The following is a 55,315-nucleotide window of genomic DNA, read 5'->3' on the forward strand; positions in this document are numbered from 1 at the left end:
CACCCCTCGACCACCACCCGCGAGGGAGGCGACCCCCTCGCCACCACCATCTCCCCCCCCCCCGGGACCGGGGCTCTACCCCGCGGTACCGGGCTTCTACCTCGCGGGACCCGGGGCTCTACTGTGCGAGGGCCGGGGCGAACGCGGCGCGGACGCCGTCGAGGTCCTGCGCGACGAGCTCGGCGAGCTGGACCGCGTTGAGCGCGGCGCCCTTGCGGAGGTTGTCGTTCGAGACGAACAGCACGAGACCGCGCCCGCCCGGCACCGACTGGTCGGTGCGGACCCGGCCGACGAACGACGGGTCCTTGCCCGCCGCCTCGAGCGGGTTGGGCACGTCCGCGAGCGCGACGCCGGGGGCGTCGGCGAGGATCGCGCGCGCCCGGTCGGGCGTGATCGGGGCGCCGAACTCGGCGTGGATCGCGAGCGAGTGCCCGGTGAACACGGGGACGCGCACGCACGTGCCCGCGACGGCGAGCTCGGGCAGCCCGAGGATCTTGCGCGACTCGTTGCGGAGCTTCTTCTCCTCGTCCGTCTCCTCCAGCCCGTCGTCGACGATCGACCCGGCGAGCGGCACGACGTTGAACGCGACGTTCCGCGGGAAGACGGCGGGCTCCGGGAGGGCGACCGCGCCGCCGTCGTGCACGAGACCGACGAGGCCCGGGCCGGACCCGTCGGCTGCGGCGGCCTCGGCCTGGGCGCCCGCGACGGCCTGGGCGCGCAGCTCCTCCGCGCCGGCGAGCCCGGCGCCGGAGACGGCCTGGTACGTCGCGACGATCAGGCGCTCCAGCCCGGCCTCGTCCGCGAGCGGCTTGAGGACCGGCATCGCGGCCATCGTCGTGCAGTTCGGGTTGGCGATGATGCCCTTGCGCGCCTCGCGCAGCGCGCCCGGGTTCACCTCCGAGACGACGAGCGGGACGTCGGGGTCCATGCGCCACGCGGAGGAGTTGTCGATGACGACGGCGCCCGCGGCGGCGAAGCGCTCGGCCTGCGCCTTCGACGTCGCGCCGCCCGCGGAGAAGAGCGCGACGTCGATGCCGCGCAGGTCCTCGGTCGGGGTCGCGGCGACGTCCTCCACGACGACGTCGGTCCCGCGCCACGGGAGCGTCGACCCGGCGGAGCGCGCCGACGCGAAGTAGCGGATGCTCGCGACCGGCAGGTCGCGCTCGTCGAGGAGGCGGCGCATGACCGCGCCGACCTGGCCGGTCGCGCCGACGACGGCGAGGTGCAGGCCCGGGGTGCTCTGGGTGCTCATGGGGGGTTCCTCTCCTGCGTCGGGTCAGCGGCCGGTGCCGGCGTAGACGACGGCCTCGCCGTCGGCGGCGTCGAGCTCGAAGGCGGTGTGCACGGCGCGCACCGCGTCGTCGAGCGAGTCCTCGCGCGTGACGACGGAGATGCGGATCTCCGAGGTGGAGATCATCTCGATGTTGATGCCCGCGTCGCGCAGCGCGCCGAACAGCTTCGCGGAGACACCGGGGTGCGACTTCATGCCCGCGCCGACGAGCGAGAGCTTGCCGATCTGGTCGTCGAACTGGAGCGAGTCGAACCCGATCTCGGCCTGCAGCGCCGACAGCGCGGACATCGCGGCCGGGCCGTCTCCCTCGGGGAGGGAGAACGAGATGTCGGTGAGACCCGTGCGGGCTGCCGACACGTTCTGCACGATCATGTCGATGTTCACGCCCGAGCCCGCGACGACCTCGAAGATCCGGGCGGCCGTGCCCGGGACGTCGGGCACGCCGACGACGGTGATCTTGGCCTCGCTGCGGTCGTGCGCGACGCCGGAGATGATCGGGTCTTCCATGACGGTCTCCTCGGGAAGGTCTGCGGTGCTGCCGGCGGTGCCGGCCGGGGAGGCGGCGCTCGCGCCGGGGCGCGCGGTGTACGCGTCCGCGCTGACGAACGTGCCGTCCTTGCCGTTGAAGGACGAGCGCACGTGGATGGGGACGCCGTACCGGCGGCCGTACTCGACGCAGCGCAGCGCGAGGACCTTCGCGCCGCTCGCCGCCATCTCGAGCATCTCCTCGTACGTGATCCGGTCGATCTTGCGCGCGGACGGCACGATGCGCGGGTCCGCCGTGAACACGCCGTCCACGTCGGTGTAGATCTCGCACACGTCGGCGTCGAGCCCCGCGGCGAGCGCGACCGCGGTCGTGTCCGACCCGCCGCGCCCCAGCGTCGTCACGTCGTTCGTCGCCTGCGTCACGCCCTGGAAGCCCGCGACGATCGCGACCTGGCCGCGGTCGAGGGTCTCGCGCACGCGCGTCGGGACGACGTCGACGATGCGCGCCTTGCCGTGCACCGCGTCCGTGATGAGACCGGCCTGCTGCCCGGTGAACGACTTCGCCTTCACGCCGAGGCTCGTGATCGCCATCGCGAGCAGCGACATCGAGATGCGCTCGCCCGCGGTGAGGAGGATGTCCATCTCGCGCTGCGGCGGGAGGGGGCTGACCTGCTGGGCGAGGTCGATGAGCTCGTCGGTCGTGTCGCCCATCGCCGAGACCACGACGACGACGTCGTTCCCGGCCCGCTTCGCCTCGGCGATGCGCTTGGCCACCCGCTTGATGCTCTCGGCGTCCGAGACGGACGAACCGCCGTACTTCTGCACGACAAGTGCCACGTGCTGCTCCATCTGTCGCCGGCCTCCGTCTCTCTCAACGGCCCGCCGGGTGCTTGTGGGTCGGTCGATGATAGGCACGCGTCCCGGGCCCCGGCCAAGCCCGTCCCGCCCTGCGGACCGCGGCAGGCCGCCGCCGGGGTCACACCTCCGGCAGCACGCGGGCCCGCGGCCCGGCCACGACGACGTACGCCAGCCCGACGACGACGGCCCCGCCGACGAGGTTGCCGAGGCCCACCCAGGTGAGGTTGCGGCCGAAGTCGGCCCACGTCGTCGGGCCGAGGTCGCCGAAGAGCCCGAGGGAGAAGGTCGTCATGTTGGCGACGACGTGCTCGAACCCGGACGCGATGAACGCGAGGATCCCCCAGAACAGGATCACCGCCTTGCCGGCCTCCGAGCGCAGGCGCCCGCAGGCCCAGATCGCGGCGCACACGAGGATGTTGCACAGCACGCCGCGGAAGAAGAGCTCTCCCCCGGTCTCGTGCGCCTTCGCGCGGAGCATCGAGGCGACCATCTCGCCCGCCGCCGCGTTCGAGCGCAGCACGCCCGCCTGCGTGACGACCCAGCCGAAGAGCATCGACCCGGCCAGGTTGCCGACGAGGCACAGGCCCAGCGTGGCGACGGCGTCGCGCACGCGGACGGCGCGCGTCGCGACGCCCTGGGTGAGGACCATCATCGCGGACGTGGCGAGCTCGGCCCCGGCGAAGACGACGAGCGTCAGCGCCGCGGCGAACACGCCCCCGGCGACGAGCCGCTCGGCCGGGGACCCGGCGGCGAGGAACGGGCCCGCCGTCGCGACCATGAGCACGACGCCGACGCCGATGTACGCGCCCGCGAGCATCGCCGCGACGAGGTAGCGCCCGGGACGTCTGGCGAAGAGCACCTTCTCCCGGGCCGCCTCCGACTGGGTGGTCACCGCCTGGGCGAGGGTCTGCACGACCTCGATCCTCGCGTCCGGGCGACCTCCCGGACAGGGTCGGTGGTCGCCCGGGCTCGGGGCCGAAGGTCCGCGCGTCGGCTCCGGGGTGCGGACGGGCGAGGGGCCGCGCACGGTCTCCCGCGCGCGGCCCCTCGGGCGTCGGTCCCGGTCGGTCGTCAGCCGACGCGGCGCCGGTAGACCGCTGCCGCCCACGCGTAGGCGAGGACGAGGATGCCGACGAGCCACGCGAGCGCGACCCAGATGTCGCTCCCGACGGGCTGGCCGGCGAAGAGGGACCGCAGGGTGTCGACGATCGCGGTCACGGGCTGGTTCTCGGCGAACCACGCGACCGGTCCCGGCATGCTGTCCGTGGGGACGAACGCCGAGCTGACGAACGGCAGGAAGATCAGCGGGTAGCTGAAGGCGGACGCGCCGTCGACCGTCTTGGCCGACAGCCCGGCGACGACCGCGAGCCAGGTCAGCGCGAGGACGAACAGGACGAGGATGCCGAGGACGGCGAGCCACGCCCCGACGGACGCGTCGGTCCGGAACCCCAGGAGGAGGGCGACAGCCACGACGAGGGTCACGGAGACGAGGTTCGCCACGAGCGAGGTGAGCACGTGCGCCCACAGGACGCTGGACCGGGCGACGGGCATGGACCGGAAGCGCTCGACGATGCCGCCCTGCAGGTCGAGGAACAGCCGGTAGGACGTGTACGCGACGCCGGACGCGACCGTGATGAGCAGGATGCCGGGCAGCAGGTAGTTCACATACGACTCGCCGCTGCCGGTGTCGATCGCGCCCCCGAGCACGTAGACGAAGAGGAGCATGAGCGCGATCGGGGTCACGGCGGTCGTGATGATCGTGTCCGGGCTGCGCAGGACGTGGCGCAGCGAGCGGCCCGTGAGGGCGCGGGTGTCGGCCAGGGCGTGGGTGGTCATCGGGCTTCCTCTCCTGCCGGGCGGGCGCCGTCGACGCTCGTCCGGTCCGCGGTGGGGGCGCTGTCGCCGGCGTCGCCGACGAGCGCGAGGAACACGTCCTCGAGGGAGGGCTGCTTCTCGACGTACTCGACGGTCGCCGGGGGCAGCAGGGCCTTGAGCTCGGCCAGGGTGCCGTTCTGGATGATCGTCCCGCGGTGCAGGATCGCGATCCGGTCGGCGAGCTGCTCGGCCTCGTCGAGGTACTGGGTGGTGAGCAGCACGGTGGTGCCGCCGCGCGCGAGCTCGCGCACCGTGGCCCAGACCTCGATCCGGGCCTGCGGGTCGAGGCCCGTCGTCGGCTCGTCGAGGAAGATGACCGGCGGGTCGCCGATGAGGCTCATGGCGATGTCGAGCCGGCGCCGCATCCCGCCGGAGTAGGTCCCGGCGCGGCGGGCCCCGGCGTCGGTCAGGGAGAACCGGGCGAGCAGCTCGTCCGCGACGCGCCCCGGGTCCGCGAGGTGCCGCAGGCGGGCGACGAGGACCAGGTTCTCCCGTCCGGTGAGCACCTCGTCGACCGCGGCGAACTGCCCCGTCAGCGAGATGGACTCGCGCACGTGCCCGGGCTGCGCGACGACGTCGAACCCGTCGACGGTCGCGGTGCCGGCGTCCGGCGCGAGCAGGGTGGACAGGATCCGCACGAGCGTCGTCTTGCCCGCACCGTTGGACCCGAGCAGCGCGACGATGCTCCCGCGCGCCACCTCGAGGTCGACACCGCGCAGCACGCGCAGGTCGCCGTACGACTTCTCGATGCCTCGCACCCGGACGGCGGGCGCGAGGGTCTGGTCAGCAGACATCTGCGGATCTCCGATCCCTGGGTTCTGGTGGGTGGTTCAGGGCCGGCGGACGACGACGTCGCCGAACCCGGTGCTGGCGTGGATCTCCGCGGTGGCCTCGTCCTCGACGGGGCCCTCCGTGGGCGTGAGGTGGTTGCGCACGCTGCCGTGCTCGGAGCTCGCGTCGAGGAACGCGGCGGTCCCCTCGGGCACGCCCACCTCGATCGAGCCGTACGACGTCGCGAGGGTGACGCTCCCCGACTCCAGGCGCTCGACCCGGATGCCGGCGTGCGCGGACTTGGCCGTGACCGTGCCGCTCACGCGGGCCACCGCGATGTCGCCGTGCGCACCGTGCACCGCGAGCGAGCCGGTGACGGCGCCGACCGTCGTCGTGCCGTTCGTCGCCTTGATCGTGCCCTCGCCACGGACCTCCTCGACGCGGACCGACCCGGCGCTGGCGCGGGCGTCCAGCGAGCCCCGCACGCGACGCGCCGCCACGGAGCCCGCCGAGGTCTTGACGTCGAGCCGGTCGACGTCCTCGACGCGAGCGTCCCCGGCGGAGAGCGCCATCTCGACGGTGCCGAGGCTGCCCTCGGCGTAGAGCGAGCCCGCCTTGCCGCGCACGTCGGAGCCCGCGGGCAGCTCGACGGTGATGTCGGCGGTGCCGGACGCGAACGGCAGCACGTACTGCTTCCACGAGCCGGGGTAGGAGATCGTGAGGGCGCTGACGTCGCCGTCGACGCGGACCGCCTCGGCGGCGCGGACGCTGCCTGACTTGGCCGGGTCGGTCGGCAGGACCGTGACGACGACGTCGTCACGGTCCCCGGCGACCACGTGCAGGTGGGCGAACGGCACGTCGACGACGACGGGCAGGGGTTGCGGGGCGGGGAAAGTGGGCATGACGAAGCTCCAGGAGTGGTGTCGTGGTGGTGTCAGGTGCGGTCGGAGAGGGCGGGGACGGAGACCGAGGCGGTCAGCGCACCCAGCCGGTGACGCGGGCGGAGCCGCGCTGCTGCGGGCGGGCCTGCGCGGCCGGGCGCCCGGTGGACTGCTCGAGCGCCGCGGCGACCGCGCGCACGAGCCACGTGTTGACGGAGACGCCGTCGCGGGCGGCGGCGGTCTCGGCCTGCGTCTTGAGATGGTCGGGCAGGCGCAGGGTCGTGCGGGTCGTGGCCCCGGCCTCGACGTCGGACGGCGCGGGCCCGGCGGCCGTGGCCGGGGTGTTCGCGGGGACGAGGCCCTCGACCGGGGCGGGCGCGGCGGCGGGGACGGCGACCACGAACTCGGGGGCACCGCCTCGCAGCCGCACGTCCACCGACCCCGGGGCGAGGTCTGCGGAGATCTCCCCCGCCGCGGCGGAGAGCGCGTCGAGGAGCACGAGACGCACGGCCGCGTCGAGCGGTGCGGTCAGGCGCTCCGCAAGCCGACGGCCGTCGTCCCCGGCGGCGTCCGCGGCGGCGGCGAGGCGGTTCTGGAGGTCGTCGACATACGGGGTGAGGTCCATGACGCCATCATGGCACCACGAGTGGTGTCACCGCAACCCCTCCGCGACAACACGTTGACACCACTGGTGACATCGGACCCCGACGGTGCGGAGAGCTCAGGCGGTGAGGTCGCGGACGACGTCGTACCCGAGCTTGACGATCAGCGCGCCGACGACGACCACGAAGACCACGCGTACGAACGCGCTGCCCTTGGCGACCGCCATCCGGGCGCCCACGTACGCCCCGAGCAGGTTGGCCGCGCCCATGAGGAGGCCCAGCCCCCACAGCACCGCGCCGTACGGCACGAAGAAGATCAGCGCGCCGGCGTTCGTGGCGAAGTTCGCGATCTTCGCGAGCGCCGACGCCGGCAGGAACGCGTACCCGAGGATGCTCACGAGCGCGATGACGAAGAACGTCCCGGTGCCCGGTCCGAGCAGGCCGTCGTAGGTGCCGATGACCAGGCCGATCCCGGCCGCCGCCCACCGGTGGCCGTTGCCCTCCCAGCGCAGGTTCGTGCTGTGCCCGAGGCTCGGCTTCGCGATCGTGTAGGCCGCGACGCCGACGAGCACCACGAGGATGATCGGCTTGAACAGGTCGGCCGGGATGCGCGACGCGAGCGCCGCTCCCCCGACGGCGCCCACGAGCGCGGCGAGCGCCATGGGCCCGGCCGTGCGCAGGTCCGGCCCGACGCGACGGTAGTACGTCGCGGCGCTCACCGACGTCCCCATGATGCTCGCGAGCTTGTTCGTCGCGAGCGCCTGCACGGGGCTGATGCCCGGGACGAGAAGCAGCGCCGGGAGCTGGACGAGCCCGCCCCCGCCGACGACGGCGTCGATCCACCCCGCCGTGAGCGCGGCGAGGACGAGCAGGAGGACGGTCACGCCGTCGATCTCGAGGCCGCCGGAGACCGGGAGGGAGAGGGCGGGAAGCACCCCCCAGTGGTACCACGCGGACGCGGCGCGCCCGGGCCGGGTCCACGACCGGTCCGCGACCCGTCCACGGCTGAGGAAGCTCTTCCCTATGCGTAACATCGCGGTTACGCTTCCTGGATGGACGTGTTCGAGGCCGTCGCCGACGACGTGCGCCGCGACCTGCTCCGCGCGCTGGGGGCCGGGTCGCTCAGCGCGGGTGACCTCGCGCGCGTGCGCGGCGACGTCTCCCGCCCCGCCGTGAGCCGCCACCTGCGCGTGCTGCGCGAGGCCGGGCTGGTCGAGGCCGTCGTCGCGGGACGCCGTCGCCTCTACTCGCTGCGGCCCGCCGCGCTCGACCCGCTCGCCGCGTTCGTCGCGGCGCTCACCGCACCCGCCCCGCCCGTCCCGGCGCGGGCGCTCGACGGCCTCGACCTCGAGGTCCGCCGCACCACCCGAGAACGTCGTGCCGAACGCGGCACGACCCAGCAGGAGGAGAGCGCATGAGCGACCCGACGAACCCCTCGCCAGCCCCCGCGCCGACGGCACCCGGTGCGCCGGAACCCGGTGCGCCGGAACCCGGCGGGACGGTCGAGCGCGGCCCCGCGGGCGACGAGCTCGTCGTCACGCGGACGTTCCGCGCCCCCGCCGACGACGTGTGGGCGAGCCTCACGGAGCCCGACCGGCTCGCGCGCTGGATCGGCTACTGGGAGGGCGACCCCTCGACCGGCCGCGTCGAGTTCTTCATGACGGCCGAGAGCGACGACCCCGAGCCCGAGGAGTACCGCATCACCCGGTGCGAGCCGCCGCACCGCTTCGCCGGGGTGACGTCGTCGGGCGACCAGACGTGGCACCTGTCCTTCGAGCTCGCCGAGCAGGACGGCGTCACGACGCTGACCTTCCGCCAGCTCCTCGGCCCCGGCGACGACGCCCGGAACGTCGGGCCCGGGTGGGAGTACTACCTCGACCGGCTCGTCGCCGTCCGCGAGGGGCGCGACGCCGCCACCGTGCCGTGGGAGCCGTACCTCGCCGGGCTCGCGGACCACTACGGCCGGGCGGGCGACGCCGTCTGACCGCGCGACGCCTGCGGCACGGCGGCACCGGGAGCGGCGGCTCAGGACTGGAGCGCGTCGTACTCCGCCTCGGTCGCGACGTCGTCCTCGACGTCGAGACGCAGGTGCGCGAGCGCGAGCTGCAGGACGCGCAGCGCGCTCGCGGCACGCTCCCCCCACAGCGAGACGTACGAGAACTGCCACCACCACAGCCCCTCGAGCTCGCGCCCGGCGTCGTAGTGCTGCAGGCCCTTCGCGAGGCACTCGGCGACGCACGCGAGGTCGCCCGAGAGCGACGCCGCACCGACCTCGGCGCCGACGAGCGGGTCGGTGATCTCGGCGTAGTCGTCGAACCCGTCGAAGAGCCGCGCGAGCGCCGTCCGCAGCGGGTCCACGTCCGTGTCGCGGCCGGCGTCGGGCTCGAAGCGCTCGACCGGCACGACGTCGCCCACGGCTCCCAGGCGGGCGCCCGCCGCGAGCGCGTCGGACAGCGCGAGGAGCAGGAGCGGCAGCACCGCCCCCGGGGCCGCGCCGGACGCGACCTGCGTCGTCGTGGTGAGGTAGGCGCGGGCCTGCTCCGCCATGCCCTCGGCGATCTCCCGCAGGTCGGGGTCGTTGTGGATCTCCCCCATGCTCGTCACCTCCCGTCAGCCGCCGACGAGGCGTCGGCCCTCGAACGCCCGGCCGAGCGTCACCTCGTCCGCGTACTCCAAGTCTCCACCGACGGGGAGCCCGGACGCGAGGCGGGTCACGCGCAGGCCCATGGGGCCGAGCATGCGCGCGAGGTAGGTGGCGGTGGCCTCGCCCTCGACGTTCGGGTCGGTCGCGAGGATCACCTCGGTCACCTGCCCGTCCGCGAGCCGGCTCATGAGCTCCGCGATCCGCAGGTCGCCCGGCCCGACGTTCTCGATCGGGTTGATGGCCCCGCCGAGCACGTGGTACCGGCCGCGGAACTCGCGCGTGCGCTCGATCGCGACGACGTCCTTGGGCTCCTCGACGACGCAGATCACCTCGGGCGAGCGGCGCGGGTCCGCGCAGATGCGGCACTGCTCCGACTCCGCGACGTTCCCGCACGTCTCGCAGAAGCGGACGCGCGCCTTCACCTCGGTGAGGGCGTCGGCGAGCCGGCGCACGTCCACCGCGTCCGCGGCGAGCAGGTGGAACGCGATGCGCTGCGCGCTCTTGGGCCCGACGCCGGGGAGTCGGCCGAGCTCGTCGATCAGGTCCTGGACCGCGCCTTCGTACACGCCCCCAGCCTACGGGGCGCGGCCCACACGACGGACCCGGATCGGTCCGGGAGCTCGAGCGTCACGGTCCGCGTGGCGCCGTCGTGTACGTCGCCTCGTAGGTGATGGCAGGCCCCGGACCACCCCGGCCGCCGAGCGTCGACGGGTCGAAGACCTCCCCCGGCAACCAGCTTCCGGGGGCGTCAGCCCTGGTCCTGGATCTCCTCGATGATCTTGCCGTCGAGCAGGCTCACCACGAGCGCGGTCCCGACGAGGCCCGTCGAGACGATGTCGGGGTCGTCCGCGGACGGGAGGTCGTCCATCGGGTCGACGGCGGACGTCTCACCCCGCGTGGGCTCCACTGTCCGCGGGACGCGGGCCGCCGCGATCGCCGCGCGCGCGGCGGAGACGCCGCGCAACGGGGCTGCCGACGAGCTCGCGGGAGCGGCCGGTGCCGCCGTCCGGGCAGGCGCCTCCTGGCGCGGTTCCGCGGACGTCGCCGCGCCGGGGCGTCCGGGCGCGGGGGCGGCGGGCGACGCGGTCCGGGCAGAGGTCTGCGTGACGGTCGGGGTGGGCACCGAGGCCGGTTCGAGCACGGGCTCCGGCTCGGGGCCGTCGTCGAGGTCGGCGGGCGGCTCCGCGGGCAGTCCCGCGAGCCACGCCTCGTCCGCGCTGTCCACGCGCGGCTCGGGCGCGGGCGTCGGCGCCGCCGCCCCGGCGAGCCACGCCTCGTCCGCGGCGTTCACCACGGTCGATCCGGCCGGCGGCCCGGCAGGTGCGGTCTCGGCGCTCGGTCGTTCCTGGAGCGCGACGGCGGCGCGCGGGGTCTCGTGCGCCTCCGCGGCCTCGCCGGCCGGGCGGGAGGTGCTCGAGGAGCGGACGGCGCCGGGGGCGCTCGGCGCCGCGACGGTCGCGACCGGGACCGTCGCCTGCGAGCCGCCCGGGGCGTGGAGGGCGGCAGCCCCGGCGGTCGCCGCCGTGCCGGAGGCCGGGGCACCGGACACCGGGGCGCCGGGCGCGGGCGCCGGTGCGGGGCCCGTCGACGGCGCAGGCGATGCCGGCGCGGGGCCCGACGACGGTGCCGAGCCGCCGCCCGCCTGGCCACCCTCGTCGAGGCGCGGCTCGACGCGGACCTGGAGCCCGAGCGTCTGGTAGACGACGTCCTGGACCGCGCTCGTGTGCCGGGACGACGAGAAGGTGCGGGCCAGCCCGGGCGACGGGAAGGCGAGGTAGAGCACGTCGGCGCCGAGCTCCGCGACCTGCGCGTTGGCGCTCACCAGCGACCACGTCACGGGGCTCGCGCGGAGGTTCTCGAGGACCTCCGGCCAGCGCCGGCGCAGCTCCTCGGTCGTCAGGGCAGGGCTCGCGCCACCCGCCGCCGGAGCGGACGGCGCGGCCGCGCCCTGCCGGGGAGCCGCCTCGCGCGGCGTCGACGGCCGCTGGGCGTCCTCGCGCGGCGCCTCCTCGCGTGACGTCGCGTGGCGCGATGCCTCGTGGTGCGGTGCCTCGGAGGTGTGGGAGGGAGCGTTCGCCGAGGCAGCAGAGGCAGCGGTCTCGCGGTCGCGGTCGTCCGAGGCCTCGGACTCCGAGACGGACGTCGTGCCGGACTCGGCGCCTGACGTCGCGTCGGACGCCGGTCGGGGCGGGGCGCTCGCCTCACCGGACACGGGACCGGTCCGCTCGGGGGCGGACGCCTCGGCAGGCGCGGTCTCCTCGCGCGGCGCGGACGAGTCGGCGGGAGCGGACGACCCCACGGCCGACCCGGCACCGTCGCCGGCCGACGGCCTTGCACCGTCGGCCGCCGACGCCGCGGCGCCGTCAGCAGCGGGCGACACGGCGGCGTCGCCGGACCGACGGTCCTGCTCCGGCGCGGAGGGAGCCTCGACGCGCCCGACCGACGTCGGGTCCTGCGCGACCGGCGCACCCGCGGGGGCAGCAGCAGCCTGGGCCGGTCGCGGGGGCCGGAGCGCCGCACGGACGGCGGCGGCGCCGGTGAGACCCGACGAGGGCACGCCGACCGGGGACGCGGCCGGAGCCGTGGCCGTGGCGCCGCCGTCGCCCGGGGCGGTCGTCCCTGCGGGGGGCGGGACCACGACGTTGCCCAGGCCGCCACGCTCGAGCCGGTCGAGGCGCGCCGCGAACCCGGCCGCGCCGTCGTCCGCCCCGGGCAGGAGCAGGCGGGCCATGAGGAGCTCGAGGTGCAGGCGGGGCGACGTCGCGCCCGTCATCTCGGTGAGCGCGGCGTTGACGAGGTCGGCGGCCCGGGACAGCTCGGCCACCCCGAGGTGCTGCGCCTGCGTGCGCATGCGCTCGAGCTGGTCGGCGGGCTGGTCGCGCAGGACGGCCTGCGCCTCGTCGCCCGAGACCGCGATGACGATGAGGTCGCGCAGGCGCTCGAGCACGTCCTCGACGAAGCGCCGCGGCTCGTGCCCCGTCGCGATGACGTGGTCCACGACGCGGAAGATGCTCGCGCCGTCGCGCGCAGCGAGGGCGTCCACGACGTCGTCGAGCAGGGTGGCGTGCGTGAAGCCGAGGAGCGCGACCGCTCGCTCGTACTCGACGGCGCCGTCCTCGGCACCCGCGATGAGCTGGTCCATGACGGACAGCGAGTCGCGGACGGAGCCGCCGCCCGCGCGCGTCACGAGCGGGACGACGCCGCTGCCGATCGCCACGCCCTCGGCCGCGCAGAGCTCCTCGAGGTAGGGGCCGAGCACGTCGGGCGGGACGAGGCGGAAGGGATAGTGGTGGGTGCGCGAGCGGATGGTGCCGATGACCTTGTCCGGCTCCGTCGTCGCGAAGACGAACTTCACGTGCTCCGGCGGCTCCTCGACGAGCTTGAGCAGAGCGTTGAAGCCCTGCGGCGTCACCATGTGCGCCTCGTCGAGGATGAAGATCTTGTACCGGTCGCGCGCGGGGGCGAACGCGGCACGCTCGCGCAGCTCGCGCGCGTCGTCCACGCCGTTGTGCGACGCCGCGTCGATCTCGACCACGTCGAGGCTGCCGGGGCCGCCGCGCGCGAGCTCGACGCACGACGGGCACTGCCCGCACGGCGTGTCGAGCGGGCTCTCCGGGGTGTTCCGCTCGCAGTTGAGCGTGCGCGCGAGGATGCGCGCGCTCGTCGTCTTGCCGCACCCCCGGGGCCCGGAGAAGAGATAGGCGTGGTTCACGCGACCGCTGCGCAGCGCCTGCATGAGCGGTGCGGTCACGTGGTCCTGACCGATCACCTCGGCGAAGGTCTCGGGCCGGTAGCGGCGGTACAGGGCGGTGCTCACCCCGGTCACTCTAGACGCCGCGACCCACACGCACGAGGTCGCTCCGCCGTCGTCCCGCCGGGCTGCCACGAGATCGACCCGCACGCCGGGGATCGACCCTCAGGAGGTCGATCGGGGGACGCGCGGGTCGATCTCGGCGAGGGCAGGTCAGCGGTGCAGCGCCTTGCGCGCGAGCCAGTTGCCCAGCAGCTGCGCGACCTGGACGATCGCGATGATGACGAGCACCGTCACGACCACGACGGCCCAGTTGTAGCGCTGGTAGCCGTAGACGATCGCGAAGTTCCCCAGGCCGCCGCCGCCGATGATCCCGGCGATGGCGGACATGTCGAGCACCGCGATGAAGAGGAACGTGTAGCCGAGGATGAGCGGCGCGAGCGCCTCGGGCACGAGCACCGTCGTGATGATGCGCCACGACGACGCGCCCATGGCGCGCGCCGCCTCGATGACGCCCGGGTCGATCCCCACGAGGTTCTGCTCGACGATGCGGCTCGTGCCGAACGCCGTCATCACCGACAGGGGGAAGATGAACGCCTCCGTGCCGAGCGTCGTCCCGACCACCTGGAGCGTCACCGGGCCGAGCAGCGTGACGAAGATGATGAACGGGATCGGCCGCACGATGTTGACGAGCACGTTGAGCACGCCGAACACCCAGCGGTTGGCGAGCAGGTTGCCACGCCGCGTCACGTAGAGCGCGATGCCGAGCGCGAGGCCCGCGACACCGCCCGTGAGCAGGGCGACGGACACCATCTGGAGCGTCTGGCCGAACGACTCGACGAGGATCGGCCACAGCTGGGACCAGTCGCGGTTCATCACAGACCTCCGGGGATGCCGTGTCGGAACGGGACGCTCTGGGCGCCGCCGAGCGGATCGCCTCGGCCGGTACCGGTGTCGTCCCCGTCGTCCTCGCCCGGCTCGGCGGCGAGGCGCGCGACGCGCGGGTCGTCGAGCGGGTGCGCCGCCGTCCCGAGGTCGACGACGTCGGCACGCTCGCCGAGCGCGAGGAGGAACGGCGCGATGCGGTCCTCGGGCGCGTCGAGCTCGACGGTGAGCGACCCGAACGGCCGCTCCCCCACCTCGGAGATGCCGCCGTAGACGACGGACCCGTCGACGTCGTGCTCGCGCAGCAGGCGGAACAGGTCCGTCCCGGTGCTCGCGCCCTCGCGCACGCCGACCGTCACGAGGCGGCCCGGGTGGCGCTCGCGCAGGCGGGCGAGCGTCTCGCGCGACGGCCGGTCGTGCAGCGCGGTGCCGACGAACCGCTGCGCGGCGTCGGCGCGGGGCGCGGAGAAGACGTCGTACACGTCGCCCGTCTCGACGACCTTCCCGTGCTCCATCACGGCGACGCGGTGGCAGGTCGAGCGCACGACCTCCATCTCGTGCGTGATGACGACGATGGTGATGCCGAGCTCGGCGTTGACGCGCCGCAGGAGCGCGAGGACCTCGCGCGTCGTCTCGGGGTCGAGCGCGGAGGTCGCCTCGTCGGCGAGGAGGATCGTGGGCTGCGCCGCGAGCGCGCGGGCGATCCCGACGCGCTGCTTCTGCCCGCCCGAGAGCTGGCGCGGGTAGGCCTTCGCCTTGTCGGCGAGCCCCACGAACGCGAGGAGCTCGGCGACGCGCGCCGCGCGCTTCTCGCGCGACCAGCCCGCCACCTTGAGCGGGTAGGCCACGTTCCCGGCGACGGTGCGCGACGACAGGAGGTTGAACTGCTGGAACACCATCCCGATCCGCGAGCGCACCTCGCGCACGCGGCGCTCGGACAGGCCCGTGATGACCTGGCCGTCGACGACGACCTCGCCGCTCGTCACCGTCTCCAGCGCGTTGACGAGCCGCACGAGCGTCGACTTCCCGGCGCCGGAGTAGCCGATGACGCCGAAGATCTCGCCGCGGCGGATGGACAGCGAGACGTCGTCGACCGCGTGCACGGCACCGTCGCCCTCGCCGAAGGTCTTGCTCACGTGGCGCAGCTCGATCGCGGGCTGCTCGTCACCACCCGGGTCGCGGGGGACGTCGGTCACGTCGGAATCCTCTCGTCGGAGGCCGGGCCGCAGGGCCGGGCCGCCTGGCGCGGTCGGGCGCCCGCCGCCGGGCGAGCCGTCCGCCTGCCATCGTCTCTCCCCGGCACGACCGCGCGCGAGGGCGGGCGCGTCCTGCGCGCCCGCCCTCCCGTCGCCCGGGACGTGCCGGGTCAGCCGCGGATGTCGGCCTCGATGCCCGCGAGGATCTCCTGGAGCTCCGCCGGCGAGTTCTCCTTGATGACGGCCGTGCCGCCCGACGCCTTCTTCTCGGCCTCGACGACCTCCGGCGAGTGCGAGAGCTCGGCGAGCTTGAGCAGCGTCTCGTCGTCCTTGTCCTCGGCGCGCGCGACCCACACGTTGATGTAGGGCTTCGCGGCGTCGGAGTCGGGGTCGTCCTGGAACAGGGCCTCGTCGGGCGAGAGGCCCGCGTCCTCGACGAAGTCGTTGTTGATGATCGACGCGTCGACCGACTGGAGCTGGATCGGGGTCTGCGCGGCGTCGACGGGCGTGACGGTCACCTTGGAGCTGGGCAGCACGTCGGCCTCGGTCGAGATCGAGCTCCCGCCGTCCTTCAGCTCGACGAGGCCGGCCTCCTGGAGCACGAGGAGCGCGCGGGCGAGGTTCGTCGGGTCGTTGGGCACGGCGACCTGGCCGCCGTCGGGGATCTGCTCGAGCGACGTGTGCTTCGTCGAGTACAGGCCGAGCGGGTAGACGGCGGTCGCGCCGATGGGCTGCAGGTCGTCGTTCGCGTCCACGTTGTAGCCCGCGAGGAACTGCAGGTGCTGGAACTGGTTCACGTCGAGCTCGCCCTGGGACAGCGCGGGGTTCGCCTGCGTGTAGTCCTGGAGGTCGACGAGCTCGACCTCGATGCCCTCGGCCTCGGCCTGCTCCTGGAAGACGGCCCACTTGTCGTCGGACGCGCCGACGACGCCCACGCGGATCGGGCCCTCGTCGCCGCTCTCGCCGGAGGCACCGCCCGAGGAGTCGCCGCCCCCGCACGCGGTGAGGGTCAGGGCGGCCGTCGCGGCGATCGCGGTCCAGGTCAGGCGCTTGCGGGTGGTGGAGAACGACATGGGGGTTCCTTCCGACGACGGCGGTGCGGTCACGGGTGGCGACAGCACGGCCGGGGGTGCAGGGGGGGGTCCCTGCGAGGCAGTGGGGTTCGGGGTGCTTCCGGCGGGCCATCAGCCACGCGGCGAGCGGGAGCCGGTCGTCGTCGAGGACGACGCGGCGGGTGCGGCGCAGGTCTCCCTGCGGGTCACGACGGCGTCAGCAGCCGCACATTCGCCCGGTGCGCACGCGGCGACAGCACGACGAGCCGGCGCAGGCTGCTGCGCGCGGGGTCGTGGTGACGACGTGCTGGCGGGTCATGCCGACATCATGGGCACGACGGCGGCCCGCACGCCAATCTCCGGCCGCGAAAGTCCACGATGTGGACCGCAAAGTGGTCGCATGTCGGGAACAAGGGCGCTCTCATCGGGACAGAAGGGGGTAATTCCGTCAGACTCGCCGCAGCGCTGCGCACCGAGGCGCCGCTGCACGCGCGCACCGCCGCGCAACGGCCGGACGGCGCAGCCGGCGAGGGGCCGCAGCGGGTCCGGGGACGCAAAGGACCCCTCGCACACCCACCAGAGCTCACCTACCCTTGCTGCCTTCCGGCCCTGGGGGAGTTCGGCGAGATGATGCCGCACGAGGGGTCTGCACCCACCCTAGCCCAGGTCGGCGCCGCGCTCGAAACCCGCTCCCCCACGCGCTCCTCCGCGCGTTCCACCACAGCGCCTCCCGGAGGCGATTCGGTCGGGGAGCCGCCGTCCGGTATCCTCGTTGCGCTGCTGTCGGTGCGCACCCGTGCGTCGTCGACCGTCGCCAGGAGGATTCGCCTAGTGGCCTATGGCGCACGCTTGGAAAGCGTGTTGGGTTAACAGCCCTCGGGGGTTCGAATCCCCCATCCTCCGCAGATCGAAGGGCCCGCCGCACTCGCGGCGGGCCCTTCGTCGTCGTGCAACGCGCACACCGAAAAGGCCCGTCGCACAGGTGCGACGGGCCTCTCGACGTCCCGACGGTCCGACGCGCCGGGACGTGGCGCCGGCGGTGCCGCCGACGGCTCCCCCCAGCCTACGGGTGTCCGGCCCGGAACGGCAGGGGTGGAGAGCCCCGGAGTCCCGGATCTTCGCCACATCCGCCCACCCAGGGACCTCCCTGGATCGCTGGACAGTCGTTGAACACGTGTTTAGTCTATTGAACATGCGTTCAGAGCAGCCGCCAGCGAGCACGCCCCCGCCGTCGGGCACCGACGACCTCACGACCCGCGCCCGGATCCGGGACGCCGCGATCGCCCGGTTCGCGCGGGACGGGTTCGGGGCGCCGCTGCGCACCATCGCGACCGACGCGGGCGTGAGCGCCGCGCTCGTCGTGCACCACTTCGGCTCCAAGGACGGGCTGCGCCGCGCGTGCGACGCGTACGTGTTCGACGCCGTCCGCGCCGCGAAGACCGACGCGATCTCGCCGCAGGACCCGGCGGCCGGGCCCATGGCGCTGTTCACCCAGCTCGCCGGGATCGAGGACTACGCGCCCGTGTTCGAGTACACGCTGCGCAGCCTCCAGGCGGGCGGCGACCTCGCACGGTCGTTCGTCGAGCACCTCACGCAGGTCACGCTCGAGTACATGGAGGACGGCGTCGCCGCCGGGGTGATCCGTCCGAGCCGCGACGAGCCCGCCCGCGCGCGGTACCTCGTCTCGCTCTCCCTCGGCTCGCTCCTCGTCGACGGCGCGCTGCGCGAGCGGACCGAGCCGCGCGACCCCGAGGCCGACCTCCGCGAGTACGTCGAGCGCGTGATGCTGCCCGCGCTCGAGGTCTTCACCGAAGGGCTCTTCGTCGAGCCGACGCTGCTCGACGCGTACGTCCGGCACACCATCCACCAGGAGGAGACGCGATGACGAGCACGACCCCCGCCGTCGAGGTGCACGACCTGCGCAAGGCGTTCGGCCACGTGCAGGCGCTCGACGGCCTCGACCTGACCGTCCGCACCGGCGAGGTCGCCGGCTTCCTCGGACCGAACGGCGCCGGGAAGTCGACGACGATCCGGGTGCTGCTCGGGCTGCTCCGCGCCGACTCGGGGACCACCCGGCTGCTCGGCGGGGACCCGTGGCGCGACGCCGTCGACCTGCACCGCCGCCTCGCGTACGTGCCGGGCGACGTGAGCCTGTGGCCGAACCTCACCGGCGGCGAGGCGATCGACCTGCTCACCCGGCTGCGCGGGCGCGTCGACCCGCGCCGCAAGGCGCTCCTGCTCGAGCGCTTCGAGCTCGACCCGTCGAAGAAGGCGCGCACGTACTCCAAGGGGAACCGGCAGAAGGTCGCGCTCGTCGCGGCGTTCGCGTCCGACGTCGAGCTGCTCGTGCTCGACGAGCCGACGTCCGGCCTCGACCCCCTCATGGAGTCGGTGTTCACGCAGTGCGTGCGCGAGGTCACGGCGGAGGGGCGGTCGGTCCTGCTCTCGAGCCACATCCTCGCGGAGGTCGAGAAGCTGTGCGACACGGTGACGATCATCCGCGCCGGCCGCACGGTCCAGTCCGGCACGCTCGCCGAGCTGCGGCACCTCACGCGGTCGTCGGTCACCGCGGTGACCGACCGCGACCCCGCCGCCCTCGACACGCTCGACGGCGTGCACGACCTCCTCGTCGAGCCCGGTGCCGACGGGACGCGGGCGCGGTTCGACGTCGACAACGACCACGTGCAGCCCGTGCTGCGCGCGCTCACCGACCTCGGGCTGCGGTCCGTCACGGTCACGCCGCCGTCGCTCGAGGAGCTGTTCCTGCGCCACTACGGCGACGAGCTCGCCCAGCTCGACGGGGCCGGTGCGCTGTGAGCGCCCCCACCGCGGCGCCGCCCCGCGGGCGTCGCGCGACCGCCGTCGCTCCCGAGCCACCCCGCCCCGGGCGCGCGGCCACGGGCTGGCTCACCCTGCTGCGCTTCGTCCTGCGTCGCGACCGCGTCCGCATCCCCGTCTGGACGGCCTCCGTCGCGCTCCTCTTCGGGTACGCGGCCGTCGCCCTCGACACGCTCTACCCGACGGCGGCCGACCGCCAGGCGCGCGCGGCGCTCGTCTCGAGCCCCGCCGGAATCATGCTGTCCGGGCCGCAGTACGGCATCGAGGACTACACGCTCGGCGCGATGATCGCCAACGAGATGGCCCTCACCGTCATGGTCGCGGTCGCGATCATGAGCATCTTCCTCGTCGTGCGGCACACGCGTGCCGAGGAGGAGACCGGCCGGGCCGAGCTCGTCCGGGCGGGGGTCGTGGGGCGGCACGCGCCCGCGACCGCGGCGTTCGTGGCGGCGGTCGTCGCGAACGCGGCCATCGCCCTCGCGACCGGCGCGGTGCTCGTCGCGACCGGTCTCGACGCCGTGGACTCCCTCGCGCTCGGCGCCGCCGTCGGGGTCACGGGCCTCGTGTTCGCGGCCGTCGCCGTCGTGACGAGCCAGGGCACCGAGCACGCGCGCGGCGCGAGCGGGCTCGCGCTCGCCGTGCTCGGCGTCGCGTTCCTGCTCCGCGCCGTCGGCGACGTCCAGGAGGAGCACGGCAGCTGGGTCTCGTGGCTCTCCCCCATCGGGTGGGCGCAGCAGATCCGGGCGTTCGTCGACCTGCGCTGGTGGCCCCTCGGCCTGTCCGCCGCGCTCGTGGTGCTGCTCCTCGCCCTGGGCGCGGCGCTCGCCGCCCGGCGCGACCTCGGCGCCGGGCTCGTCCCGCCCCGTGCGGGCCGGCCCGACGCCGCCCGGTGGCTCGCGAGCCCGCTCGCCCTCGCGTGGCGCCAGCAGCGCGCGTCCGTGCTCGCGTGGGCCGTCGGGGTCGGCGTCACGGCGCTCGCGTGCGGGACGTTCGTCGACTCGGTGGGCGACATGGTCGCGGACAACCCCGAGATCGCGCAGATGATCGGCGACGCGTCCGACCTCGTGGGCGGGTTCGTCGCCGTCATGGCCCTCTTCCTCGGGCTCGGCGCGGGCGGGTTCGCCGTCGCCTCGGCGCAGCGCGCGCGGGGCGAGGAGACCGCGGGGCGGCTCGAGCCGGTGCTCGCGACGGGCGTCGGGCGCGTGCGGTGGCTCGCGGGCCAGCTCGTCGTGACCCTGGCCGGGACGTGCGTCCTGCTCGCCGTGAGCGCCGTCGGGCTGTGGCTCGGCGCGCTGAGCGTCGGGGAGGACGCGTTCAGCCTCGGCGACTATCTCGCGGCGTCGTTCGCGTACCTGCCCGCGATCGCGGTCGTCGCGGGGGTCGCGGTCGCGGCGTTCGGGTCGCGCCCGGGCCTCGCGGCGCTCGCGTGGGCGCTCCTCGCCTACTCGTTCGTCGTGACGATGTTCGGCGCCCTGCTCGACCTGCCGTCGTGGGCGAGCGGGATCTCGCCCTTCTGGCACGTGCCCCAGCTCCCCGGCGCGGCCGCCGAGCCGTGGCCCTTCGTCTGGCTCACGCTCCTCGCCGTCGTGCTCGTCGCGCTGGGCCTCGCGGGCTTCCGCCGCCGCGACGTCCCACGCCCCTGACGCGTGGCCGTCGTGGGCTCCGGCTAGGCTCGATCCACCTTTTCCGACCACGGAGGTGACGGTCATGTCCACGCCCGACCGGAGCGACGCGACGCGCTCGGCCAGGGCCACCCTGCACGAGTGGGTCGACGCGATCCCCGCGCGGGAGCCGACCGAGGGTGCCGCAGTCCGCGACCCGCGCACGTGGGTCGCGGCCCTCGCGCTCGAGGGCACGTGGCTGGGTCTGTACCAGGACGCGTACCGGTTCACCGAGACGGAGTGGGACGAGCTCGTCGACGACCTCTCCCGGTACGCCGACGTCCGGCCGCCCGCGCGCGCCGTCGTGTTCCGCGACGTCGAGCTCGACGAGGACCCGTTCCGCGACGACGAGCGCCCGCTCGTGGACGCGGTGCTGCGTGTCGCGCTCGAGGAGGGGGTCGAGAACGTCACGTTCGCCGCCGTCGCACGGCGGTGCGACCGCAGCGAGTCGACCCTGCGGTCGATGTTCGGGGACGCGGAGACGCTCGTCGACGACGTCGCGATCGAGGTGGTGCAGTCCGGCTTCGACGACCTCTCGCCGCTGCGGCTCGACCCGTCGCGCGCCGCGGTCGCGGCCTCGGTCGCGGCGCTCGACGACTCGCGCAAGGCCGCGGCGCTCCTGCGCCTCTACGCGCTCGGCGGGGTCGCGCGCGACGACGTGCCCGAGGGTCAGCACATCGTCCACGCCGACGTGCTGCGCGCGTGGCGCGAGGAGGGCGCGCCGTCGTCCCTCGTGCTCGCCGCCCTCGCGTGCGACGGCTGGCGCGCGGGCGAGCGGCAGCGTGCGCTGCTGTTCCCGTCGGCCCTGCCGGGTGCGGTCGTGCGCGAGCTGGCCCGCCTCGTGGACGACGCGACGGGCCCCGGCACGCCGTAGCGGTCCCGTCCCGGCCCGACGCTGTCAGCGCCGGAGCTCGCGCTCCTGCACGACGCCGGGGCACGGGATCGCGACGACGTCACCACGCCGCAGGTCCTCGGGGAGCCGTGCCACGCCCCCGGTGCGGCCCGGGGCGGGGTGCACGGTGAAGCGGCGCAGGGGCGCCGCCGAGACCCGGCCGACGAGCCGGGCCTCCTCGACCACCGCGCCGCACGCGTCGAGGTCGGCGTCGAGCCACACCTGCCGGTGGTGGCCCCCGAGGCGCGGGACGACGTCCTCGACCCCGGCGAGCACGACGCACCGCGGCGACGCCTCCCACAGGCGCCCCACGCGACCCGGGTCGGCGCTCGCAGGTACGTGGACGGTCGGGGTCGCGCGCAGCCGGGCGCAGGCGGCGAGGCTCGTCCCGTCGACGAGCACGTCGTGCGGGGCGAGGACGGTGCCGCCCGGCCAGGCCGACGAGGGAGCGCCGCGCAGCGCGGCGAGCCGGGCGGAGAACGCGGTGTGCACGAGGGTCATGACTCCGGTCTACCGCGCGCGGCGGGGGCGGGAACCAGGCCTGACGGAACGCACACGGCCCGCGCCCGGATCCTCACGGCCTCCCGACGGGCGGGGCCGTCCGCCCGCGGGGAGGCTGCTCGCCGGCCGGCGTCAGGACGCCGCGGTCGGGGAGCCCGGGTCCGGCTCGAAGCGGTAGCCCATGCCCGCCTCGGTGAGCAGGTAGCGCGGGGCCGCCGGCTCCGGCTCGAGCTTCTTGCGGAGCTGCGCGACGTACAGGCGCAGGTACCCCGTGTCGCTCACGTGCTGGGAGCCCCAGATCTCGGTGAGCAGCGTCTGCCGCGTGACGAGCTTGCCCGGGTTGCGGACGAGCCGCTCCAGCACCTGCCACTCCGTCGGGGTGAGCCGCACCTGCTCGGTCTGGCGGTCGCGCACGCGCACGACGCTGTGGGCCGACAGGTCGACCGTCACGTCGCCCAGCACGACGACCGGGGCGGAGTCCTCGTGCGCGACACGGCGCGTGAGCGCGCGGATGCGGGCGAGCAGCTCCTCGATGGAGAACGGCTTCGTGACGTAGTCGTCGGCGCCCGCGTCGAGGGCCTCGACCTTGTCGGCGGCGCCCGTGCGCCCGGACACCACGAGGATCGGGGCGTCCGACCAGCCCCGGACGGCGTGGATCACGTCGAGGCCGTCGAGCTCGGGCATGCCGAGGTCGAGCATGAGGACGTCCGGGCGGTGGTCGATCGCGCGCGCGATCGCCTGCGAGCCCGAGGTCGCCGTGATGATCTCGTAGCCCTGCGCGGTGAGGGTGATGCGCAGGGCGCGCAGGATCTGCGGGTCGTCGTCGGCGATGAGGATCTTCATGGCGCGCTGGTCTCCGGGGCGTCGGGGTGGGGCGTCGGGCCCGCGGCGGGCAGGGCCACGACCATGGTGAGCCCTCCGCCGGGGGTGTCCTCGGGGGTGAGCGTGCCGCCCATGCCCTCGACGAACCCCTTCGACAGCGCGAGGCCGAGCCCGAGGCCGGTCGTGTTGTCGGTGTCGCCGAGGCGCTGGAAGGGCACGAACACGTCCTCGCGCCGCTCGGGCGGGATGCCCGGGCCGTGGTCGACGACGCGGATCTCGACCGACCCCCCGAAGGCGCTCGTCGAGATCCGCACGCGCTCGCCCGGCGGCGAGTGCCGTGTCGCGTTGGCGAGCAGGTTGACGAGCACGCGCTGGAGCAGCACCGGGTCGGCGACGACCGCGGGGACGTCGAGCTCGAGGTCGAGCTCGACCTGGGCCGGCCCCAGGCCGAGCTCGTCCAGGGCCGGCAGCACGACGTCGGCCGGCTCGACCTCGGAGCGCGACACCCCGAGGACGCCCGCCTCCAGCCGGCTTACGTCGAGCAGGTCGGTGATGAGCGTGCCGAGGGCGTCGAGGCTCTCGTCGGCGGTCGCGAGCAGCTCGTCCCGGTCGGCAGGGCTGAGCGCGCCGCGGGTCGAGCGCAGGCCGCTCACGGCGGCGGTCGCGGCGCTCAGCGGGCGGCGCAGGTCGTGGCTCAGCGCCGACAGCAGGGCGCTGCGCACGCGGTCGGACTCGGCGAGCTGGCCCATCTCGCTCGCGACCTCCGCGAGGTCGCTGTGCTCGAGCGCCGCCTCGAGCTGCACCGCGATGACGTTGAGCAGCCGCCGCTCCGAGGCCGCGAGGTCCGGACCGAACAGCTCGAGGTCGGCCCGCTCGTCCACGCGCACCGTCGTGCTGGGCGCGCCCGGCCCCGGGTCGCCGTCGGCCGCGAGCTCCGTCCCGGAGACGACCAGCCGCGCCCCCGCCATGCCGAACGCCTCGCGCGCCCGGCTCACGAGGGCCTGCACGGCGTCCTGCCCACGCAGGACGCTGCCCGCGACGGTGGCGAGCACCTCGGACTCCGCGGCCGCCCGCCGGGCCGCCCGGGTCGTGCGCGCCGCGCGGTCGACGACGACGCTCACGAGCACGGCGATGACGACGTACAGGACGAGGGCCACGAGGTGGAACCGCTCGCCCACGGTGATCGTGTGCAGGGGCTCGACGAAGAAGTAGTCGAGCGTGACGCCCGACAGGACCGCGGCGTAGACCGCGGGCCAGACGCCCCCGACGAGCGCGACCACGACGACGAGGAGCTGGTACGCCAGGACGTCCGTCACGAGCGTGTCCTCGTCGCGCGCCGTGACGAGGAGCCAGGTGAGCAGCGGTCCGCCGACGAGCGCGAGGACGAACCCGGCGACGCGGCGGCGCACGGTGAGCGCACCGCCCGAGCGGGGCAGGCGCGCCCCTCCCCCGGCGGCGGCGTGGTTGACGATGTGGACGTCGATGTTGCCCGCCTCGCGCGTGACCGTCGCCCCGATGCCGGGGCCGCTGAGGGCCGACGCGAGCCGACCCCGGCGCGAGACCCCGATGACAAGCTGCGTGGCGTTGACGCCCTTGGCGAACTCGACGAGCGCGGTGGGGACGTCGTCTCCCACGACCTGGTGGTACGTCCCGCCGAGCTGCTCGACGAGCGCGCGCTGGTGCGCGAGCGCGCCGGGCGCCGCGTCGCGCAGGCCGTCCTGCGTCGTGACGTGCACCGCGAGGAGCTGGCCCCCCGCAGACCGCGCGGCGATGCGGGCGCCGCGCCGCACGAGCGTCTCCCCCTCCGGGCCGCCCGTGAGCGTCACGACGACGCGCTCGCGCGCCTCCCACGTGCTGTCGATCCCGTGCTCGGTCCGGTAGAGCTGGAGCGCCGCGTCCACCTCGTCGGCGAGCCAGAGCAGCGCGAGCTCGCGCAGCGCGGTGAGGTTCCCGAGGCGGAAGTAGTTCGACAGCGCCGCGTCGACGCGCTCGGCCGGGTAGACGTACCCGCCCGCGAGGCGGTCGCGCAGCGCCTGGGGCGCGAGGTCGACGACCTCGATCTGGTCCGCGCCGCGCAGGACCGCGTCGGGGATCGTCTCGCGCTGCACGGCGCCCGTGATCTTCTCGACCACGTCGTTGAGCGACTCGATGTGCTGGATGTTGACGGTCGAGATGACGTCGATCCCGGCGTCGAGCAGCCGGTCGACGTCCTGCCAGCGCTTCTCGTGGTCGAGACCCGGCGCGTTCGTGTGCGCGAGCTCGTCGACGAGCGCGACGTCGGGGCGCCGCGCGAGGACGGCGCCCAGGTCGAGGTCCGTGAGCTCGACGCCCCGGTGGGTCACGCGGACGCGCGGCACCACCTCGAGTCCTTCTGCCATGGCCGCCGTCGCGGCGCGGCCGTGGGTCTCCACGACCGCGACCACGACGTCCCTGCCCTCGTCGCGCAGACGGCGGCCCTCCTCGAGCATGGCGTAGGTCTTCCCGACGCCGGGTGCCGCCCCGAGGAGGACCCGCAGCCGTCCGCGCGCCATGCTCAGCCTCCGATCCGGTCCAGGTCGACGTTGAGCTCGAGCACGTTCACCGTCGGCTCGCCGAGGTACCCCAGCGCACGCCCCCCAGTGTGCCGCGCGACGAGCTCCTCGACCTGCGCGGTGGTCAGGCCGCGCGCCGTCGCGACACGGTCGACCTGGACGGCGGCGTACGCCGGGCTGATGTGCGGGTCGAGGCCGGAGCCCGAGGCCGTGAGCGCGTCCACGGGGACGTCGGCGGGGTCGATGCCCTCGCGCTCGGCGACCTGGGCGCGCCGCTCCGTGATCGCGGCGACGAGGTCCTCGTTCTCGGGGCCGAGGTTCGAGCCCGACGACGCCGCGGCGTCGTACCCGTCGCCCGCGGCCGACGGCCGGGGCTGGAAGTACTCGGGCAGCGGGTCGCCGTCGGCGTCGGTGAACGCCTGCCCGAGCAGGGCCGACCCGACGACCCGGCCCGCGCCGTCGTGCACGAGCGACCCGTCGGCGCGCGCCGGCAGGACGAGCTGCCCGACGCCGGTGACGACGAGCGTGTACCCGACGCCGAGGAGGAGGGTGAGGACGAGCATCGCCCGGGTCGCGACCCAGACGACCCGCCCGGTGCTGCGTGTCGTGGTGTTCATGAGGTCTCTCCTGGTCGTCGGGGTCAGTAGCCGGGGATGAGGCGCACGACCAGGTCGATGAGCCAGATGCCGACGAACGGGGCCACGAGGCCGCCGACGCCGTAGACGAGGAGGTTCCGCCCGAGGATCGTCGAGGCGTCGGCCGGCCGGTACCGCACGCCGCGCAGCGCGAGCGGGATGAGCAGCACGATGACGATCGCGTTGAAGACGATCGCCGACAGCACCGCCGACGACGGCGAGCTGAGGCCCATGACGTTGAGCACCTCGAGGCCGGGGAACACGCCCATGAACATCGCGGGGATGATCGCGAAGTACTTCGCGACGTCGTTGGCGACGGAGAACGTGGTGAGCGCCCCGCGCGTGATGAGGAGCTGCTTGCCGATGCGCACGACGTCGATGAGCTTCGTCGGGTCCGAGTCGAGGTCGACCATGTTGCCGGCCTCCTTCGCGGCCGACGTTCCGGAGTTCATCGCGACCCCCACGTCGGCCTGCGCCAGGGCGGGCGCGTCGTTCGTGCCGTCGCCCGTCATGGCGACGAGGTTGCCGCCCTCCTGCTCGGCGCGGATGAGCGCGAGCTTGTCCTCGGGCGTGGCCTCGGCCAGGAAGTCGTCGACGCCGGCCTCCTGCGCGATGGCGGCGGCGGTGAGCGGGTTGTCGCCCGTGATCATCACCGTGCGGATGCCCATCGACCGCAGCTCGGCGAAGCGGTCCGCGATGCCCTCCTTCACGACGTCCTTGAGGTGGACGACGCCGAGCACGCGGCTCACGCCGTCCGGCGTCCGGACCGCGACCACGAGCGGCGTGCCGCCCGACTGCGCGACCTCCTCCACGACGTCGTCCAGCTCCGCGAGGACGCTCGACGCCGCCCGCTCGCCGCCCTCCTCGACCCACGCCGTCACGGCCGACCCGGCGCCCTTGCGGATCTGGGTGCCGTCCGGCTCGTCGATACCCGACATCCGGGTCTGCGCCGTGAACGGCACGATCTCGCCGGGCGCGGTCGGCCCGACGTCGAGGCCCCCGCGACGCGCGAGCTCGACGATCGACGTCCCCTCCGGGGTCGGGTCCGCGAGCGAGGACAGCGCGGCGGCGCGGACGAGCTCGCGCTCGTCGACGTCGCGCAGCGCGACGAACCGCGCGGCCTGCCGGTTGCCGTAGGTGATGGTGCCCGTCTTGTCGAGCAGCAGGGTCGTGACGTCGCCCGCCGCCTCGACCGCGCGGCCGGACATCGCGAGCACGTTGCGCTGCACGAGGCGGTCCATGCCCGCGATGCCGATCGCCGAGAGCAGCGCGCCGATCGTCGTCGGGATGAGGCAGACGAGGAGCGCGACCAGCACCGCGACGCTCACGGGGCTCGCCGCGTACGACGCGACGGGGTTGAGCGTGAGGGCGACCACGACGAACACGATCGACAGCGACGCGAGCAGGATGCTCAGCGCGATCTCGTTCGGTGTGCGCTGCCGGCTCGCGCCCTCGACGAGCGCGATCATCCGGTCGACGAACGTCTCGCCGGGCATCGAGGTGACGCGCACGACGATGCGGTCCGACAGGACGCGCGTGCCGCCGGTCACCGCGGACCGGTCGCCGCCCGACTCCCGGATCACCGGCGCGGACTCGCCCGTGATCGCCGACTCGTCGACGGACGCGATGCCCCAGACGATCTCGCCGTCGCCGGGGACCAGCTCCCCCGCCTCGACGACGACGACGTCCCCCAGCCGCAGGTCGGCCGAGGACACCTCGACCGCGTGGGCGCGCAGGGCCCCGGGGTCGGCCGTCTCGTCGTACACGGTGACCCGGTGCGCGACGGTCGCGGTGCGGGTCCGGCGCAGCGAGTCGGCCTGGGCCTTGCCGCGGCCCTCGGCGACCGACTCCGCGAGGTTGGCGAAGAGGACCGTGAGCCACAGGAACACGGCGATGACCACCGTGAAGGACCCGGGGACGGGCGTGCCGCCCGACTCCTCCGGGCCGCCGAGGAACGGCTCGACGACCGCGATCACGGTGGTGAGCGCTGCCCCGACCCAGACGAGGAACATCACGGGGTTGCGCCACATCTGACGCGGGTCGAGCTTGCGGAACGCGCCGGGCAGCGCCTGGCGCACCTGCGACCAGGTGAACAGGCCGCCGGTGGTCGCGGCCGGCCGGTGCACGGCGCGCGGGGACGGGTGGGTGAGCGTGGACATGGGTTACAGCAGCCCTTCAGCCAGGGGACCCAGCGCGAGAACGGGGAAGTACGTGAGCGCGGTGAGGAGGACCACCACGCCGATCAGGAGCCCCACGAACTGGGGACGGTGGGTCGGCAGCGTGCCGACGGTCGCGGGCACCTTGTCCTGCTGCGCGAGCGACCCCGCGAGCGCGAGGACGAGGGCGATCGGCACGAACCGGCCGAGCAGGATCGCGACCCCGAGCGCGGTGTTGAGCCACGGGGTGTTCGCGGTGAGACCCGCGAACGCCGACCCGTTGTTGTTGGCCGCCGACGTGAACGCGTACAGCACCTCGGTCGTGCCGTGCACGCCCGGGTTCCAGATCGACACCGTCTCGACGCTCTCGCGCACCGCCGGGATCGCGAAGCTCAGGGCCGTGCCGGCGAGCACGAGGGTCGGCGTGACGAGGATGTAGAGGCTCGCGAGCTTGATCTCGCGCGGCCCGATCTTCTTGCCCAGGTACTCCGGCGTGCGCCCGACGAGCAGGCCCGCGACGAAGACCGCGATGACGGCCAGCACGAGCATCCCGTAGAGCCCGGAGCCGACGCCGCCCGGCGCGACCTCGCCGAGCATCATGTTGAGGAGCGGGAGCATCCCGCCCAGCGCGGTGTACGAGTCGTGCATCGAGTTGACCGCGCCGGTCGACGTCGTGGTGCTCGTCGTGGCGAAGAGGGTCGAGCCGATGATCCCGAACCGCGCCTCCTTGCCCTCCATCGCACCCCCGGCGAGCTGCGGCGCCGTGCCGTTCCCGGCGGACTCCAGCGCGGTCAGGGCCACGAACGAGGCCACGAAGAGCACGCCCATCGTCGCGAGGATCGCGTAGCCCTGCCGGTCGTCGCCGACCATCCGGCCGAACGTGCGCGGCAGAGAGAACGGGATGACGAGCATGAGCAGGACCTCGACGACGTTCGTCCACGCCGACGGGTTCTCGAACGGGTGCGCCGAGTTCACGTTGAAGAACCCGCCGCCGTTCGTGCCGAGCAGCTTGATGACCTCCTGCGAGGCCACCGGCCCGCCCGGCACGCTCTGGGTGCCGCCCGCGAGGGTCGTCACCTGCGTGAAGCCGTCGAAGTTCTGCACGACACCGCCGACGAGCAGCACGACCGCGCCCACGAGGGAGATCGGGAGCAGGATGCGCAGGCACCCGCGCACGAGGTCCACCCAGAAGTTCCCGATCGTGCCGACCCGGCGGTACGCGAAGCCCCGCACGAGCGCGACCGCGACCGCCATGCCGACCGCCGCGGACACGAAGTTCTGCACCGCGAGCCCGGCAAGCTGCACGGTGTACCCGAGCGTCTGCTCCGGCGAGTACGACTGCCAGTTCGTGTTGCCCACGAACGACGCGGCCGTGTTGAACGCGAGGTGCTCCGACGGCGCGGGCAGCCCGAGCGAGTACGGCAGCCACTGCTGCGTGCGCTGGAGCAGGTAGAGGAGCAGGAGGCCCACGGCCGAGAACGCGAGGATGCTGCGCAGGTAGGCGGGCCACGTCTGCTCGGAGCGGGGGTCGACGCCCAGGACGCGGTACAGGCCACGCTCCACCCGCCAGTCCTTCGGCGTGGAGTAGACCCGCGCCATGTGGTCGCCCAGCGGGCGGTAGAGCGCCGCGAGGACCAGGGCGACGGTCCCGAGCGCGAGGAGCGCGAAGATCCAGGTCATCAGAAACGCTCCGGTCTCACGAGCGCCACCACGAGATACACGATCGCCGCCGCACCGAGAGCCGCGGCGAGGAGCTCGAGCACGATCACAGCTTCTCCACCGCCTTCCCGATTCCGGCGACCAGCACGAACACGGCGATCACGCCGAGCACGTAGACGATGTCGAGCACGAGACGTCCCCAGGTCGAGACCGACGGCCCCCTGTCGGGCGGCCGGGCGCCCACCGGACGGGGCGCCGACGACGATCGAACACCCGCCCCGAGGCGCCGGAGGCCGTCCTCACGGGACCCATACGGCGCGGGGCGCGACGCTAACGATCTCCTCACGGCCCCCGCCCGGTCCGGGCGGTCGCGGACGAGCCCGTCGGTTCCCGTGGGGAGTTCGTGACGACTGCGTGACCGGCACCCCGCCATCGGGGGCGGCGGCCGCCGTCGGGCACCTAGGATGTCCCGCATGATCTTCAAGGCCGTCGGCGACGGGCGCCCCTACCCGGACCACGGCCGGGTCACCGCCCGCGACTGGGCGGAGGTGCCCCCGCGTCAGGTGCGCCTCGACGAGCTCGTCACCACCAAGCGCACGCTCGACCTCGACGCACTCCTCGCCGAGGACTCCACGTTCTTCGGCGACCTCTTCGCGCACGTGGTCGAGTTCGACGGCGTCCTCTACCTTGAGGACGGCCTGCACCGCGCCGTCCGCGCCGCCCTGCAGCAGCGGGCGATCCTGCACGCGCGCGTGCTGACGCTGCGATGAGCGGCCGGTCCGGTAGGTTGCTGGCGTGACACTCCGCCCCGACACCGCGCGCGCCGTCCGCCGCCGGCGCATGCACGAGCGCCAGGCCGTCGTGTTCGGGCTGCTCATCGCGGCGCTCGCCGTCGTCGGGATCGGCGCCCTCGCCGTGTACACCGGGGCGATCGAGGCGCCGTTCGACCGGGAGCTGTCCTCGCCCGAGGCCGTCGACGACCTCGCGGACGTCAAGGTCCCCTGCCTCGCGGACGGCACGCTGCCCGTCGCCACGGGCGACATCCAGGTCAACGTCTACAACGCGTCCGGCAAGGACGACCCGCTGGGCCGGCTCAACCAGGACATCCTCACGTCGCGCGGGTTCGCGGTGCTCTCGACGGGCAACGCCCCGGACCTCGACGGCGACGGGAAGTCCGACGTCGTGTCGCGCACGCAGATCCACTTCGGTGCCGCGGGCGTCGCGCAGGCATACACCCTCGCCGCGCACTACGAGAACCCGGGCCTCGTGCTCGACGCGCGCGAGGACGCGACCGTCGACCTCTACGTGGGCGCCGACTTCGAGAACATCGTGGATCCGGAGCTCGTCGGCCTGTCCGGCGACGTCCCGCTCGAGAGCCGCGCGGGGTGCGTGCCGATCGAGGAGATCACGCCCCGCCCGCTGCCCGTGCCCCCCGCCGAGGGCTAGCACGTCCCGGCCCGGCGCCCGCCGGGCCTCCTGACCGCCGAACGGTACCCATGAGCACCCTGCCCCTCCGGCCCGCCCGGACCACCGACCCCGCCGAGGTCGACCGCCTGTACGAGATCTGCCTGCGGACCGGTGCGTCCGGCGCCGACGCGAGCGGGCTCTACACCGACCCGCGCCTGCTCGGCGAGGTCTACCTCGGCGCGTACCTCGCGCTCGAGCCGGGCCTGGCGTCCGTCGTCGAGGCCGACGGCGTCGTGGCCGGCTACGTGCTCGGCGCCCGCGACACCGCCGCGTTCGAGGACCGGTGCGAGCGGGAGTGGTGGCCGCCGCTGCGGGCGCGCTACCCCCTCGGGAGCTTCCCCGCGGGGTCGCGCGACGAGGCGCTCGTCGAGCAGATCCACCGCCCGCACCGCACCGACCCGTCCGTGCTCGGCGACTACCCGTCGCACCTGCACGTCGACCTGCTGCCGTCGGCCCAGGGCGGCGGGAACGGCCGCCGCCTCATGGAGGTGCTCTTCGACGCCCTGCGCGCCGCCGGGTCGCCCGGGGTGCACCTCGGCGTGGCGGAGGACAACGCGTCCGCGATCGGCTTCTACGAGCACCTCGGCTTCACCCGGCTGGACGTCGCCGAGGGCCTCGTCCTCGGCCTGCGCCTCTAGCCGACGGCCCGGCGGGCTGGTGCCCGCCGGGCCGTCGGCTCCGTGGAGCCTCCGTGGAGGCCGCGCACGCGCGTCGCGTCAGCGGGCGTCCTCGACCGCCTCGTGGACGGCGGGCTCGTCGCCCCCGGGGGCCGACGCCGGGCTGGCGGGCTCCTGGGTCGTGCCGCGCCACCGCGAGAGGTTCCGCATCACGTGGTAGATCACGAGCGCCGCAGCGGTGCCGAGCGCGATCCCCTCGAAGGTCAGGTCGCCCACGGCCCACGTGAAGTTGGCGATGCCGACGACGAGCGGCACGGCCGCCGTCGTGAGGTTGACCGGGTCGGAGAAGTCGACCTTGTTCTGCACCCAGATGCGTGCGCCCAGGATGCCGATCATGCCGTAGAGCATCGTCGCGGCGCCGCCCAGGACGCCGACCGGGATCGTCGCGATGAGGGCGCCGAACTTCGGCGACAGGGAGAGCACCAGCGCGGTCGCCGCCGCGACCCAGTACGCCGCGGTCGAGTAGACGCGCGTCGCGGCCATGACGCCGATGTTCTCGGCGTAGGTCGTCGTGCCCGACCCGCCGCCGATCCCCGCGAACGTCGTCGCGAGGCCGTCCGCGAAGAGCGCGCGGCCGGTGAGGTCGTCCAGGTTCTTGCCCGTCATCGCGGCGACCGACTTCACGTGCCCGACGTTCTCCGCGATGAGCACCAGCACGACCGGGACGAACAGGCCGAGCACGGCCACGTCGAACGTCGGCGTGACGAACTCCGGGAGCCCGAACCAGGCAGCCTTCCGCACCGCGTCGAACGACACCTCGCCCTGGATCACGGCCACGACGTAGCCGACGACCACGCCGACGAGGATCGACAGCCGCCCGAGGATCCCCTTGAACAGGACGCTCACGAGGATGATCGCGGCGAGCGTGACGACGGCCGTGACCGGCGCCTGCTGGAAGTTGCCCCACGCAGCCGGGGCGAGGTTGAGCCCGATGAGCGCGACGATGGTGCCGGTGACGATCGGCGGCATGACGACGTCGATCCACCGCGCGCCCGCCACGTGGACCACGAGCCCGACGGCGGCGAGCACGAGGCCCGTGACGAGGATCCCGCCGACCGCGACCGACTGGCCCTGCGACGCCGTCGCGGCCCCGATCGGCGCGATGAACGCGAAGCTCGACCCGAGGTAGCTCGGGAGGCGGTTGCGCGTGATGAGCAGGAACCCGACCGTGCCGACCGCGGAGAAGAACAGCGTCGTCGCGGGCGAGAAGCCCGTGAGGAGCGGCACGAGGAACGTCGCGCCGAACATGGCGACGACGTGCTGCATCCCGATCCCGATGGTCCGCGGCCAGGTCAGACGCTCGTCCGGGTCGACGACGTCCCCCGGTCGGACCGTCTTCCCGTTGCCGTGCAACCGCCACCCGATGGCGCTCATGTCTCTCCCGTCCGTGAAGCCCGTGTGAAAAAACCCCCGGTGCAGGGTAGTGGCCCGACGTCACGGCGGTGTTTCCCGGGCGCCCCCACGGACGCGGACGTCACGGCAGCTGCGGCACGACCTCGCTCGCGATGAGCTCCAGGTGGTCGAGGTCGTGCAGGTCGAGCACCTGGAGGTAGAAGCGCGTCGCGCCCTGCTCCGCGGCGGCCGCGATCTTGTCCGCGACCTCGCCGACCGTGCCGGCCAGGCCGTTGCGGCGCACCTCGTCGGGCTCGCGCCCGATCGCGTCGGCCCGACGGCGGAACTCCGCCTCGTCCTTGCCCACCGCGACGACGAACGCCGCCGAGTACACGAGCGAGTCGGGGTCGCGGTCGGCGTCGAGGCATGCGGCGCGCACGTTCTCGAACCGGTCGGGCAGGACCCCCGGGTCGGGGAACGCGGCGTTGAACTCGCTGGCGTACCGGGCCGCGAGCGCCGGGGTGCGCCGGGGCCCGTGGCCGCCGACGATCACCGGGACGCGCTCCTGCGCGGGCTTCGGCAGGGCCGGGGAGTCCGTGAGCGTGTAGTGCTCGCCGCTGAACGAGAACGTCTCGCCGACCGGCGTCTCCCACAGCCCGGTGATCACCGCGAGCTGCTCCTCGAGGATCCCGAACCGCTTCTCCGGGAACGGGATGCCGTACGCCTCGTGCTCGCGCGCGTACCAGCCCGCACCCAGGCCGAGCTCGACGCGGCCGCCCGACATCTGGTCGACCTGCGCGACCTGGATCGCCAGCACGCCGGGGTGGCGGAACGTCGCCGACGACACCAGCGTGCCGAGCCGGATGCGGCTCGTCTCGCGGGCCAGGCCGGCGAGCGTCGTCCAGGCGTCGGTCGGGCCGGGCATCCCGTCGCCGTCGCCCATGACGAGATAGTGGTCGGAGCGGAAGAAGGCGTCGAAACCGAGGTCCTCGGTGGCCTTCGCGACAGCGAGGAGGTCGTCGTACGACGCGCCCTGCTGGGGCTCGGTGAAGATGCGCAGGTCGATCTGGGTCATGCCGTCACCCTGCCACACCGCGCGCCCGCCCCCGCCCGCACGACGCCCGCTCCGCGAAGGCGGTGCGGTCAGTCCGTCAGAGGAACGAGGTCGAGCTCCTGGAACTCCGCGACCTCGGGGCCCCACCGCTCGGCGACGAAGCGGCGGTGGTCCGGGTGGGCGTCGTACGCGGCGTACGCGGCGTCGTCGTCGAACACCATGGAGAACTGGAACGTCAGCGGGCTCTTCGGGCTCACCTGGCGCGAGACGGTGAAGTCCCGGACGCCCGGGACCCCGGTGAGCGTCGCGCGGGCGGTGCCGAGGAACTCGGACTCCTCCGTGCTGCCGGCGGGGTGGACGAGGCGGAAGGCGACGGTGTGCTGGATCACTCCCCCACCCTAGGCTGGCGACCATGCGCGTGAGCACCGTGATCCTGCCGATCTACCCGTGGCGCGAGGGCCGGGACGTCTGGCGGTCCGCCGACGACCTCGGGTTCCACGCCGCCTACACGTACGACCACCTGTCGTGGCGGTCGTTCCGCGACGGTCCCTGGTTCGGGGCCGTCCCGACGCTCGCCGCCGCGGCGGGCGTCACGGAGCGGGTGCGGCTGGGCACGCTCGTGTCGTCGCCCAACTTCCGCGAGCCGGTGACGTTCGCGAAGGACGTCATGACGCTCGACGACCTGTCGGGCGGACGCGTGACCGTCGGCCTCGGCGCGGGGACGACGGGCTTCGACGCGACGGTGCTCGGCGGCGAGCCGTGGTCGGCCCGGGAGCGCGCCGACCGGCTGCGGGACTTCACGATCCTGCTGGACCGCCTGCTCACCGAGCCCGCCGTCACCCACGAGGAGGGGCACTACCGGGCGCACGAGGCGCGGACCATCCCGGGTCCCGTCCAGTCGCCGCGGGTCCCCTTCGCGATCGCCGCGACCGGCCCGCGCGGGCTGCGGCTGGCCGCGCGCTACGGCCAGGCGTGGGTGACGACGGGCGACGGCCGGCTCGGGGACGACGCGACCCCGGCGCAGTCGCGCGCCGCCGTCCGCGACCAGGTCGCGCGGCTCGAGGCCGCGTGCCGTGACGCCGGGCGCGACCCGGCGTCGGTGGAGCGCGTCCTCCTCACGGGCTTCACGCCCGACCCGGCGCTGGAGTCCGTCGACGCGTTCGTCGAGACCGCGCACGGCTACGCGGAGGCCGGCATCACGGAGCTCGTCGTCCACCGACCCATCCCCGGGACCCAGTTCGCGGCCGGCGAGCGCGTGTTCGAGCAGATCGCGACGGACGGCGCCGCGCAGGTCGCCGAGCTGTAGGGCACGGGCCCGTCACGCTCGGGAGCGTTCTCCACGCGCACAGTGTGCCGCACCTCCGGCACGTCCTCCCGCTCGGGTGGAACCTCTCGGGGCGTCGCTGCGTGTCAGAGACAGAGGACCCGCGACACATGTCGTGCGAGGGCTCACCGACCCGGGACGCGAGGAGGCGACGTGCGCAAGGCATCGGCGGGGTGGTACGCGGACGCACCGGGCTCGGGGAGCGAGCGCTGGTACGACGGCGCGGCGTGGACCGACCGGAGGCGCGAGCGCCGGGCGCGGGACGACGTCGGCCCGTGGCGGCGGGTCGTCGTGCTCGGGTCGGTGGTCGTGCTGGTCGTCGCGGCGCCGCTCCTCCTCGCCGTGCTCGGCTGAGGCTCCCCCGGGAGAGCCTTCCGCCGGGGCACATCAGCCGAGCGGCCCCCGTACCCGGTAGGTCACGTGGGTCACCTGGGACGCCGCCCGCACGGCGACGGTCTCGAGCGCGAGGGGCGGGACGCCGTCGAGCACGCGGTCGCCGTGGCCGAGGACCTGGGGCACGACGTGCAGCCGGAGCTCGTCGAGCAGCCCCGCCGTGATCACCTGGTTGATGGTCGCAGCCCCGCCTGCGATGGCGACGTCCCGGTCCCCCGCCGCCGCCCGCGCCTGCGCGACGGCGGACCCGATGCCGTCGGTGACGAAGAAGAACGTCGTCCCGCCCTCCAGGACGAGCGGCTCGCGCGGGTGGTGCGTGAGCACGAACACCGGCGCGTGGTAGGGCGGCTCCGGGCCCCACCAGCCCCGCCAGCCCGGGTCCCACTCCCCTCGCCCGGGCGTGAACATGTTCCTGCCCATGACGAACGCTCCCGCGTCGACGATCGCGGCGATCTCGGCCGCGTTCTCGTCGGCCGTCTCGAACATCCACCGGTGCAGGTCCACGCCCGCGCCGAACGGGTGCTCCAGCGTCTGGTCGGGGCGCGAGGAGTACCCGTCCACCGACACCGCCACGTCGCACGTCACGTTCCCCATGCCGCCCTCACCCTCCGCGGTCCGCGTGCGCCGCGACCGCCGTCGTCCGTCCTGACGACACGTCCGACCGCGGGCGGGCGCGGAACTCATCGCGGCACCCGGGTCAGCGCGGTGCGGGGGCCTCCTCGGTGGCGATGCGGAGGGCGGCGACGAGCTCGCGGTAGAGCTCGTCGGTCGCGAGGAGCTGGGGGTGCGTGCCGCGCGCGCGGACGCGGCCGTCCTCCATGACGAGGATGACGTCGGCGTCGATGACCGTGGACAGGCGGTGCGCGATGGTCACGACGGCGCGGTCGCGGGCCAGGTCCTCGATGACGGCGTGCACGGCGGCCTCGGTGAGCCCGTCGACCTGTGCGGTGGCCTCGTCGAGGAGCAGCACGTCGGGCGCGTGCAGGACGGCGCGCGCGAGGGCGACGCGTTGGCGCTCTCCACCCGAGACGGTCGTCCCGACGAGCGACGTGTCGAGGCCGTCGGCGAGCGAGCGCACCTTGGCCTCGAGCCGGACCTGCGCGAGCGCGGCCCACATCGCCTCCTCGGTCGCGGCGGGGTCGGAGAGGCGCAGGTTCTCGCGGATGGTGCCCGGCACGACGGGGGTCTCCTGCTCGACGTACGCGAAGCGGCGCCGCACGTCGTCGAAGGTCAGGTCGTCGTAGGGGACGCCGTCGAGGAGGATCTGCCCCGACTCGGGCTGGAGGAAGCGCAGCAGGAGCGAGAAGGTCGTGGTCTTGCCCGCCCCGGACGGGCCGACGATCGCGACCTGGCCGCGTGGGGGTACGTCGAGGTCGAGGTCGCGCACCACGGGCTCGCCGCCCGGGAGGTAGCGCGCGGTGACGCCGCGCAGCGACAAACGCGGCGCGTCGTGGGGAGCCACCGTGCCCGACGCCGGGCCCACCCCGGCAGGACGACGCGCGGCCGGGTCGTCGTCCTCCTCCGGCTCGATCGCCTGGACCTCGCGGATCCGGCCTGCGGCGGCGATCCCGGCCTGGAGCTGCGTGACGTTCATCGTCAGCCCCGTGACGGGCTCGACGATCTGGAACGCGTAGAGCAGGAACGCGACGAGGCTCGACACGGCCAGCAGACCCTGGTCCACGCGCCACGCGCCGAGCGCGAGGATGACGATGATCGCGAGCTGGATGCCGCCCCCGGCGATGCTCCAGGCGACCGCCTCGGTCCGCACGGCCCGCACGCTGTGGCGCGCGGAGTCCTGGGCGTCGTCGAGCACCCGGTCGATCTGGCGCCCCTCGGCGCGGCTGGCCTTGATGGTGCGGATCGCGCGCAGCCCGCCCTCGAGCGTGCCGCCGAGGCTGCCGAGCGACTCCTGCGCCTTCTCCTGCGCCTTGGCGATGCGGGGCATGAGGGCGCCGACGAGGACGCCGATGACGACGATCGCCCCGAGGGTCGTGCCCAGCAGGACGAGGTCGAGCACACCCATGAGCACCACCGTGCCGACGAGGGACACCGCCAGGTTCACGAGGATGACCAGGCTCGACGACGCCGCCTCGCGCAGCAGCACCGTGTCGGAGGTGACGCGCGTGACGAGCTCGCCCGTCGGGCGGCCCGTGAGCGCGCCGATCCGCGCGCGGAAGAAGCGCCGCACCATGGACGACCGCGCGTCGAGCACGACGCGCTCGGCGAGCGTGCCGAGCAGGATCCACTGCCACAGCCCGAGCACGAGCCCGACGAGCAGCAGCCCGACGAGCGTGAGCACGGCCGGCGTCAGCGACGCCCCCGTGCCGAGTGTGTCGAGCACCCACTTGGTGACCATCGGCGTGGCGAGGGTCGCGGCCGTCGTGCCGAGACCGAGCACGAGGCCGAGCAGGAGGGTCCGGCGGTGCGGGCGGACGAACTGCCACAGCACCGCGAGGCGCGGGAGGAACGGGCCGCGGGGCGTGCCGTCGGGAGGAGTCGGCGGAGCCTCGGGGCCGCTGGGAGCGGTCGGGGACATGTCGTCAACCATGGTTGACATCCTCTCTCGTGTCAACTGTCGTTGACGCGGTGCGGGCGGTCGCGCACCGGAGCGCTCGACACCCCTAGTGGAACACGGCTGTTCCACGAGTGACAAGCGGCGTTCCGCGACGACGAGGGCTATCGTGGGCCGCGTGACGGCACGAACGAGCGCGCGGGACACCCCTGCGGCCACGCCCTCCCGAGCGGCTCCCGACGCGCCGCCCCCGAGCGGCACCCGCACCCGCACCCGGCGCGCGATCCTCGACGCGGCGGTCTCCGTGCTCAGCACGGACAAGTCCGCGTCGCTCGCCGACGTCGCGCAGGCCGCCCAGGTGGGCCGCACGACGCTCCACCGCTACTTCCCCGAGCGCGCCGACCTCGTCGAGGCGATCGGCGCCGAGACCGTCGAGCGCACGCGCGCGGCGATCGCCGCCGCCCGGCTCGACGACGGGCCCCCGGCGTCCGCGCTGCGCCGCCTCGCCTTCGAGTACTTCGACCTCGGCCCCTGGTACATGGTGCTGTTCACCGAGCTCGCCGACGCCGAGTCCGCGTTCTGGGCCGAGGCCGAGCAGGCCGAGGAGCCGGTGCGGGAGCTGCTGCGCCGCGGGCAGGAGGCCGGTGTCGTCGACGACCAGCTCAGCGTGGCGTGGATCGTCCGCACGCTGTGGTGGATGCTGTTCAACGCGTGGTCCATGGCCGACGACGGCGAGATCTCGCGCGCCGACGCGCTCCGCATGGCCGTCCGCAGCATCGAGGGCGTCGCCCTCACGCGCGAGGCCCGCGCATGAGCGCCGGACCGGGGCCGGCACCCCGCCCCGGCCTCGTTGAGCGGATGCGCCGCTGGTGGCAACGCGCCGACGACGTCCGGACCGGCGTGCGCTGGGCGAGCGTCGCGACCGTGCTCGGCGGGATCGTCGTCGCGGTCGTGTGCCTCGTGCTCGTGCTGCGCGGCCGCGTCTGGGCCTGGGTCCCCCTGGTGGTCGCTGCCGCCGTCGCGCTGCGCGAGGTCCGTTACCTCCAGCGCGCCGCCCGGGGCGGCCGACCCCGGTACCAGGAGAACGCGCCGCGCTGACCGTCGTGCGGCGGGGTGCACCCACCGGGCCACGAGGAGCACGCGCTCGTCATCCGGAGGTCGCACCCCGGTGGGCCGCAGGATCCACCGGACGGGCGACGCGCCCGAGGTGCGCCGCGGGGAAGACTGGCCGTACGGCGCCGGTCAGCGGCGCCGGCCAACCTCCGGAGGCGCACCGTGACCCCCACCCCCGCCCGGGACACCGCGTTCCCCGCCCACGACGGCTCACCCGAGCAGCCGTCCACCCACGCGGCCGCGCGCGGCCTGCGCTTCACCGCGCGCCGCGCGTCCCGTGCCCGACGCCGGGGCGCCGCCCCCGCGCGCCGGCCCGCCGTCCCCCCGGTCGAGCGGGCGAACGGCTGGGTCGTCGCGCTGGCCGTCGCCGCCGGCGCGGTGCTCTTCTCGACCCTCGCGATGAAGGCGTTCCTCGGCGGCTGACCCACCCCGGCCCCCGAGGCGCCCCTACGGGGGCGACCCGGTTCAGAGCCGCGGGTCGACCGGTTCCGACTCCAGCGCCAGCACCGCGAACACCGGCTCGTGGACGCGCCAGGTCGGCTCGCCGCGTGCGACCCGGTCCAGCGCCTCCAGACCGAGCGCGTACTCGCGCAGCGCGAGCGAGCGCTTGCGTCCCAGCGACCGCTCGCGCAGGCGCTCGAGGTTGCGCTCCTCGGTGTACTCGGGGCCGTAGATGATGCGCAGGTACTCCCGACCGCGGACCTTGAGGCCGGGCTGGACGAGCCCGCCGCCCTTGCCCGGCACCCCGCGCCGCCGCACGAGGTTGGCGAGCGGCTTGACGACCATCCCTTCTCCCCCGGTCGCCGTGAGCTCCTCCCACCACGTCGTGCCCTCGGCGCGCGACGCGTCGTCGGCAAGGTCGACGACCACGCGCCGCGTCGCCCGGAACAGCGCCGGGTCCGCGGCGACGAGCGCGTCCGCGACGCCGAGGTGCCACAGGTGGTCGCGGTCGGCGTACGTCGCCCCCGTGACCTCCGGCGAGCCCGGCCTCCCGGCCGTCCCGCTCGCGAGCACCTGGAACGGGGCGACCTGGACGCCTCGCAGCGGGTCGGCGCCCGCACCGTCACCGACCGGGCCTGTGCCCGCAGCACTGGCCGCGCCCGTGTCCCAGCGGTAGCGCCGGTACGCCTCGACGAAGAGCTCGGCGTCGGTCGCGCGCCGCGCCGTCCGGCGACGGAGGTCGCCCACGTCGACGCCCCGCGCCTCGGCCGCGGCGAGGGCCCCGAGCGCCGCGGGCATGACGGCTCGCGCGGCCGCGCCGACGCTCGCGTACTGGTCGCGCAGGAGCTGGTCGGCCTTGAGCGACCACGGCAGCACCTCGGCGTCGAGCAGGACCCAGTCGGCACCGAGCGCGTCCCACGTCCCGGCCGCCTCCAGGGCCGCGGCGACCCGCGCGAGGAGGAGCTCCGTCGTCGAGCCGTCGAGGAACGACCGCCCGGTGCGGGTGTGGACGGCACCGGGCGCCTCGATCCCGAACCGCTCGGCGACGACGCGGGAGCCGCCCGGCCCCGAGTCGCGCGCGACGAGCAGGACGGCGCGCGACCCCATGTGCTTCTCCTCGCACACCACGCGGTCGACGCCGTCGCGCGCGTACGCGGCGAACGCGCCGTCCGGGTGCTCGAGCAGGCCGGGCAGCGTCGAGGTCGCGACCGGGCTCATCGTCGGCGGCAGGTGGAGCAGCAGGCGCGGGTCCACGGCGAACCGGCTCATCACCTCGAGCGCCCCCGCCGCCTGCTCCTCGCTCACGGTCACGCGCCCGTGCGTCGCCGTCTCGACGCCGCGGCGGCCGAGCACGTCCGTGACGCTCAGCAGGTCGTCCGCGCGCGCGGGCGCTCCGTGGCCGGCCGCGCCGTCGGGCAGGAAGGGGCGCGCCGGCGCGTAGTACTCGCGTGCGGCCGGCACCTGCACGACCTCCTTCTCCGGGTAGCGCAGGGCGGACAGCTTCCCGCCGAAGACGCACCCGGTGTCGAGGCACATCGTGTTGTTGACCCACTCGGCCTCGGGGGTGGGCGTGTGCCCGTAGAGGACCGTGGCGCGGCCGCGGTAGTCGTCGGCCCACGGGTAGCGCACGGGCAGGCCGAACTCGTCGGTCTCGCCGGTCGTGTCGCCGTACAGCGCGAAGCTGCGCACGCGGCCCGACGCGCGGCCCTGGTAGGACTCCTTCAGCCCGGCGTGCGCGACCACGAGGCGGCCGTCGTCGAGCACGAGGTGGGACACGAGCTCGCGGCAGAACGACTCGACCTCGCCCCGGAACTCCTCCGGCTCCTCGGCGAGCTGCGCGAGCGTCGTCTCGAGGCCGTGGGAGACCGTGACGTCGCGCCCGCCGAGCGCCCGCACGAGCTTGTGCTCGTGGTTGCCCGGCACCGCGAGCGCGTGCCCCGCACGGACCATGCCCATCGCGAGCCGCAGCACCCCCGGGGAGTCCGGCCCGCGGTCGACGAGGTCGCCGAGGAAGATCGCGCGCCGGCCCTCGGGGTGCGCGGCGTCGACGGGCCGGCCGGCGTCGTCGCGCACGACGGCGTAGCCGAGCGCCCCGAGCAGCGTCACCAGCTCGTCGAGGCAGCCGTGCACGTCGCCGATCGCGTCGAACGGACCATGCTCGTCGCGACGGTCGGTGAGCAGGGGCGTGCGCACGATGCGCGCCGCCGCCACCTCGTCCGCCCCGCGCAGCACGTGCACGGTGCGGAAGCCCTCGCGCTGGAGGCTCTTCAGCGACGACCGCAGCGCCGCGCGCTGGCGCTTCACGACGTGCGCGCCGAACCCGCGGTCCGCCCGCGCCGCGTTCCGCTCCACGGCCACCTTCTCCGGCACGTCGAGGACGATCGCGACGGGCAGGACGTCGTGCGCGCGGGCGAGCGCGACGAGCGACACGCGGGCCTCGCGCTGCACGTTCGTCGCGTCGACGACGGTGAGCAGGTTCGCCTCCAGCCGCTTGGACACGATGGTCTCCAGGACCTCGAACGCCGCCCGCGTGGCCGCCTGGTCGTTCTCGTCGTTCGACACGAGCCCGCGGCACACGTCCGACGACACCGTCTCGTACGGCCCGAAGTGCTCGCGCGCGAAGGTCGACTTCCCCGAGCCGGACACGCCGACGAGCACCACGAGGCTCGACGCGGGCACGCGCAGCTCGCCCGTCGTGCTCGGGGTCGCGCCCGTGGTCGACTGCGGGGTCGCGCGCTCGGCCGTCTGCCCGGTCATCGGGCCTCCTCCGTGGTCCGTGCCGGGGCCGGGGCCTCCGGGGTGTCGGGCGTCGCCGCGTCCGGGACGAGGGTCAGCACCGCCATCTGGGTGGGCGCCCCGACGTCGGGGGCGAGCGGGCCGACGTCGCGCAGCTCGACCGCGTACCCGTAGCGCTCCCCCGCGGCGTCCGCCCACGCGCGCAGCTCCGCGCGCGTCCACTCGAACCGGTGGTCGGGGTGGCGCACGAGCGCGCCCCCGGGCCCGTCCAGCAGGTTCGGGTAGTGGACGTTGTACTCGGCGTTCGGCGTCGTCACGACGACGGTCCGCGGCCGGGCGTGGCCCAGCACGGCGGCCGTGAGCGCGTCGAGGCGCGACGGGTCGACGTGCTCCACGACCTCCATGAGCACCGCGGCGTCGAACCCCGCCACGCGGTCGTCGACGTACGTGAGCGACGACTGCACGAGCCGCACCCGCTCGCGCTCCGCGTCGCTCGCCTCGTGCAGGCGCAGGCGCGCCGCCGCCCGCTCGAGCTCGCGCGCCGACACGTCGGTCCCGAGCACGCGCGTGAAGGTCCGGTCCGCGGCGAGGCGGCGCAGGAGCGCGCCTTCGCCGCACCCGAGGTCGACGACGGTCCGCGCCCCGGCGTCGTGCAGGGCGGCGATCACCGCGTCGGCCCGCTGCCGCGCGAGCGGCGGCTCCGGCGTACCCTCGGCGTCGCCCGCCGTGACGGCGCCGGTCCCCGTCAGGGCGCCCTGCGGGCCCACGTCGGACGACGCGACGGCGCCGGCCGGCGTGCCGGCGGCGGGTGCGGCGTCCTCCTCGGGGACGTCCCCGTCGAGCGCGGTGAGACGCGCGGTGGCGTCCTCGACGTAGCGGCGCTGGTGCGCGAGGTAGCGGCGCAGGATCTGCGCACGCTCCGGGTGGTCCGCGAGCCAGCCGCCGCCCGCGCGCACGAGCTTGTCCACCTCGTCGGTCGAGACCCAGTAGTGCTTCGCGTCGTCGAGCACGGGCAGCAGCACGTAGAGCTGCGCGAGCGCGTCCGCGAGCCGTCGGGTGCCGCGCAGGCGCAGGTCGACGTAGCGCGACGCGCCCCACGCCAGCACCGTCGGGTCGAGCGGCTCCGCCGTCGCCGTGACGCTCCAGCCCAGCGGCTCGAACAGCCGGCGCGCGAGGTCCGCACCGCCGCGGCACGGGAGGGACGGCACGTGCACGTCGAGCGGGATCGGGGCGTCCGCGAGCGCCGGTCGTGCGTCGCACCGGCCGCTCATCGCCGTCGCGAACACCTTGCCGAGCGCGACCGCGACCATCGACGACGCGGCGTACGGGCGGTCGTTCACGTACTGCGCGAGCGCGAACGCGTCGCCGCCGCCGAACCGCTTGTTCCGCACGATCCCCACCGGGTCGACCTCGAGCAAGAGCGCGGCCTCGCACCGCTCCGCCGTCGCCTCGGGGTAGAAGACGTGCGCGCGGCCGACGGGAAGGTCGAACACCTGCGCCCGGTCCGGGTGCTTGTGCAGCAGGTAGCCGAGGTCGGTGGCGTCGTCGAGCGTCCCGGGGGACGCCGTCGCGGCGAGGGTCACGAGCATGGCCGCCATGGTGCCACCCGGCGGGGCCCACGGCACCGGGTTTGTGGACGACCTCCGGGCCTGTGGACGGCCGTCGTCTCACCCGCCCCGGCCGTCGACGCGGAGGCCATCCCGGGTCTACCGTCGAAGCACGGGCGCCGCTGCCGACGGCACGCGCCCGGCCACCGTCGGACCGGAGGCCGCCCCGGGGCTCACGCCCCGCCGGCGGCCGCCTCGTCCCACACCACGACGTCGCCGGCCCGGACCGTGCCGGACGACAGCAGACGGCACACGACGCCGCCCCGCGCGTGCATCGCGCGCATCGCGCCGGGCGCGATCCAGTCGTCGAGCAGCCGGCACGGCGCGGCGATCCGCAGCACCTGGAGCTCGACGTCCCCGATCCGCAGGAACGAGCCGGGCTTCGTGGGCAGGTCGCCGTGGGTGAGCGTGACGTTGCGCCGCGTGAGACCGGGGTCGATCTCGTGCCCGAGGTCCGCGGAGGCGGCCGCGAGGTCGGTGAGCGTCTGGATCGTCACGTGCCGGTGCTTCGACCCGTGGTACCGGTCGCCGACGAGGCCCCTGCCCTCCTCGGCCTCGACCGACGCGACGACCCGCGTCGGCAGCCGACGGGCCTTCGCGACGTGGATCGCGTGCACGCGGGGCTGGTCCGGCATGGCACCAGCCTCGCACCCGGCGCCGCCGCCGGGCCACCGCCCCCGGGCCGGGCGAGCGCCGGGTACCGGTGTACCGTCCGGTGCATGACCGACGTCCGCAGCCGCACCCATGCCCAGGCCGTCGACGCAGCGATCGAGCTCTTCACCCGCAAGGGCTACGAGCAGACGACCGTCGAGGAGATCGCCGACGCCGCCCAGGTCAGCCGCGCCACCTTCTTCCGCCGCTACGGGTCCAAGGAGGACGTGGTCTTCGCGGACCACGAGCTCCTGCTCGACGAGGTCGTCGTCATGCTCGCCGCGACGCGGCCCGTGCCCGACGCCGAGGGTCACCTCACGCCCGACCCGACGGTCGACCCGTACCTCGAGGTGTGCCGCGCGGCGCGGCTGGTGTTCGACCACCACGTCGGGCAGCGCGAGACCTCCCTGGCCCGCTGGCAGCTCCTCCAGCAGGTGCCCGCCCTGCGCGACCGCGAGCTCGTCACGACCCACCGCTACGAGCGCGCGTTCACGGCGTACCTGCGCGACGCGCTCCCGCCGGACGAGCGTCGCTCGACGGCGTCCATCGCGTTCGCGGCGTCCGTCGTCGCGGTGCACAACGCGCTCCTGCGCCGGTGGCTGCGCTCCCCCGAGCAGGACCTGCGCCCCCAGCTCGAGGAGGCGTTCGCGGACCTGCGCCGCGCCGCCGTCGGCCGGTACGCCGCGCCGGACGGCGCCGCCCAGGAGCGCAGCGGGGACGGCGTGCCCGCGGCGCGCCGCGTCGTCGTGACCGTGGTGGACGCGGACGCGGACGCGCAGGGCGTCGCGGACGACGTCGCGCGCGCCGTCCGCGACGCCCTGGCCTGACCCCTCCCGCCCCGCCCCGCCGAACAGGTGGTCCTGGTCCGTCTGCGCCCGCGGACGGACCAGGACCACCTGCTCGGCGGCGCAGGATCGCCTCGTGTCCCAGTCCGTGGGACGGTGCGGGGCGAGTCCTGTGCCGGGGGAATGCGCGAGTAGCATCGGCGGTTGCAGAACGCAGTACGCACGAACGTGCTCCGGGGTCGGTGCAATTCCGAGCCGGCGGTGACAGTCCGCGACCCGCGCCCACGCGCGGTTGACCTGGTGGAACTCCAGGACCGACGGTGACAGTCCGGATGGGAGGAAGCACGTGCGGCGCGGCCGTCCTCGGCCGGGCTCTCGCGAGCCCGCGCGACGGGGCGCGGCCTCGCCGTGGTGAGCGACGCCGTCGGGCCCCGTGGCCCGGCAATGCCGCCCGCCCTCACCCCGGAGCGCTCGTGCCCGGGAGGACGAGGACATCCGATGGACCTGATCCACGCGCTGTTCGACGCGCAGCTGACGATCGGCGGCCAGCACCTGCTGTGGCGCGAGATCGTGGGCAACGGGTTCGGCCTGGCGTCGGCGCTGGGCGGCATGCGGCGCAAGGTGTGGGCGTGGCCGGTGGGCATCGTCGGCAACCTCCTGCTGCTCACGGTGTTCCTCGGCGCGGTGTTCGCGACGCCCAACCCCGTCAACCTGCTCGGCCAGGCCGGTCGCCAGGTCATGTTCGTCGTGGTCTCGGTGTACGGGTGGGTGCAGTGGCGCAAGACCCAGGCGCGGCTCGGCGACGCCGACGCGGACAGCCACGGCGTCGCCGTCGTGCCGCGCTGGGCGTCGTGGCGCCAGCGCGCGTTCCTCGTCGTCGCGCTCGTGGGCGGCACGGCGCTGCTGACCCCCGTGTTCCGCGCGCTCGAGTCGTACGAGCCGGTCTGGGCCGACGCGTGGATCTTCATGGGCTCGCTGCTCGCGACGTACGGCATGGCGAAGGGCTGGGTCGAGTTCTGGCTCGTCTGGGTCGCCGTCGACGTCGTGGGCGTGCCGCTGCTGATCTCCGCCGGCTTCTACGCGTCCGCGTTCATGTACGTGTTCTACGGCGCGTTCACGCTCGTCGGGTTCTTCGTGTGGTGGCGCGTCAACCGCCGCGCGGCCGCCGCTGCCGAGGCGGACGCCGCGGCGGCGGGCGCGCCCGCCTGACCGCCGGCCGCCCAGTCCAGCCACCTCGATACCCCGTCTCGATTGACTGAGACGGGGTATCGCTGCACTATGGGAGGGACCGCCGCCGACGCCGGGCCCGCACCCCGGGCAACCGCGTCGAGGACGGTCGACCGACCGCAGCCGCCCTCCCAGGGGAGCACCGATGCCCACCACCCCGATCATGCCCGGCGTCACCGAGCCCACCTACGACCTCGCGACCCCGCTCGACCTCGACTACGCCGGCGCGTTCGCCGACGCGACCGAGGAGGACCGCGCCCACCTGCAGCGCGTCCGGCAGTTCGTCCAGGACGAGGTGCTGCCCGTCATCGACGACTACTGGGAGCGTGCCGAGGTCCCGTTCGACCTCGTCAAGCGCATGGGCGAGCTCGACCTGCTGCGCGACGGTGTCGACGTCGACGGTCGTCCGCACGTGAGCCAGCTCGCGGCAGGCCTCGCCGCCATGGAGATGTCGCGCGGCGACGGCTCCGTCGCGACGATCTGCGGCGTCCAGGGCGGTCTCGCGCTGCGCAGCATCCAGATGCTCGGCTCCGACGAGCAGCGGGCGAAGTACGCCGAGCCGATGGCGCGCGGGGAGATCCTCGGTGCGTTCGCGCTCACCGAGCCCACCCACGGCTCGGACTCCGTCTCGCTCGAGACGACGGCGCGCAAGGAGACGCGCGACGGCGTCGAGGGCTACGTGCTGAACGGCGAGAAGAAGTGGATCGGCAACGGGTCGTCGGGCCACATCACGGTCGTGTGGGCGCGCCTCGTCGGCGACGACGGCGATGGTCAGGTCCACGGGTTCGTCGTGCCGCAGGACACCCCGGGCTACACGGGCACGACCATCACCGGCAAGGTGTCGCTCCGCGCGATCTGGCAGGCGCACGTCGTGCTCGACGACGTGTTCGTCCCCGCCGAGAACGCCCTGCCGGGCGCGCGGTCGTTCAAGGACACCTCGCGCGTGCTCTTCGCGACCCGCCTCGGGGTGGCGTGGGCCGCCGTCGGGCACGCGGTCGCGTGCTACGAGGCCGCGGTCGCGTACGCGAAGCAGCGCGTCCAGTTCGGGCGCCCGCTCGCCGCGAACCAGATGGTGCAGGAGCGCCTCACCCGGATGCTCTCGACGATCACGCAGCTCCAGCTCCTCGTCGCGCAGATGACGCGGCTCGACGAGGCGGGGACGCTCACCGGCCCGCAGGCGTCGCTCGCGAAGTACACGTGCACCCGCGGGGCGCGCGAGGTCGCGGCGAACGCGCGCGACCTGCTCGGCGGCAACGGGATCCTGCTCCAGAACCGCGTCGCGCGGCACTTCGCCGACATCGAGGCCCTGCACACGTACGAGGGCACCGAGTCGGTCCAGGCGCTCATCGTCGGACGCGACATCACGGGCGTCTCCGCGTTCGTCTGACGGCCCCGAGGGCGCACGCCCTCCCCCTGCTCCCCGGCGCCGCTCGCCCCTCCTCGCGGCGCCGGGGCTCCTTCCTGTTCGCCCCGTCTCCTCGCCCTCCCCGGATCGGAGTCCCATGAGCACCGACGCCAGCCCCCTGCCCGACGCCGCCGCCGTCACCCCCGAGGACGAGGTCACCCCGGTCCTCCTGCACGGCGCGCGCACCCCGTTCGCGCGCTTCCGCGGCGCGCTCGCCTCGCTCTCGGCGGCCGAGCTCGGCGCGCACGCGATCCGCGGCGCGCTCGCGGCCGCGGGCGTCGCGCCGGAGCAGGTCGACACGGTGATCGTCGGGCAGGTCGTGCAGGCGGGCGCCAAGCAGGGCCCCGCGCGCCAGGCCGCGATCCTCGCGGGCCTCGGCTGGGACGTGCCCACCGTGACGATCAACAAGCTGTGCCTCTCGGGCCTCACCGCGATCATCGACGCGGCCCGGCTGGTCCGTACGGGCGAGGCGAGCGTCGTCGTCGCGGGCGGCCAGGAGTCCATGACGAACGCGCCGCACCTCGTCGTCGGGTCGCGCTCCGGGTTCGCGTTCGGGGACGTGACGATGGCCGACTCGCTCACGCACGACGGCCTGAACGACCCGTTCAGCGGCGAGGTCATGGGCGAGCTCACCGACCGCGGCTGCGCGACGCGCGGCATCGGCCGCCCGGAGCAGGACGCGTTCGCGCTGCGCTCGCACCAGCGGGCCGCCGCGGCGCGCGACGCCGGGCGCCTCGCCGAGGAGATCGCCCCCGTCGAGGTGCCGCAGCGGCGGGGCGAGCCGGTCGTCGTCGCGCACGACGAGGGCGTGCGTGCCGACACGACGCTCGAGGCCCTGGAGCGTCTGCGCCCGGCCTTCGTGCAGGACGGGACCATCACCGCCGGGTCGAGCTCGCCGCTGTCCGACGGCGCGGCGGCGGTCGTCGTCGCGAGCCGCGCGTTCGCGAAGCGCAACGGTCTGCCGTGGCTCGCCGAGATCGGTGCGGCGGGGCAGGTCGCGGGGCCCGACAACTCGCTGCACTCCCAGCCGGCGCGGGCCGTCGAGGCCGCCGTGAAGCGTGAGGGCATCGCCGCGGCGGACCTCGACCTTGTGGAGATCAACGAGGCGTTCGCCGCCGTCGCGCTGCAGTCGGTCGCGGACCTCGGCATCGACGCGGACGTCGTCAACGCCGACGGCGGCGCCATCGCGCTCGGCCACCCCGTCGGCGCGTCCGGTGCCCGGCTCGCGCTGCACCTCGCGCTCGCGCTCCGTCGCCGCGGGGGCGGCGTCGGCGCGGCGGCGCTGTGCGGCGGCGGCGGTCAGGGGGACGCGCTCGTCCTGCGCGCCTGACCCTCCGGGCGGGCCCCGTCGGGGCTCCGCCGCGCGAGCCGACCAACCCTGGTGCACGATGCTGCACCAGGGTTGGCGCGTTTCGGCGGCCGCGGTGTGACGCAGATCGCGCCACGACGGCCGGGTTTCGCGTCATGGATCGCGTCTGACGTGGTCCCTCTCCCTGGAACCGCCCCCCACGAGAGGACCGTCATGACCACCGTGACCGACGCAGCCCGCCGTACCGCGAGCCGTGCGCGCCGCTCGCACCTGTCCGCCGTCGCCGTCGCGCTCGTCGGGCTCGCCGCAGGCTTCGCCGCGGCGCCCTACCTGCTCGGCTGACGCCTCCCGCTCGACGGGCCCGGGACCGCGCGGTCCCGGGCTCTCGTCATCCCTCGGTCGTCGTGCTCTGCGCCGGCTCGCGCGCGAGCAGCTCCTCCAGCCGGTCCAGCAGCGGGACCTGGCCCGCGACGACGAGCCCGCGAGCCCGCGCGAGCGGGAACCAGCCGGCCCGGTCGAGCTCGGGGAACTCCTGCATCCGTCCCGAGCGCGGCGGCCACTCGAGCGCGAACGTGTTGCTGGAGATCGCGGTGACGTCGAGGTCCGCCTCTCGCGCCCACGCCGCGACGAGCTTGCCGGCACGCTGGCGCACGGTGCCGAGGTCGAGGTCGGGCGCCTCCGCCGCGGGGGCCGGGACGCCGAGCTCCTCGGCGAACTCGCGCAGCGCCGCCGCGTGCTCGTCCTCCCCCGGCTCCACCTCGCCCTTGGGGATCGTCCAGCCGCCGGCGTCCTTGCGCGCCCACAGCGGGCCGCCCATGTGCCCGAGGAGCACCTCGACGGCGTCGTCCCGGAACCGGTAGAGCACGAGCCCTGCTGACTGCTTCACCCCTCCTTCCTACACAGCCGACGCCGGACCGGCCCGTCGGAGCCGCGCGGACCACCCGCCGGGGGCGTCTCGGGGGCGTGCCGGGGGCCTGTCGGGGACCTTCGGGGGCATGTCGGGGGTCTGTCGGGGTCTGTCGGAGGCACGGCGTAGCGTCGGCAGCACCAGGACCGGGACCGCAGGAGGGGACGACCATGACCACGCCGAGCGTCACGCACCTCAATCCTGCCGGGCTGCACCGCAACCCGGCGTTCTCGCAGGGCACGATCGTCGAGACCGGTCGCACGCTCTACGTCGGCGGACAGAACGGCACCGACGCGGACGGCGCGATCGTCGAGGGCGGCATCGCGGCCCAGACGGCGCAGGCGCTGCGCAACGTCCTCGCCGTGCTGGCCGAGGCAGGCGCCGGGCCGGAGGACGTCGCGCGGCTCGCCGTCTACCTCGACCCCGAGGCCGACCTCATGGAGGGCTTCGCCGCCGTCGGCGAGGTCTGGGGTCCGCACCCCGCCGCCGTGACCGTCCTGCGGGTCGGGATCGCGCGGCCGGGCGCGCTCGTCGAGATCGAGGCGGTCGCGGCGCTCCCCGCCTGACGCGAGGCACCCGCTCCCGCGCGCGACGTCACGGGGGTGCCGCTACTGTCCGGGGGTGCCAGCCGACCGGACCCCGTACCGCGCCCTGTGGCGGGCGGCGGCGTACGGGGTCGCGGCCTCGCTCCCCGTGCTCGCGCTCGCCTGGCTCGTGCGCGCGGAGTCGGGGGTCGTCGTGGACGCGGACCGCGCCGCCGTCGCCGCGGCGACCCGGTTCGCCGGCGAGCGCCCTGCGCTCGAGCGCGCGCTCCTCGTCGGGCAGGAGGCGCTCGCCGCACGGTGGATGAACCTCGCCGCGATGGGCGTGTGCGTCTGGGCGTGGCGGCGCCACGGCCTGGGGCCGCGTGCGGCCTGGGCGGCCGGGACCATCTGGGGCGCGTGGGCCCTCGGGCTCGGCGCGAAGGAGGTCGTCGGCCGCGCGCGGCCCGTCCTCGAGGACGCCGTGTCGACCGTGCCGGGCGCGAGCTTCCCCTCGGGTCACGCGATGAACGCGGCGGCGGTCGGGGTGACGCTCAGCGTGCTCGTCTGGCCGCTGCTCGGGCGGCGTGGCCGCGTCGCGGTGGTCGGCGGCGCGACGGCGCTCGCCCTCGTCACCGCGGCCGACCGCGTGCTGCTCGGCGCGCACTACCCGTCCGACGTCGTCGGCGGGATCCTCTTCGGCGGCGCGGTCGCGGGGGCGTCCGCCGTCGGCTTCCACGGGTGGACCGCCGCGCGGTCCGGCCGTCCCTCCGGTGACACTCCCAGGAACGAGGTCTGATGCATCCCTTCGTGCACCGCTACGAGCTCGACACGACCCGCCCCACGGCGAAGGAGGTGCTGCGCGACGTCGGCCTGCGGGCGTTCCTCCCGGGAGCGGTGCTGTGGGTGGTCATCGTCGCGACGGGCTTCCTCGTCACCGGGCCGCTCGGCGACCTGCCGGGCGAGGTCGCGGTCAACCGGTGGTTCGAGCAACGGCGCACGCCGTTCTGGGACACCGTCACCGACGTGCTCTCCCTCATCGGCACGACCGAGTTCATCATCGGCGGCACGCTGCTCACCGTCGCGCTCGTGTGGTGGCGCACCCGGCAGTGGTGGTTCGCCCTCGTGCCCGCGCTCGCCGTCGCGCTGCAGGCGCTGATCTTCCTCACGTCGTCGATCGTCGTGGGGCGCGAGCGGCCCGACGTCTCGCGGCTCGACGAGGCGCCCCCGACGTCCAGCTTCCCCTCCGGGCACACGGGCGCATCGGCGGCGTTCTACCTGACGCTCGCCCTGCTCGCGCAGCGCATCACGAACCCGGTCCTGCGCGTCGTCGTGACGGTGCTGTGCTGCCTCGTGCCGCTCGGCGTGGGTCTCTCGCGGCTCTACCGCGGCGCCCACGGACCCGCGGACGTCGTCGTGGGACTCCTCAACGGCATCGTGTGCTGCGTCCTCGCGTGGCACTACCTGCGCCGGGACCTGCGCTCGAAGCGCTGAGACCCTGGGGGTAGCGCTCCCGGCGCCGGATCCACGAAACGCTCCCCGACCACGACGACGGCGGGCCCGGTCCGAAGACCGGGCCCGCCGTCGTCGTGCGGGGGCGGTCCGGGCGCACGCGGCGCTCGGACCAGCCGTCAGATCACTCGCACAGACCCACCGGGTCCCACGAGCCCCACGTCACGGAACCGGGGAGCTCGCCCTTCGTCCACCACTGGGCCGTGTAGTTCACGCCCGCACGGGACACGGTCTGCCCGCCGGTGTAGACGGCCTCGCGCGACCAGGCCGGGGCGCAGACCGCCGCCTCGACCTCGGGCGCGGTGCCGCAGGGGCCGATCTTCTTCCAGGCGTTGCTCGCGCCCGGCTCCTGGTTGCGGGTCCACCACTGGGCCTTGTACTCCGTGCCCTCGTGCGAGACGACCTCACCACCGGTGTAGACGCCCGTGCCGTACCAGGGCACCGCGCACTCCTCGGCCACGCCGGGGCCCGGGGTCGCCGCGCGCAGCGTCGAGCCCAGGGCGTTGCCGAGCTCGTTGCGGTAGTCACCGGAGAGGTCCCACCACATCGCGCCGCCGTAGCCCTGCGTCGCGACGAACTCGGCCTTCGCCGTCACGGACGCCGGGTCGTCGTAGCTCCACCACTGGTCGCCGTTGTACAGCCAGCTCGCGCCGATCTTCGGGTCGAAGAACTTCTTCCCGCCGAACGAGCGCAGCTCGGCGTACGTCTTGGTGCCGACGTACCCGGCGGCGGGCTGCCAGCCCTTCGTGCCGTCCTTCACGCCGTACCAGCCGTGGCCGTAGGCCGCGAGGCCCGCGTTGACCTGCGACGGGTCCGCGCCCGCCTTGACGTACATGCCGAGCGCGCCGTCGAGGCCGAGGCCCCAGTTCTCCGCGCCGTCGGGGTGCAGGTTGCCCTGGTGACCCGTCTTGTCCGGGACCCAGCCGCCGTGGAAGTCGTAGCCCTGGACGTTGAGGAAGTCCACGACCGCGAACAGGCGCGGGTCGAGCCAGCCGCCCTGCCCCGCGTTCCAGCCGCCCGCGGGCGCGAACGCCGTGAGCAGGTAGTCCTGGCCGGTCGTCGCGCCGCGCGCGTCGAGCTCGGCGCGGAACTCCTCCATGAGGCGCAGGAAGTTCTCCTTGTCCTCCGGGCGGGCGTTCGCCGTCTCGCCGCCGGTGACCGGCCACTCCCAGTCGATGTCGATGCCGTCGAAGATGCCGGCCGCGACGCCGGGGCCGCCCTTGCCGTCGACGACCGGCAGGTTGCCGTCGATGTAGAGGTCCAGGCAGGAGTCGACGAGCCGCGTACGACCCTCGGCCGTGGACGCCGCCTCGGAGAAGTTGTCCGACCAGGTCCAGCCGCCGAGGGAGACGAGGATCTTCGTCTCCGGACTGACGGCCTTGAGCTTCTTGAGCTGGTTGAAGTTGCCGGCGAGCTTCTGGCCGGGCTTGTCGGCCTTACCGTCGACGGAGTCCGCGGCGGGGACCTCCGCGACGAAGTCGTTGAGGGGGTCGCCCTCGCCGGGGACGTCGGCGATGTCGCACACCAGGTCGGTCGTGACGTTGCCGAACGCGTAGTTGATGTGGGTGAGGTCCTCGATCGCTCCGGTGCGCACGAGGTCGGCCACGTGGAAGTCGCGGGTCACGCGCGAGTCGGCCATGACGTAGCCGACGCTGCGGAACCCGTTGATGTCCGACGGCCCGGCGACGGAGGCCGCCGGCTTCGTCGTGGGCTGGGGCGCCGCCGCGGCGGGCGACGCGAAGGTGGCGGCCGTGAGGGCGAGCGCCCCGACGACGGCGGAGGCCGCGACCACGCGCGAGCGCGCTGGCGAGGTCCTGGCGAGCGAGCGGCCGGGGGCAGCCGCGCTGGGTGTCGATCGATCGGTCATGAAGGCCTCGTTGCTCTTCGGCCCGGGCTGGGGATCCCGGGATTTGTTCGGTCTCCTGCAAGATACCCGCGCGCGTCCCCGTCACGCCAGGGTCCGAACGAAACTGTTACCGCTGTCGGTGGCAGGGCGCAGAGTAGGGCGGTGAGCTTCGACCGTGCGCCGCACGCCCCCGTGCTGCGCGCCCGTCCGACGATCGCGCACCTCGACGCCGACGCGTTCTTCGCCGCGGTCGAGCAGCACCAGCGCCCGTCGCTGCGCGGGCGCCCGGTGCTCGTCGGCGGCGTGGGGCCGCGCAGCGTCGTCGCGACGGCGTCGTACGAGGCCCGGCAGTACGGCGCCCGCTCGGCGATGCCGATGGAGCAGGCGCGGCGGCTGTGCCCGCCGTCCACGGTCGTCGTCGTGCCGCGGTTCGCCGCGTACTCGGCCTACTCGGCCCGCATCATGGCGGCGCTGCGCGAGGTGACGGACCTCGTCGAGCCCGTGAGCAT

The 55,315-nt window shown here is 74.6% G+C and carries 55 protein-coding genes, 1 tRNA gene, 1 other RNA gene and 1 riboswitch (1 of these 58 running past the window's edge); of the genes, 24 read left to right on the plus strand and 33 right to left on the minus strand.

Annotated elements, in window-relative coordinates:
• Window positions 1-118: 118 nt before the first annotated feature.
• From ACZ4MO_RS15680 to ACZ4MO_RS15715, 8 genes are all read right to left on the minus strand, one after another.
• Window positions 119-1,252, minus strand: coding sequence for an aspartate-semialdehyde dehydrogenase (locus ACZ4MO_RS15680; protein WP_175009244.1), 1,134 nt, complete (start codon window positions 1,250-1,252; stop codon window positions 119-121).
• A gap of 24 nt (window positions 1,253-1,276) precedes the next feature.
• The gene (locus ACZ4MO_RS15685) at window positions 1,277-2,614 is read right to left on the minus strand and encodes an aspartate kinase (protein ID WP_074804183.1); all 1,338 of its coding nucleotides are present in this window, start codon (window positions 2,612-2,614) and stop codon (window positions 1,277-1,279) included.
• A 139-nt stretch (window positions 2,615-2,753) separates the two neighbouring features.
• On the minus strand, window positions 2,754-3,548 hold the full coding sequence (locus tag ACZ4MO_RS15690; RefSeq protein WP_175009245.1) for a formate/nitrite transporter family protein: 795 nt from the start codon (window positions 3,546-3,548) through the stop codon (window positions 2,754-2,756).
• 158 nt (window positions 3,549-3,706) lie between these two features.
• Window positions 3,707-4,471, minus strand: a complete 765-nt coding sequence (locus ACZ4MO_RS15695; protein WP_175009246.1) for an ABC transporter permease — start codon at window positions 4,469-4,471, stop codon at window positions 3,707-3,709.
• Window positions 4,468-5,304 carry an ATP-binding cassette domain-containing protein gene (locus ACZ4MO_RS15700; RefSeq protein ID WP_175009247.1) on the minus strand — a complete coding sequence of 279 codons (837 nt, stop codon included), beginning with the start codon at window positions 5,302-5,304 and terminating at the stop codon, window positions 4,468-4,470. The genes ACZ4MO_RS15695 and ACZ4MO_RS15700 overlap by 4 nt, the downstream gene beginning before the upstream one ends.
• Window positions 5,305-5,340: 36 nt before the next feature.
• Window positions 5,341-6,183: a DUF4097 family beta strand repeat-containing protein gene (locus ACZ4MO_RS15705; protein WP_175009248.1), complete on the minus strand. Its 843-nt coding sequence runs from the start codon at window positions 6,181-6,183 to the stop codon at window positions 5,341-5,343.
• 73 nt (window positions 6,184-6,256) lie between these two features.
• A complete protein-coding gene (locus ACZ4MO_RS15710; protein WP_061268025.1) occupies window positions 6,257-6,787 on the minus strand; it encodes a hypothetical protein in 531 nt (176 codons plus the stop codon).
• Between the two features lie 96 nt (window positions 6,788-6,883).
• Complete coding sequence (locus tag ACZ4MO_RS15715) at window positions 6,884-7,699, minus strand: TSUP family transporter (protein ID WP_255437278.1); 816 nt, start codon at window positions 7,697-7,699, stop codon at window positions 6,884-6,886.
• A 117-nt stretch (window positions 7,700-7,816) separates the two neighbouring features.
• Between ACZ4MO_RS15715 and ACZ4MO_RS15720 the strand changes: the two genes are divergently transcribed.
• Together ACZ4MO_RS15720 and ACZ4MO_RS15725 are read left to right on the plus strand one after the other, a co-directional pair.
• Complete coding sequence (locus ACZ4MO_RS15720; RefSeq protein ID WP_175009250.1) at window positions 7,817-8,182, plus strand: metalloregulator ArsR/SmtB family transcription factor; 366 nt, start codon at window positions 7,817-7,819, stop codon at window positions 8,180-8,182.
• Entirely contained in the window at window positions 8,179-8,748 is a 570-nt protein-coding gene (locus tag ACZ4MO_RS15725) for an SRPBCC domain-containing protein (protein ID WP_175009251.1), read from the plus strand. The genes ACZ4MO_RS15720 and ACZ4MO_RS15725 overlap by 4 nt, the downstream gene beginning before the upstream one ends.
• Before the next feature lie 41 nt (window positions 8,749-8,789).
• On the opposite strand, the gene ACZ4MO_RS15730 is transcribed toward ACZ4MO_RS15725, so the two are convergent.
• The 7 genes from ACZ4MO_RS15730 to ffs all read right to left on the minus strand — a co-directional run bounded on the left by ACZ4MO_RS15730 (window position 8,790) and on the right by ffs (window position 16,942).
• Entirely contained in the window at window positions 8,790-9,359 is a 570-nt protein-coding gene (locus ACZ4MO_RS15730; protein WP_061268027.1) for a DUF5063 domain-containing protein, read from the minus strand.
• A gap of 15 nt (window positions 9,360-9,374) precedes the next feature.
• Window positions 9,375-9,974: a recombination mediator RecR gene (gene recR, locus ACZ4MO_RS15735; protein WP_021483478.1), complete on the minus strand. Its 600-nt coding sequence runs from the start codon at window positions 9,972-9,974 to the stop codon at window positions 9,375-9,377.
• A 182-nt stretch (window positions 9,975-10,156) separates the two neighbouring features.
• Complete coding sequence (locus tag ACZ4MO_RS15740) at window positions 10,157-13,225, minus strand: DNA polymerase III subunit gamma and tau (RefSeq protein ID WP_175009252.1); 3,069 nt, start codon at window positions 13,223-13,225, stop codon at window positions 10,157-10,159.
• Window positions 13,226-13,372: 147 nt separating this feature from the next.
• The gene (locus ACZ4MO_RS15745; protein ID WP_108049735.1) at window positions 13,373-14,035 is read right to left on the minus strand and encodes a methionine ABC transporter permease; all 663 of its coding nucleotides are present in this window, start codon (window positions 14,033-14,035) and stop codon (window positions 13,373-13,375) included.
• The gene (locus ACZ4MO_RS15750; RefSeq protein WP_186810448.1) at window positions 14,035-15,240 is read right to left on the minus strand and encodes a methionine ABC transporter ATP-binding protein; all 1,206 of its coding nucleotides are present in this window, start codon (window positions 15,238-15,240) and stop codon (window positions 14,035-14,037) included. Before ACZ4MO_RS15750 ends, ACZ4MO_RS15745 begins: the two co-directional genes overlap by 1 nt.
• A gap of 170 nt (window positions 15,241-15,410) precedes the next feature.
• Window positions 15,411-16,313: a MetQ/NlpA family ABC transporter substrate-binding protein gene (locus tag ACZ4MO_RS15755; RefSeq protein WP_175009253.1), complete on the minus strand. Its 903-nt coding sequence runs from the start codon at window positions 16,311-16,313 to the stop codon at window positions 15,411-15,413.
• 532 nt (window positions 16,314-16,845) lie between these two features.
• Window positions 16,846-16,942, minus strand: an RNA gene (ffs, locus tag ACZ4MO_RS15760) — signal recognition particle sRNA small type.
• 167 nt (window positions 16,943-17,109) lie between these two features.
• On the opposite strand from ffs, the gene ACZ4MO_RS15765 reads away from it, so the two are divergent.
• The 5 genes from ACZ4MO_RS15765 to ACZ4MO_RS15785 all read left to right on the plus strand — a co-directional run bounded on the left by ACZ4MO_RS15765 (window position 17,110) and on the right by ACZ4MO_RS15785 (window position 21,665).
• Window positions 17,110-17,195: transfer RNA gene (locus ACZ4MO_RS15765), tRNA-Ser, on the plus strand.
• Window positions 17,196-17,484: 289 nt separating this feature from the next.
• Window positions 17,485-18,177 carry a TetR family transcriptional regulator gene (locus tag ACZ4MO_RS15770; RefSeq protein ID WP_175009254.1) on the plus strand — a complete coding sequence of 231 codons (693 nt, stop codon included), beginning with the start codon at window positions 17,485-17,487 and terminating at the stop codon, window positions 18,175-18,177.
• Window positions 18,174-19,109 (plus strand): ATP-binding cassette domain-containing protein, encoded by a 936-nt coding sequence (locus ACZ4MO_RS15775; RefSeq protein ID WP_175009255.1) that lies wholly within the window; start codon window positions 18,174-18,176, stop codon window positions 19,107-19,109. Before ACZ4MO_RS15770 ends, ACZ4MO_RS15775 begins: the two co-directional genes overlap by 4 nt.
• Window positions 19,106-20,773 carry an ABC transporter permease gene (locus ACZ4MO_RS15780; protein WP_222592398.1) on the plus strand — a complete coding sequence of 556 codons (1,668 nt, stop codon included), beginning with the start codon at window positions 19,106-19,108 and terminating at the stop codon, window positions 20,771-20,773. Before ACZ4MO_RS15775 ends, ACZ4MO_RS15780 begins: the two co-directional genes overlap by 4 nt.
• A gap of 64 nt (window positions 20,774-20,837) precedes the next feature.
• Entirely contained in the window at window positions 20,838-21,665 is an 828-nt protein-coding gene (locus ACZ4MO_RS15785) for a hypothetical protein (RefSeq protein ID WP_175009256.1), read from the plus strand.
• A gap of 24 nt (window positions 21,666-21,689) precedes the next feature.
• On the opposite strand, the gene ACZ4MO_RS15790 is transcribed toward ACZ4MO_RS15785, so the two are convergent.
• The 8 genes from ACZ4MO_RS15790 to ACZ4MO_RS15825 form a co-directional block, all read right to left on the minus strand.
• Window positions 21,690-22,184, minus strand: coding sequence for a hypothetical protein (locus ACZ4MO_RS15790; protein ID WP_175009257.1), 495 nt, complete (start codon window positions 22,182-22,184; stop codon window positions 21,690-21,692).
• A gap of 132 nt (window positions 22,185-22,316) precedes the next feature.
• Window positions 22,317-23,027: a response regulator gene (locus ACZ4MO_RS15795; RefSeq protein ID WP_086149780.1), complete on the minus strand. Its 711-nt coding sequence runs from the start codon at window positions 23,025-23,027 to the stop codon at window positions 22,317-22,319.
• Window positions 23,024-25,537, minus strand: coding sequence for an ATP-binding protein (locus ACZ4MO_RS15800; protein ID WP_175009258.1), 2,514 nt, complete (start codon window positions 25,535-25,537; stop codon window positions 23,024-23,026). Before ACZ4MO_RS15800 ends, ACZ4MO_RS15795 begins: the two co-directional genes overlap by 4 nt.
• Window positions 25,538-25,539: 2 nt before the next feature.
• Window positions 25,540-26,154 carry a potassium-transporting ATPase subunit KdpC gene (kdpC, locus tag ACZ4MO_RS15805; RefSeq protein ID WP_175009259.1) on the minus strand — a complete coding sequence of 205 codons (615 nt, stop codon included), beginning with the start codon at window positions 26,152-26,154 and terminating at the stop codon, window positions 25,540-25,542.
• A gap of 23 nt (window positions 26,155-26,177) precedes the next feature.
• A complete protein-coding gene (gene kdpB, locus ACZ4MO_RS15810) occupies window positions 26,178-28,331 on the minus strand; it encodes a potassium-transporting ATPase subunit KdpB (protein WP_175009260.1) in 2,154 nt (717 codons plus the stop codon).
• Window positions 28,332-28,334: 3 nt separating this feature from the next.
• Complete coding sequence (gene kdpA / locus ACZ4MO_RS15815) at window positions 28,335-30,008, minus strand: potassium-transporting ATPase subunit KdpA (protein ID WP_175009261.1); 1,674 nt, start codon at window positions 30,006-30,008, stop codon at window positions 28,335-28,337.
• A complete protein-coding gene (locus tag ACZ4MO_RS15820) occupies window positions 30,008-30,097 on the minus strand; it encodes a potassium-transporting ATPase subunit F (RefSeq protein ID WP_061268977.1) in 90 nt (29 codons plus the stop codon). Before ACZ4MO_RS15820 ends, kdpA begins: the two co-directional genes overlap by 1 nt.
• Entirely contained in the window at window positions 30,094-30,231 is a 138-nt protein-coding gene (locus tag ACZ4MO_RS15825) for a hypothetical protein (RefSeq protein WP_163188684.1), read from the minus strand. The genes ACZ4MO_RS15820 and ACZ4MO_RS15825 overlap by 4 nt, the downstream gene beginning before the upstream one ends.
• Before the next feature lie 229 nt (window positions 30,232-30,460).
• On the opposite strand from ACZ4MO_RS15825, the gene ACZ4MO_RS15830 reads away from it, so the two are divergent.
• The 3 genes from ACZ4MO_RS15830 to ACZ4MO_RS15840 are packed head-to-tail and all read left to right on the plus strand — an operon-like array spanning window position 30,461 to window position 32,092.
• The gene (locus tag ACZ4MO_RS15830; RefSeq protein WP_021480409.1) at window positions 30,461-30,757 is read left to right on the plus strand and encodes a type II toxin-antitoxin system VapB family antitoxin; all 297 of its coding nucleotides are present in this window, start codon (window positions 30,461-30,463) and stop codon (window positions 30,755-30,757) included.
• Between the two features lie 25 nt (window positions 30,758-30,782).
• Window positions 30,783-31,433 (plus strand): LytR C-terminal domain-containing protein, encoded by a 651-nt coding sequence (locus ACZ4MO_RS15835; protein ID WP_043652283.1) that lies wholly within the window; start codon window positions 30,783-30,785, stop codon window positions 31,431-31,433.
• A 50-nt stretch (window positions 31,434-31,483) separates the two neighbouring features.
• Entirely contained in the window at window positions 31,484-32,092 is a 609-nt protein-coding gene (locus ACZ4MO_RS15840) for a GNAT family N-acetyltransferase (protein ID WP_175009262.1), read from the plus strand.
• 78 nt (window positions 32,093-32,170) lie between these two features.
• Here the strand turns inward: ACZ4MO_RS15840 and ACZ4MO_RS15845 are convergent, their stop codons facing one another.
• The 3 genes from ACZ4MO_RS15845 to ACZ4MO_RS15855 form a co-directional block, all read right to left on the minus strand.
• Window positions 32,171-33,505: a solute carrier family 23 protein gene (locus ACZ4MO_RS15845; protein ID WP_175009263.1), complete on the minus strand. Its 1,335-nt coding sequence runs from the start codon at window positions 33,503-33,505 to the stop codon at window positions 32,171-32,173.
• 100 nt (window positions 33,506-33,605) lie between these two features.
• A complete protein-coding gene (locus tag ACZ4MO_RS15850; RefSeq protein ID WP_175009356.1) occupies window positions 33,606-34,529 on the minus strand; it encodes a TIGR03560 family F420-dependent LLM class oxidoreductase in 924 nt (307 codons plus the stop codon).
• Between the two features lie 77 nt (window positions 34,530-34,606).
• Entirely contained in the window at window positions 34,607-34,906 is a 300-nt protein-coding gene (locus ACZ4MO_RS15855; protein ID WP_175009264.1) for a Dabb family protein, read from the minus strand.
• Window positions 34,907-34,929: 23 nt separating this feature from the next.
• Between ACZ4MO_RS15855 and ACZ4MO_RS15860 the strand changes: the two genes are divergently transcribed.
• Window positions 34,930-35,823 carry an LLM class flavin-dependent oxidoreductase gene (locus ACZ4MO_RS15860; protein WP_175009265.1) on the plus strand — a complete coding sequence of 298 codons (894 nt, stop codon included), beginning with the start codon at window positions 34,930-34,932 and terminating at the stop codon, window positions 35,821-35,823.
• Between the two features lie 171 nt (window positions 35,824-35,994).
• Window positions 35,995-36,195 carry a DUF2510 domain-containing protein gene (locus ACZ4MO_RS15865; RefSeq protein ID WP_186810449.1) on the plus strand — a complete coding sequence of 67 codons (201 nt, stop codon included), beginning with the start codon at window positions 35,995-35,997 and terminating at the stop codon, window positions 36,193-36,195.
• Window positions 36,196-36,228: 33 nt separating this feature from the next.
• Here ACZ4MO_RS15865 and ACZ4MO_RS15870 read toward each other — a convergent pair whose 3' ends face one another.
• A complete protein-coding gene (locus ACZ4MO_RS15870) occupies window positions 36,229-36,828 on the minus strand; it encodes a dihydrofolate reductase family protein (RefSeq protein ID WP_175009267.1) in 600 nt (199 codons plus the stop codon).
• Between the two features lie 103 nt (window positions 36,829-36,931).
• Window positions 36,932-38,683: an ABC transporter ATP-binding protein gene (locus ACZ4MO_RS15875; protein ID WP_499279240.1), complete on the minus strand. Its 1,752-nt coding sequence runs from the start codon at window positions 38,681-38,683 to the stop codon at window positions 36,932-36,934.
• Window positions 38,684-38,924: 241 nt separating this feature from the next.
• Here ACZ4MO_RS15875 and ACZ4MO_RS15880 point away from each other — a divergent pair, with 241 nt between their 5' ends.
• The 3 genes from ACZ4MO_RS15880 (at window position 38,925) to ACZ4MO_RS15890 (ending at window position 40,282) form a co-directional block, all read left to right on the plus strand.
• Window positions 38,925-39,560: a TetR family transcriptional regulator gene (locus tag ACZ4MO_RS15880; protein WP_175009268.1), complete on the plus strand. Its 636-nt coding sequence runs from the start codon at window positions 38,925-38,927 to the stop codon at window positions 39,558-39,560.
• On the plus strand, window positions 39,557-39,844 hold the full coding sequence (locus ACZ4MO_RS15885) for a hypothetical protein (protein ID WP_255437281.1): 288 nt from the start codon (window positions 39,557-39,559) through the stop codon (window positions 39,842-39,844). The genes ACZ4MO_RS15880 and ACZ4MO_RS15885 overlap by 4 nt, the downstream gene beginning before the upstream one ends.
• Before the next feature lie 177 nt (window positions 39,845-40,021).
• Window positions 40,022-40,282, plus strand: coding sequence for a hypothetical protein (locus tag ACZ4MO_RS15890; protein WP_175009269.1), 261 nt, complete (start codon window positions 40,022-40,024; stop codon window positions 40,280-40,282).
• Between the two features lie 42 nt (window positions 40,283-40,324).
• On the opposite strand, the gene ACZ4MO_RS15895 is transcribed toward ACZ4MO_RS15890, so the two are convergent.
• From ACZ4MO_RS15895 to ACZ4MO_RS15905, 3 genes are all read right to left on the minus strand, one after another.
• The gene (locus tag ACZ4MO_RS15895) at window positions 40,325-43,057 is read right to left on the minus strand and encodes a polynucleotide kinase-phosphatase (protein ID WP_175009270.1); all 2,733 of its coding nucleotides are present in this window, start codon (window positions 43,055-43,057) and stop codon (window positions 40,325-40,327) included.
• Complete coding sequence (locus ACZ4MO_RS15900; RefSeq protein WP_175009271.1) at window positions 43,054-44,625, minus strand: 3' terminal RNA ribose 2'-O-methyltransferase Hen1; 1,572 nt, start codon at window positions 44,623-44,625, stop codon at window positions 43,054-43,056. Before ACZ4MO_RS15900 ends, ACZ4MO_RS15895 begins: the two co-directional genes overlap by 4 nt.
• A 191-nt stretch (window positions 44,626-44,816) precedes the next feature.
• Complete coding sequence (locus ACZ4MO_RS15905; RefSeq protein ID WP_175009272.1) at window positions 44,817-45,278, minus strand: MOSC domain-containing protein; 462 nt, start codon at window positions 45,276-45,278, stop codon at window positions 44,817-44,819.
• 84 nt (window positions 45,279-45,362) lie between these two features.
• Here ACZ4MO_RS15905 and ACZ4MO_RS15910 point away from each other — a divergent pair, with 84 nt between their 5' ends.
• The 5 genes from ACZ4MO_RS15910 (at window position 45,363) to ACZ4MO_RS15930 (ending at window position 50,362) form a co-directional block, all read left to right on the plus strand.
• Entirely contained in the window at window positions 45,363-46,121 is a 759-nt protein-coding gene (locus ACZ4MO_RS15910) for a TetR family transcriptional regulator (RefSeq protein ID WP_175009273.1), read from the plus strand.
• A 183-nt stretch (window positions 46,122-46,304) separates the two neighbouring features.
• A riboswitch (FMN riboswitch) is annotated at window positions 46,305-46,428 on the plus strand.
• A 149-nt stretch (window positions 46,429-46,577) separates the two neighbouring features.
• On the plus strand, window positions 46,578-47,288 hold the full coding sequence (gene pnuC, locus ACZ4MO_RS15915) for a nicotinamide riboside transporter PnuC (protein WP_175009274.1): 711 nt from the start codon (window positions 46,578-46,580) through the stop codon (window positions 47,286-47,288).
• A gap of 163 nt (window positions 47,289-47,451) precedes the next feature.
• Complete coding sequence (locus tag ACZ4MO_RS15920) at window positions 47,452-48,693, plus strand: acyl-CoA dehydrogenase family protein (protein ID WP_175009275.1); 1,242 nt, start codon at window positions 47,452-47,454, stop codon at window positions 48,691-48,693.
• Window positions 48,694-48,808: 115 nt separating this feature from the next.
• The gene (locus tag ACZ4MO_RS15925) at window positions 48,809-50,041 is read left to right on the plus strand and encodes an acetyl-CoA C-acyltransferase (RefSeq protein WP_175009276.1); all 1,233 of its coding nucleotides are present in this window, start codon (window positions 48,809-48,811) and stop codon (window positions 50,039-50,041) included.
• Window positions 50,042-50,233: 192 nt separating this feature from the next.
• A complete protein-coding gene (locus ACZ4MO_RS15930) occupies window positions 50,234-50,362 on the plus strand; it encodes a hypothetical protein (protein WP_255179672.1) in 129 nt (42 codons plus the stop codon).
• Window positions 50,363-50,408: 46 nt separating this feature from the next.
• Here ACZ4MO_RS15930 and ACZ4MO_RS15935 read toward each other — a convergent pair whose 3' ends face one another.
• Complete coding sequence (locus tag ACZ4MO_RS15935; RefSeq protein ID WP_175009277.1) at window positions 50,409-50,906, minus strand: NUDIX domain-containing protein; 498 nt, start codon at window positions 50,904-50,906, stop codon at window positions 50,409-50,411.
• Window positions 50,907-51,097: 191 nt separating this feature from the next.
• On the opposite strand from ACZ4MO_RS15935, the gene ACZ4MO_RS15940 reads away from it, so the two are divergent.
• The 3 genes from ACZ4MO_RS15940 to ACZ4MO_RS15950 are packed head-to-tail and all read left to right on the plus strand — an operon-like array spanning window position 51,098 to window position 52,942.
• Entirely contained in the window at window positions 51,098-51,493 is a 396-nt protein-coding gene (locus ACZ4MO_RS15940) for a RidA family protein (protein WP_074803194.1), read from the plus strand.
• A 55-nt stretch (window positions 51,494-51,548) separates the two neighbouring features.
• Window positions 51,549-52,247 (plus strand): phosphatase PAP2 family protein, encoded by a 699-nt coding sequence (locus ACZ4MO_RS15945; protein WP_175009278.1) that lies wholly within the window; start codon window positions 51,549-51,551, stop codon window positions 52,245-52,247.
• A complete protein-coding gene (locus ACZ4MO_RS15950; RefSeq protein ID WP_074803200.1) occupies window positions 52,247-52,942 on the plus strand; it encodes a phosphatase PAP2 family protein in 696 nt (231 codons plus the stop codon). Before ACZ4MO_RS15945 ends, ACZ4MO_RS15950 begins: the two co-directional genes overlap by 1 nt.
• A gap of 142 nt (window positions 52,943-53,084) precedes the next feature.
• Here ACZ4MO_RS15950 and ACZ4MO_RS15955 read toward each other — a convergent pair whose 3' ends face one another.
• A complete protein-coding gene (locus tag ACZ4MO_RS15955) occupies window positions 53,085-54,827 on the minus strand; it encodes a glycosyl hydrolase family 18 protein (RefSeq protein WP_175009279.1) in 1,743 nt (580 codons plus the stop codon).
• A 141-nt stretch (window positions 54,828-54,968) separates the two neighbouring features.
• On the opposite strand from ACZ4MO_RS15955, the gene ACZ4MO_RS15960 reads away from it, so the two are divergent.
• Window positions 54,969-55,315, plus strand: partial view of a DNA polymerase IV gene (locus ACZ4MO_RS15960; protein WP_186810450.1) — the start only. 1,135 nt of this gene lie beyond the right edge of the window; only the first 347 of its 1,482 coding nucleotides appear in the window; its start codon is at window positions 54,969-54,971; the stop codon falls past the right edge of the window.

This window comes from Sphaerisporangium cinnabarinum (assembly GCF_055567015.1).

Bases quoted from the DNA above. Each gene is read 5' to 3' on its own strand.
- ACZ4MO_RS15680 (WP_175009244.1), bottom strand. From the start codon at position 1,252: ATGAGCACCCAGAGCACCCCGGGCCTGCACCTCGCCGTCGTCGGCGCG.
- ACZ4MO_RS15695 (WP_175009246.1), bottom strand. From the start codon at position 4,471: ATGACCACCCACGCCCTGGCCGACACCCGCGCCCTCACGGGCCGCTCG.
- ACZ4MO_RS15700 (WP_175009247.1), bottom strand. From the start codon at position 5,304: ATGTCTGCTGACCAGACCCTCGCGCCCGCCGTCCGGGTGCGAGGCATC.
- ACZ4MO_RS15705 (WP_175009248.1), bottom strand. From the start codon at position 6,183: ATGCCCACTTTCCCCGCCCCGCAACCCCTGCCCGTCGTCGTCGACGTG.
- ACZ4MO_RS15710 (WP_061268025.1), bottom strand. From the start codon at position 6,787: ATGGACCTCACCCCGTATGTCGACGACCTCCAGAACCGCCTCGCCGCC.
- ACZ4MO_RS15720 (WP_175009250.1), top strand. From the start codon at position 7,817: ATGGACGTGTTCGAGGCCGTCGCCGACGACGTGCGCCGCGACCTGCTC.
- ACZ4MO_RS15725 (WP_175009251.1), top strand. From the start codon at position 8,179: ATGAGCGACCCGACGAACCCCTCGCCAGCCCCCGCGCCGACGGCACCC.
- ACZ4MO_RS15730 (WP_061268027.1), bottom strand. From the start codon at position 9,359: ATGGGGGAGATCCACAACGACCCCGACCTGCGGGAGATCGCCGAGGGC.
- ACZ4MO_RS15745 (WP_108049735.1), bottom strand. From the start codon at position 14,035: ATGAACCGCGACTGGTCCCAGCTGTGGCCGATCCTCGTCGAGTCGTTC.
- ACZ4MO_RS15755 (WP_175009253.1), bottom strand. From the start codon at position 16,313: ATGTCGTTCTCCACCACCCGCAAGCGCCTGACCTGGACCGCGATCGCC.
- ACZ4MO_RS15770 (WP_175009254.1), top strand. From the start codon at position 17,485: ATGCGTTCAGAGCAGCCGCCAGCGAGCACGCCCCCGCCGTCGGGCACC.
- ACZ4MO_RS15775 (WP_175009255.1), top strand. From the start codon at position 18,174: ATGACGAGCACGACCCCCGCCGTCGAGGTGCACGACCTGCGCAAGGCG.
- ACZ4MO_RS15785 (WP_175009256.1), top strand. From the start codon at position 20,838: ATGTCCACGCCCGACCGGAGCGACGCGACGCGCTCGGCCAGGGCCACC.
- ACZ4MO_RS15790 (WP_175009257.1), bottom strand. From the start codon at position 22,184: ATGACCCTCGTGCACACCGCGTTCTCCGCCCGGCTCGCCGCGCTGCGC.
- ACZ4MO_RS15795 (WP_086149780.1), bottom strand. From the start codon at position 23,027: ATGAAGATCCTCATCGCCGACGACGACCCGCAGATCCTGCGCGCCCTG.
- ACZ4MO_RS15800 (WP_175009258.1), bottom strand. From the start codon at position 25,537: ATGGCGCGCGGACGGCTGCGGGTCCTCCTCGGGGCGGCACCCGGCGTC.
- kdpC (WP_175009259.1), bottom strand. From the start codon at position 26,154: ATGAACACCACGACACGCAGCACCGGGCGGGTCGTCTGGGTCGCGACC.
- kdpB (WP_175009260.1), bottom strand. From the start codon at position 28,331: ATGTCCACGCTCACCCACCCGTCCCCGCGCGCCGTGCACCGGCCGGCC.
- kdpA (WP_175009261.1), bottom strand. From the start codon at position 30,008: ATGACCTGGATCTTCGCGCTCCTCGCGCTCGGGACCGTCGCCCTGGTC.
- ACZ4MO_RS15830 (WP_021480409.1), top strand. From the start codon at position 30,461: ATGATCTTCAAGGCCGTCGGCGACGGGCGCCCCTACCCGGACCACGGC.
- ACZ4MO_RS15840 (WP_175009262.1), top strand. From the start codon at position 31,484: ATGAGCACCCTGCCCCTCCGGCCCGCCCGGACCACCGACCCCGCCGAG.
- ACZ4MO_RS15845 (WP_175009263.1), bottom strand. From the start codon at position 33,505: ATGAGCGCCATCGGGTGGCGGTTGCACGGCAACGGGAAGACGGTCCGA.
- ACZ4MO_RS15860 (WP_175009265.1), top strand. From the start codon at position 34,930: ATGCGCGTGAGCACCGTGATCCTGCCGATCTACCCGTGGCGCGAGGGC.
- ACZ4MO_RS15870 (WP_175009267.1), bottom strand. From the start codon at position 36,828: ATGGGGAACGTGACGTGCGACGTGGCGGTGTCGGTGGACGGGTACTCC.
- ACZ4MO_RS15885 (WP_255437281.1), top strand. From the start codon at position 39,557: ATGAGCGCCGGACCGGGGCCGGCACCCCGCCCCGGCCTCGTTGAGCGG.
- ACZ4MO_RS15895 (WP_175009270.1), bottom strand. From the start codon at position 43,057: ATGACCGGGCAGACGGCCGAGCGCGCGACCCCGCAGTCGACCACGGGC.
- ACZ4MO_RS15900 (WP_175009271.1), bottom strand. From the start codon at position 44,625: ATGCTCGTGACCCTCGCCGCGACGGCGTCCCCCGGGACGCTCGACGAC.
- ACZ4MO_RS15905 (WP_175009272.1), bottom strand. From the start codon at position 45,278: ATGCCGGACCAGCCCCGCGTGCACGCGATCCACGTCGCGAAGGCCCGT.
- ACZ4MO_RS15910 (WP_175009273.1), top strand. From the start codon at position 45,363: ATGACCGACGTCCGCAGCCGCACCCATGCCCAGGCCGTCGACGCAGCG.
- pnuC (WP_175009274.1), top strand. From the start codon at position 46,578: ATGGACCTGATCCACGCGCTGTTCGACGCGCAGCTGACGATCGGCGGC.
- ACZ4MO_RS15920 (WP_175009275.1), top strand. From the start codon at position 47,452: ATGCCCACCACCCCGATCATGCCCGGCGTCACCGAGCCCACCTACGAC.
- ACZ4MO_RS15925 (WP_175009276.1), top strand. From the start codon at position 48,809: ATGAGCACCGACGCCAGCCCCCTGCCCGACGCCGCCGCCGTCACCCCC.
- ACZ4MO_RS15930 (WP_255179672.1), top strand. From the start codon at position 50,234: ATGACCACCGTGACCGACGCAGCCCGCCGTACCGCGAGCCGTGCGCGC.
- ACZ4MO_RS15940 (WP_074803194.1), top strand. From the start codon at position 51,098: ATGACCACGCCGAGCGTCACGCACCTCAATCCTGCCGGGCTGCACCGC.
- ACZ4MO_RS15950 (WP_074803200.1), top strand. From the start codon at position 52,247: ATGCATCCCTTCGTGCACCGCTACGAGCTCGACACGACCCGCCCCACG.
- ACZ4MO_RS15955 (WP_175009279.1), bottom strand. From the start codon at position 54,827: ATGACCGATCGATCGACACCCAGCGCGGCTGCCCCCGGCCGCTCGCTC.